Origin of the sequence: Sphingomonas sp. Leaf23 (assembly GCF_001421585.1) — a bacterium.
GTDB lineage: Bacteria > Pseudomonadota > Alphaproteobacteria > Sphingomonadales > Sphingomonadaceae > Sphingomonas.
In genome coordinates, this window is record NZ_LMKR01000004.1 from 1 (window position 1) to 54921 (window position 54921).

The window sequence follows — 54921 nt, forward strand, 5'->3', positions numbered from 1 at the left end:
GAGCCGACTTAGCTTTAAAACGATCATCACGCACCTTGAATGCGCAAGACCGCAAGCCGCCGCCCACATGTCCCTTCATCTCATCAACAATTTCAAAGAACGTTCCTGCCTCAAACCTCTCGGTTGAAGCGCCAGCGAGCCGGCGATAGGAGGACCGGAACAGAGGCACCAATCAATCGATCGGCACCGCGTTCCGGCTAGAAAAAGAGCAATCTCGCTATCCGCTTCAGCGGAGCGACCCGAAGGTCAGCGAGGCGACCGGCGGGAGAAGCGAAGAGCGTCTCGTCGTCCGGTGAAGCTGCTTATATGGGCGGGTTCGGAAGGCGTCAACAACGTTTTTGCGGTTTTTTCGGTTCCATGCCGTTTTTGTGCGTGGCGGGGCCGGAATATGCCGTGACGTGCCTGTTTCGGACGCCACCTTCCCCACCGGGACCCCGCACGCCATAAGGATTACCCGCGCGCGACGCACGCACCCCCGTATGAGAGGAACCTTCGCCTTGTCCCCCGCCCCTGCCGCTGCACGTCCCGACGACCGCCACTGGACCCGCGAGGCGATCCGGCGACTGGAGGCGGACTTCTGCCGGTCGGCGGATACGCACCTGATCCGGGTGGAGTTGCCCGCGACGCCGGGGATCACCCTCTACCTGAAGGACGAGTCGGTGCATCCGTCGGGGAGCCTGAAGCATCGCCTTGCGCGCTCGCTGATCCTCTACGGGTTGTGCAATGGCTGGATCGAGCGCGATACGGTGCTGGTCGAGGCGACCAGCGGGTCGACCGCGGTGTCGGAGGCGTACTTCGCCCGGTTGCTGGGCCTGCGGTTCGTGGCGGTCGTTCCGCGCAATATAGCCAGCGCAAAGATTGCCGCGATCCGCTTCCATGGCGGCGAAGTGCATTTCGTCGACGACCCGCGCGAGGTCTATGCGGCGGCGCAGGCGTTGGCCGATGCACATGGCGGCCATTATCTCGACCAGTTCACCTATGCCGAGCGGGCGACCGACTGGCGCGGCAACAACAACATCGCCGAATCGATCTTTGCCCAGCTCGCCAAGGAGGATCATCCCGAACCCAGCTGGATCGTGTGCGGCGCGGGCACCGGGGGCACGTCGGCGACGCTCGGGCGGTTCATCCGCTATGGCCGGCACAGCACCCGGCTGTGCGTGGCCGATCCGCAGGGGTCGGTCTTCCACCGCCACTTCGCGGATCCGACCATCACCACGGTCGAGGGCCAATGCTCGGGGATCGAGGGGATCGGCCGCCCGCGCGTCGAGCCGTCCTTCGTTCCCAGCGTCATCGACCGGATGATCGCGGTGGACGATGCCGACAGCATCGGCGCAATGCGCGCGCTCAGCCAGCGGCTTGGCCGGCCGGTCGGCGGGTCGACCGGGACCAACCTCGTCGCCTGCGCCGCGCTGATCGCCGAGATGGCAGCCATCGATGCGGAAGGATCGGTCGTCACGATCCTGTGCGATTCGGGATTGCGCTATAGCGACACCTATTTCGACGATGCCTGGCTGGCCGCACGGGGGATCGACTGGCGCCCCGCAGCGGAGCGTTATGCCGCCGTTCTGGGAGCCGCCGCATGAGCCCGCTCAGCGTCACCGACCTGTTCACCATCGGCATCGGGCCGTCGAGTTCGCACACGGTTGGGCCGATGCGCGCCGCCTATACCTTTGCCACGATGCTGGCCGAGGACGGGATCGTGCCGGAGCGGGTCTATTGCGACCTCTACGGTTCGCTGTCGCTAACCGGGCGGGGCCATGCGACCGATATTGCGGTGCTGCTGGGCCTGTCGGGTGCGACGCCCGAGGGGGTCGATCCCGATGCCGTGGCAGGGATCGTCTCCGGCATCCGGGACGGCAACCTGCTCGACCTGGCCGGCACGATCCCGATCGCCTTCGATGCCGAGCGTGACATCGTGTTCCACCCCGGCTTCCTGCCGGGGCACCCCAACGCCATGGCATGCACCGCCGTACTGGCCGATGGCAGCCGCATCACCCGCCGCTACTATTCCATCGGCGGCGGGGCGATCCGGGCGGAGGGGGAGGCGCCGCCGCGGATCAACCTGACGCTCCCCCATGCCTTTGCCACCGGTAACGACCTGCTCGCGCTGTGCGCCGACACGCGCCAGTCGATCGCCGAGATCGTCGCCGCCAACGAAAGCGCGTGGCGGCCGGAGGCGGAGACGGTCGGCTTTCTCGATGCCGTTCGCGCAGCGATGCTGGCATCGATCGACCGGGGCTGCGCCGGCACCGGCGAGCTGCCCGGCGGGCTGAAGGTCCAGCGGCGCGCGCGGGCGATCCGCGAAAAGCTGCTGGAGCGCGGCCCGCGTACCGACCCCAGCGTTGTGTTCGAATGGGTGAGCCTGTGGGCGCTGGCGGTGAATGAGGAGAATGCCGCGGGCGGGCGCGTCGTCACCGCTCCGACCAACGGCGCAGCGGGGGTGATCCCCGCCGTCCTCAAATATTACGAAACTTTCGTCCACGGATCGACCCGCGCGGGCGCACAGGCATTGCTGATGACGGCGGCCGCGATCGGTTTCCTCTACAAGCAGAACGCCTCCATCTCGGCGGCCGAGATGGGATGTCAGGGCGAGGTCGGCGTCGCCTGTTCGATGGCCGCCGCCGGCCTTGCCGCAGCACTGGGCGCCAGCCCGGCACAGGTCGAGAATGCCGCCGAGATCGGCATGGAGCATAATCTGGGCCTCACCTGCGACCCGATCGGCGGGCTGGTGCAGATCCCGTGTATCGAGCGCAACACGATGGGCGCGATCAAGGCGATCAACGCCGCCTATCTGGCGCTGCACGGCGACGGTCGCCACATCGTCAGCCTCGACCAGGTGATCGAAACGATGCGCCAGACGGGCGAGGATATGAAGAGCCAGTATAAGGAGACCAGCCAGGGTGGCCTGGCGGTCAATGTCGTCGAATGCTGAAGGAACCCGGATTGTCTGCACTTCCCGATTTCGCCGCGATCACCCCCGAGACGATTGCCCCGACGCTCGACGCGCTGCTCGCGGAACGCGACGCGGTGGCCGAGGCTGCCAAGGCGGCGAGCCCGAGCTTTGCCGACACCTGGCTGCCGGTCGAGCAGGCCGATGTCGCGCTCGACAATTTCTGGTCGAGCGTGTGGCACCTCCACGCAGTCGCCGACACGCCCGAGCTGCGCGCGGCGCATGCGGTAGGACAGGCCGTGCTGACCGAGCGGGGCATCGCCGCGCAGCAGGACCGGGCGATGTTCGACACGCTGCGCGCGCTGGAGGTCACGCCGGACTTCGCCACGCTGGACGATGCCGATCGGGTGGCGGTCGAACGGTCGATCCGCGACCGGACGCTGGCCGGGGTCGCGCTGGACGATGCCGCGCGCGAACGGTTCAAGGACGTGGCGACCGAGCTGTCGGCATTGCAGACCGAGTTCGCCAGCGCGGTGCTGGACGCGACCGATGCATGGACGCTGCACGTGACCGACGCAGCGCGGCTGGCCGGGCTGTCGGATGCCGACCGGGCGATGATGGCCGCCGCCGCGCAGGCACGCGGGCTGGAGGGCTGGGTCGTGACGCTGCAACAGCCGAGCGTCGTCGCCGTCCTGACCTTTGCCGAGGATCGCGACCTGCGGGCGCAAGTCTATCGCGCCTATGGCACCCGCGCGTCGGACCAGGGGCCGGATGCGGGGAAATTCGACAATGGCCCACGCATCCGCCGCATCCTCGAACTGCGGCATGAGGCTTCCCGGCTGCTCGGCTTCCCCGATCCCGTCGCCCGCTCGCTCAGCACCAAGATGGCGCCCGACGTGGGTGAAGTGCTGGCATTCCTGCGCGACCTGGCCACGCGGGCGCGGCCCCATGCCGAAGCGGAGATCGCCGAGCTGCGCGCCTTTGCCGCCGAGCATCTGGGGATCGAAGACCTGCAGCCATGGGACGTCGGCTTCGTCAGCGACCGGCTGAAGCGCCATGCCCATGCGATCGACCAGTCGGTCATCAAGGCGTATTTCCCGGTCGACCGGGTGCTGTCCGGATGGCGTGACCTGCTGGGACAATTGTTCGGGCTGACGCTGACCGAGCGGCGCGACGTCGCGACCTGGCATCCCGATGCGCGCTATTACGACGTCGCTGACGACACCGGGGTATTCGCCGGGCTGTACCTCGACCTGCACGCGCGGGCCGGCAAGAAGGGCGGCGCGTGGATGGCCCCTGCCCGGCCCTATCTGGCCGATGCCAGCCTGCCGGTCGCGTATCTGGTCTGCAACTTCGCGCCGACCGGCGGGGAGACGCCGCTGTTGAGCCATGACGACGTGACCACGCTGCTGCACGAGACGGGGCATTGCCTCCACCACCTGTTCACCCGCGTCCCCCGGCCCGACATTGCCGGGACGACCGGGTTCGAATGGGACGCGATCGAGCTGCCCAGCCAGTTGATGGAGGATTTCGCGTGGGAGCCCTCCGTACTCTCCGCCATGTCGGGGCATGTCGACACCGGCGAACCGCTGCCGCGCGACCTGTTCGACCGGATGCTGGCGGCACGGCGGTTCGGGTCGGGCATGTTCCTGGTCCGGCAGATCGAGTTCGCGATGTTCGACCTGCTGCTGCATCTGGGCACACAGGGCGACGATCCGATGGCGGTGATCGAGGCGGTGCGCGACGAGGTGTCGGTGGTGCGCCCGCCCGCATGGCATCGTTTCCCCCACGCCTTCGCGCATATCTTCGCCGGGGGCTATGCGGCGGGCTATTACAGTTACCTTTGGGCCGAATTGTTGGCGGCGGACGGCTTTGCCGCGTTCGTCGAGGCGGGGACGATGGACCGGGCGACCGGCGACCGGCTGCGCGAGACGGTGCTCGCCCAAGGCGCGGTGCGACCGGCGATCGACCTGTTCCGCGCGTTCCGCGGGCGCGATCCCGATCCGGCGGCGATGCTGGCGCGGCACGGGCTGGTCTGAGGCCAAAGTTCACAAAGTTCACACTCGCGCGCAATTTGCGCGCGAGTGTGGCGTTCGGGGTTTGGCGGAAACCCTCTGCTTTGATGACGACCGGCGATGCGAAAGACCGGTCGTCATCGTGACCGCCTGGCCCGCTGTAGGAAAGCGCTTTCAGCCCCCGGCGAACACCGCGCGTTTCGCGGCGGCGATCGCACGGCCGAGGGCGGGAAGCGGGACGTCGGTCAGGGTGATGCACAGCTTCCGCCCCCTGCCCGGCGTCACTTCGGCATGCCCCTCCGGCAGCGCAACCTGCACCGCGCCGGTGGGCACGAAATCGGGTCGATGGGCGATGGTGACGGCGATCGGCGCGGCGGGATCGGGCAAAGTGGCTTCGCGGCGGAGCGTCGAGGGGGCGCGGCCGAACGCCGCCTGGAACGCTTCGTTGAAGCGGCGCACGCTGCCATAGCCGGCGGCGAAGGCGATGTCGGTCAGGGCCAGGCGCGTGTCGTGGACTAGATGCTTGGCGAGGTGGAGCCGCCGCGTCGCCTCGACAGCGAGCGGGGTCAGGCCCAGATGCTCGACGAACAGCCGGCGCAAATGGCGGTCGCTCATGCCGAGACGATCGGCGAGGTCGGCGACGCTGCCTTCGGCCAGCGCGCCGTCATCGATCAGCCGCAGCGCGCGGTGGATCGAGGCGAGCGTGCCTGCCCAGGCCGGGCTGTCGGGTGCGGTTTCGGGGCGACAGCGCAGGCAGGGGCGATAGCCCGCCGCCTGCGCCGCCGCCGCGCTGGTATAGAAGGCGACATTGCCGCGCTCCGGCGTGCGTGCCGGGCACACCGGGCGGCAATAGATGCGGGTGGTGCGCACGGCGGTGAAGAACAGCCCGTCCATCGCCGGGTCGCGCCGCGCAATCGCGGCATAGCAGTGGTCGGGGTCGAGCATGGCGCGAGTGTAGCCGTGCGGCCGATGGTGACTAGCGGAAACCGGACATAGCCGTGACACGATGTCCGCTTTCCGCTGGCAGCATCGCCCGGCGAACGGCAGGGTTGCGGGCATGACGCAACTGCTCCTGTCCGAAACCCTGCCCAGCCCCGTCGGCGCGATCACGATCCTGACCGATGACGATGGCGTGCTGCGCGCGCTGGAGTTCGAGGACCATCACGACCGGATGGAGCGGCTGTTGCGGCTACACTATCCGCAGGGGTGGCGGATCGAACCGGCGGTCGGAGCGAGCGACGCATGGCGCGCGCTGACCGCCTATTTCGCGGGCGACCTGTCGGCGATCGACACGCTGCCGACCGCGACCGGCGGCACCGCGTTCCAGCGCGCGGTATGGGCGGCGCTGCGCGACGTGCCCGCCGGACGGACGGTCGCCTATGCCGACATCGCCGCCGCGATCGACCGGCCGAGCGCGATGCGCGCCGTGGGGATGGCCAACGGGTCGAACCCGATCGCGATCGTCGTGCCGTGCCACCGGATCATCGGGCGGTCGGGGCAGCTGACCGGCTATGCCGGCGGGCTGGCGCGCAAGCAGTGGCTGCTGGCGCATGAGGGGGTGGCGACGGGACTGCTGGTGTGAGCCGTGCCCCCGCGCAGGCGGGGGTCCAGAGCCAAGCAAGATAGCGGTTCGTTTGGAACCCTGGACCCCCGCCTGCGCGGGGGTACGCTGCGCGACATCACCGGACTAGCGGCGATACTGCCTGAACTTCCGCCTGCGCGGGGGTTCGAATTATGCCAGCGCCGCCGCCAGATCCCCGCCCGGTGCCAACGCGGCATAGGCCCGCTCGACCGCCGCGACGAAGGCGGCGTCCGCGCCCAGATCGCCGAACACCTCGCCCATCGCCAGCAGCGCGCGTACATTCCCGGCACGCGCCAGCAGCGCGTCGGCGCGCGGATCGACCAACGCTTCGCCGCTCGCCTTGCGATGGTCGAGAAACCGGAACCATGCCGCGATCGGCACGGCCAGCCGCGCGACCGGCCGGCCGGCGGCGCGCGCGTCGCGGATCGTGTCGCACAGGCGGTAGGGCAGCTTTTGCGAACCGTCCCACGCGATCTGCGCCAATTGATGCGCGATCGCCGGATTGGCGAAGCGCGCCAGCACGTCGGCGATATAGGCCGGCAGGTCCATTTCGGCGGGTGGCACAATCGACGGCGCGATATCCTCGCGCATCAACCGTTCGGCAAAGGCGGCGAGCGGGGCACAGGCCATCGCGTCGCGCACCGTTGCCAGCCCCATCAGGATGCCGAGATAGGCGAGCGTCGAATGCGCGCCGTTGAGCAGGCGCAGCTTCGCATTCTCGAACCCGCGCACGTCGCGGGTGAACTGCGCGCCGGCAAGGTCGAACGGCGGGCGGTCGCCGGCGAAGTCGTCCTCGATCACCCACTGGCTGAACGCCTCACGCTGGATCGGCCACGCATCGTCGAGGCCGGTGGCGGCACGCACCGAGGCGCGCAGTGCGTCGTCGCTCGCCGGCGTGATCGAATCGACCATTGTGGAGGGGAAGCGGACATGATCGTCGATCCAGGCCGCCAGATCGGGATCGCGCGCGGCGGCAAGATCGCGGACGGAGCGGCGGAAACGATGGCCATTGTCCACCAGATTGTCGCACGCCAGCAGCGTGATTGCCCCGCCGCCCGCCGCGCGCCGCGCCGCCAGCCCGGCGACCAGCCAGCCCGACAGCGTGGACGGCTCCGCCCCGGTCAGCTCGCGGACGATGGCGGGGTGCTCCAGGTCGAGCGCACCATGCGCGTCGAGGTGATAGCCCTTCTCGGTCACCGTCGTCGTGACCAGCCGCGTGGTCGGCGCAGCGATGCGCGACAGGATCGCATCGCGGTGCGACGCGGTCAGCAGCCCGACGATCGATCCGATGACGCGGTGGCGTGTCTCCACCCCCAGCAGCGCCAGCGTGTAGAGGCCGTCCTGCGGCGCCAGCGCATCGGCCACCCCGGTAGAATTGAGCGCAACCGCGCTGATCGCCCAGCGGGGGTCGCGGCGCAGGATGCCGTCGACATAGGCCGCCTGATGCGCGCGGTGGAACGCACCGGGGCCGATATGAACCATGCCCGGCGTCAGGCTGGCGCGGTCATAGTCCGGCCGCGCGACCTCAGGCGGCAGTGCGCCAAGCGTAGCGTTGGACAGCCTCACAGCTTGTACGCCCGCTTGACCAGACCATAGGCGAGGTCGTGCGCGACCTGGTGCGCCTCCGCTTCGTCCAGCCGGTGTTCGGCGACGAGGCGTGCGAGGAACGCGCAATCGACGCGGCGGGCGACGTCGTGCCGTGCCGGGATCGACAGGAAGGCGCGGGTATCGTCGTTGAACCCGACGGTGTTGTAAAAGCCGGCGGTCTCGGTCGTTGCCTCGCGGAAGCGGCGCATCCCCTCCGGACTGTCGTGGAACCACCATGCCGGCCCCAGCTTCAGGCAGGGATAGTGCCCGGCCAGCGGCGCCAGTTCGCGGGCATAGGTGGATTCATCCAGCGTGAAGAGGATGATCGTCAGGTCGGTCGAGGTGCCGACGACATCGAGCATCGGCTTCAGCGCCGCGACATAATCGGTGCGGGTCGGGATATCGGCACCCTTGTCGCGGCCATAGGCATCGAACAGCCCGCGATTATGGTTGCGGAAGGAGCCGGGGTGAATCTGCATCACCAGCCCGTCGTCGATCGACAGCCGCGCCATTTCGGTCAGCATCTGCGCGCGGAACAGTTCGGCATCGGTCGCGTCGGCGGTGCCGGCAATGACCTTCGCGAACAGCGCCTCGGCCTCGGCGCGCGACAAATTGGCGGTGCGCGCGGTAGGGTGGCCGTGATCGGTCGAGGTTGCACCGGCCGCGATGAAGTCCTGCCGCCGTTTGGCGTGCGCGCGCAGATAGCCGGTCCAGTCGTGAACGTCCTCTTGCGTCAGGTCGGCGAACTTCGCCAGCGCCGGGCGAAAGGCCTCATGCTCGCAATCGATCACCGCATCGGGGCGATAGGCGGTGACGACCCGCCCGCCCCAGCCGCTGGCGCGGATCGCGCGGTGATCGTCGAGCGGGTCGTCGGCCCCCTCGGTCGTCGCCAGCAGCTCGATCCCGAACCGGTCGAACAGCGCGCGCGGGCGATAGGCGTCGGTCGCCAGCGCTTCGCCGATCCGGTCGTAATATTCGTCGGCATTGGCCGCGCTCAGCGCTTCGTCGAACCCGAATACCGCGCCGAACACATGATCGAGCCACAACCGCGACGGCGTGCCACGGAACAGATGCTGGTGGGCGGCGAACACGCCCCACGCCTTGCGCGGATCGGCGACGATCGTTCCGTCGCGGCGCGGCACCGCCAGATCGTCGAGCGCGACGCCCTGGCTATACAGCATCCGGAACAGATAATGGTCGGGCGACAGCAGCAGCTCGGTCGCGTTGGCCCATGGCCGGTCGGTCGCGAACCATGCCGGGTCGGTATGGCCATGCGGGCTGATGATCGGCAGGTCGCGGACGGTGCCGTACAGGTCACGGGCAATGCCCCGCGTCGTCGGGTCTGCGGGCAACAGGCGGTCGGGATGCAGCAGCAGCGCGGTCATCGAAATCTCCTCAGGGGCATCGATGCGACATTGTGCCAGCGCTGGCAACGGTCTAATTATCGATGATGGCCGACCAGAATCCCGCCCGCGCCGTCCGGGTCGATCGCGACGATGACGTCGCGCTGTTGCTCGATTCCGTCGCGGCGGGGGACGTGGTGCGCGTCGACGATGCGGCGGTGGTGGCGCGGGAGGATGTGGCGAAGGGGCACAAGATTGCAGTGCGCGGCATCGCAGCGGGTGCGCCGGTGCGCCGCTATCGCGCGGCGTTCGGCATCGCCACGGCGGACATCGCGCCGGGCGCGCACGTCCATGTCCATAATGTGCGGACGGCGCTGTCGGGCGAGGATGCCTATCGCTACGCCCCTGCCCTGCCGCCGGCCGCCGCCGCCCGCGCCGAACCGGGCTTTGCCGGCTATGTCCGTGCCGATGGCAGCGTGGCCACGCGCAACGAAATCTGGGTGTTGCCGACGGTCGGCTGTGTCGGGCGGCTGGGCGAGCGGATCGCGGCGCAGGCGGGCCCGCGCCATGCCGGGCGGGTCGATGGGGTCCATGCGTTCAACCATCCGTTCGGCTGTTCGCAGCTGGGCGACGACCTGAACCGCACGGCGGCGATCCTGGCGGCGCTGGCGTGCAATCCCAATGCCGGCGGGGTCGTGCTGCTGGGGCTGGGGTGCGAATCGAACCAGTTGGATGCGATGCTCGCCCGGCTTCCTCCGCAAATGCTGCCGCGCGTACGGACGGTGCGGGCGCAGGCGAGCGCCGACGAATTCGCCGCGGGCGTGGCGGCGGTGGACGCACTGGCCGAAGCGGCGCAGGCGACGCGGCAGCCGGTGCCGCTGTCGGCATTGCGGCTGGGGGTGAAGTGCGGCGGGTCGGATTCGATGTCGGGGCTGACCGCCAATCCGCTGATCGGGCGGATGACCGACCGGGTGGCGGCGGCGGGCGGCAGCGTGCTGATGACCGAAATCCCGGAGATTTTCGGGGCCGAGCGATTGCTGATGGCGCGCTGTGCCGACGAAGCCGTGTTCGACCGGCTGGTCGAGGTGACCAACCGCTTCAAACGCTATTTCCTCGACCATGGCGAACCGGTGTCGGAAAACCCCAGCCCCGGCAACATCGCGGGCGGGATCACCACGCTGGAGGAAAAGTCGCTGGGCGCGGTGCAGAAGGGCGGGCTGGCGACCGTGACCGACGTGCTCGACTATGGCGAACCGGTGCGGAAGCGCGGGCTGTCGGTGGTCGACGGGCCGGGCAACGACGCGGTGTCGACGACCGCGTTGGCGGCGGCGGGCGCGACGCTGACGCTGTTTTCGACCGGGCGCGGCACGCCGCTGGGGTCGCCGGTGCCGACGATGAAGATCGCGACTAATCGCGACCTGGCGACGCGCAAGGGCGGGTGGATCGACTTCGACGCGAGCGTGGCGCTGGACGATGGGCAGGAGGCGGCTGCCGATCGTCTGCTGGCGAAGATCGTGGCGGTGGCTTCGGGGGAGCCTGCGCGCAACGAGGTGAACGAGGAACGCGCAATCGGAATCTGGAAGTCGGGGGTTACGCTGTAGTGCCTTCGTCACCCCGGACTTGATCCGGGGTCCCGCTTCTTACCAATGACAGAGAAAGAAGCGGGACCCCGGATCAAGTCSGGGGTGACGTGGTGGAGCGTTCAGCGCTTACGCTCGATCAGCACCGCCTGTTGCCAGCGGCTGGCCGGTTTGTCGGCGCGATGCATGCAGCCGGGCCAGCAGCAAGGGCGCTTTTACCCGCGACCAGTTCGGCGGAGAGGGCGTCCGCCAAATCTTCCGGCACCTCATGAACCAGATCGGGCGAAAGCGGCCGGATCATGCGACCGGGCGCAGCGCCCCGCGATAGTGCTTAGCCTTTTCCACATAGACCGCCGCCGACAGCTTCAACCCCGCCAGCTGTTCGTCGGTCAGCGTCTTGACCGCCCGCGCCGGCGCACCGACGATCAGGCTTCCCGGTGGAAAGGTCTTGCCCTCGGTCACCAACGCCCCGGCGCCGACCACGCAGTCCTCGGCGATCACCGCGTGGTTCAGTACGGTCGCGCCCATGCCGATCAGCACCCGGTCGCCTATGGTGCAGCCGTGCAGCACCGCGCGGTGGCCGATGGTGCAGTCCTCGCCCAGGGTCAGCGGCGCACCGGGATCGCTGTGGAGGACCGCGCCGTCCTGCACATTGCTGCGCGCGCCGATGGCGATGACGCCATTGTCGGCGCGCACCGCCGCGCCGAACCAGACGCTGGCCCCCGCCCCCAGCCGTACCGCGCCGATCAGGTCGGCGGACGGCGCAACCCAGCTGTCGGGGGCAAGGTCGGGCACGGCATCGGCAAGGGCGTAAATCGGCATGGGCGCGAGGCTATCACCCCGTGACGACGGGGGCGAGTTTCGCGCGCAACAATTTGTCGAACCGGTCGAGCGGACAGCGCTTCGCACAACCGGGGATGGCGATCGGCCGGTCGACGACGGTCGCCGCGCCGGCACGGATCGCATCGAGCGGCTGCACGCGATAGGACAGCGTGACATAGGGCCCGCGCGCATCGCGACGGCGGGTCAGCACCAGCGCGCCGCCCGGCGCCGCATCGTTCAGCGCAAAGCCCGGCGCGTCGAGATCGACGCCCAGCGCCGCCGCCAGCGCGGTGACGTTGGTGTCATGCCCGACCAGCACGTCGAGGCGCGGGCCGGTCGGCGCGGTGAGCGTCTTCAGCATGTGATCGCCCAGCGGCCCCGCCTGATGCGCGGCCATGTAGGGTGCGCGGGTGAAGACGTCGAACAGCGCGGCGTGCAGCGCCCCCAGCCGCTTGATCGTCACCGCATCGGCGCGGCCGAAGCCGACATCGCGCATCGGCATCCCCTCGGCATATTGCAGCAGGATCACCTGCGCGGTGCCCGACGTCGCGCGGATCGGCCCGGTGAAGTCGACACCGCGTCCGTCGGCGCTGGGCTTCAGCGTCGCTGGTCCCGGCGTCGAGCAACCGGCGGGCAGGCCGCAGCCGAGCACCCGGTCGAGTTCGCGGATCGCAGCAGCATGGCGCGCAGTCAGGCCGTTCACGCCGCCGGTATAGGCAGTGATCGCCGCCACCGCTTTCGTCGCATCGAACGCGGTCGCCCCGGCACGCAGCGGTTCGAACAGCGGATCGACCTGCCCCGCCGGCAGATGATCGACCGGCAACTTGCAGCCCGGTGCCAGCGCATCGGCATAGGCGCGGCCGGTGGCGATGGTGCGTTCGGGCGTATTGGTGTGGATGCGGACGGTGCCGGGCTTCGGACAGCCGGTGGTGCCCAGCCAGTGGCGGTCGTGGCGGGCGAGCTGCGCGATCGCCTTCGCGCCGTGCGGGGTCAGGAACTCCGGCGCGACCGGCCATGCGGGCCATTCCCCCGCGACCTTGGTGTCGAGCGGCGCTTCGCCCGTGATCGGCGCGCGGACGCCGTGGCGCATCAGCATTACGACCCGCTCCACCTTGTCCTGCGCAGCGGCGGGCAGCGGGGTCAGCAGCGTGGCGGCGAGGAGCAGAAGGCGCATGGTCGGTCCTTGTGGTTCGATAGGTCCATACCCCCGCGCAGGCGGGGGTACGGATATCTGCTTCGTCACCCCGGACTTGATCCGGGGTCCCGCTTTTGCGCGAGCGCCGGAGACGAAGCGGGACCCCGGGTCGAGCCCGGGGTGACGGTAGGGGGTGGGCGTCACGATGCGGCGTACGGACACGGGCGGCGACGCTAACGCCGCCGCCCCGCCCGCTTACATCTTCATGGTCAGGCTGAACTGGAACACCCGGCCGGTCTTCAGATAGCCGCCGTTGCGGTCGTTCGAGATATACGTCTCGCCCTTCCCCACCGTCGCCCAATAGGTGTGCTGGTCGAGCAGGTTGCGCGCCGACACGCCGATTTTGAGGTTGTCGGTGACTTCATAGGCGGCACCGAAGTTCAGCTCGCCGACCGGCTGGACATAGATGTCCGGCTGGCTGTCCTGCACCGCGGCCAGGAACTTGCCGATATAGTTGTACCACAGGTTCGTGCGGAACCCGCCGCCGGCATAAAAGACCTCGGCATTGTAGATCAGGTCCGGCGCCTGGGGCAGCGTGCTGCTGCGGGTGGTGCGCGCGCCGTTCACCGGGATGATGTAGGTCGCCTCGGTCTTCTGGTAGGTGACGTTGCCGCCCACGCCGAAATTGCTGAGGAAGCTGCTGTCGACCATGTCGCCGACGGTGAAGCGGCCCGATGCCTCGACGCCCTTCGCGGTGCCGCCGCCGCCGTTGATCGGGCGGATGAAGGTGGTCTTGCCGACCGTCTCGCTGCCGCTGCGCGATGCGGTGCTGACGATGAAGTTGCTCAGGTCCTTGTAATAGGCGGCCAGCTGGACATAGCGGCCGACGCCCATCTGGTAATCGACGCCCGCGTCATAGCTCCATGCCTGCACCGGCTTCAGGTCCGGGTTCGGCTGGGTGATCGTCACGGTGCCGTCGCTGGCCGGTTCGCTGATCCGGGTTGGGCCGGCGAGCAGGTCGAAGGCGGGGCGGGCATAGCTGGAGCGTACCGCGCCACGCACCGTCAGGTTGCCGTTGGGCTTCCACGCCGCCAGCAGGCTGGGGTCGATATGATCGTAATCGCGCCCGGCGTTGACGAAGCGCGCGCCGTTCACGTCGCTCAGGTAATAGCGTGCGCGGAAGCCGTTATCCTCGTACCGGACGCCGGGCATCACTTCGAGGTTGCCGAAGGTCAGCGTGGCGGTGCCGTACAGCGCCTTGCGCGTTTCGTTGCCGCTCGACAGGCCCTGGTTCAGCGTGGTCTGCGACACCGGGATCAGCGGCACATAGTCGCGGACCTGCGCGTCGAGCTGCGCACGCGACAGCACCTTGATCGGGCGGGCGGGATAGTAATCGAGGAAGTCCTTCAGGACATAGCCGAGATACTGGTTGATCGACGGCCCCTGCACCGTGCCGTTCTGCAGCGGGGTGAGGAAGCGATAGCGCGTCTGGTCGGGCGCGAGGCTGCGACCCGACCGGTCCGAATCCTCGTACAGACCACCGACCTCGACCTTCACGAAGCTCTGGCTGTCCCAGCCGATGCTGCCCTTCAGCGTCTTCTTGGTCTCGCTCAGATAGTCATAGCCGCGCTGGACATAGAGCTGGGTCGGCCGGTCGAGCGACGCAACATAGGCGATGGCGCCGTTCGACAGGATCGGGCGCGGCGACTTCGGGTTCGACAGGTCGACGTTCACGCCTTCGGTCGCGGCACCGGTGTTGGTCGCGGTGCCGTTATAGGCGATGCCGCGGAACGCCGCCTCGATCCGGGTCGGCTGGTCGAACCGGCCATCGGCGTACGCGCCTTCCAGCGCGGCGGTGAAGCCCTCCCAATGCGCCTTCGCGCCGACCTGTGCCGAGAACAGTTCCTGCTCGATATCCTCGGTGCGGAAATAGCTGGCCGGGTTGATGCCGAGCGGGGTGTAGACGCCCGCGGCATTGTACGACCCGCCGTTCGGGTTCGTCTGGCCGCGCGTCAGTTCGTTGCGCAGCCCGGTCTGGTTCATGGTGTTGGTGTTGAGATACGTCGCATAGTTGACGCGGGCGTAGAGATCGACGGGGTCGCTGCGGAAGTCGAACGCGCCGGTCGCGCCGTAGCGCTTGATCTTGTTGTTGTAGAAATTCCACTGCACGCCATCGGCGGTCAGTGCGTTCGGGTTGGCGCGCGAATTGCCGCTGTTGGCGCGGGTCGGCTTGTAATCATTCTGCACGGCGGTCGATTCGGCGGCGTTGCCGCGCTCTTCCAGATACGCCGCGACATAGACACCGAACTGGTGATCGCTGCCGAAGCGGCGCGCGGCGTCGAGGCCGATCGCCCCGCCGAACGCTTCCTGCTCGCGGTCGAGTGCGAGGCCGGCGACCTGCCCCAGCACGCGGGCGCGGGTGAAGCTCTGGTTGAAATCGAACGCGGTCGGCGTGCGCAGGTCGACGATGCCGGCGATGCTGTCGGCATCCTTGGCCGCGCCCGGCGTCTTGTCGGTCACGATCCCGCCGATCGCGAAGGGCGAGAACAGGTTGAGCGAGATCGCGCGGTTGTTGCCCGACGTCTGCGGCAGGCGCAGGCCATCGAGGGTGTAGGCGTTATAGCTGGTGTCGAACCCGCGGATCGTCACGAACTGCGCTTCGCCGGTCGCGCTCTGGTTGCGGCCCTGGTCGCGGCTGACCGACACGCCCGGCAGCATCTTGGCCAGGTCGGCGATGCTGGTCTGCGAATGGATCGCGACGTCGCCGGTGGTCACGATGTCGATCGTGGCAATCGCCTGCTGTTCCTCGTTCAACGCGGTGCGCTGGCGACGGCCGTTGACGACAATATCGTCGGTCAGCGATTCACTGGCGGTCTGCTGCGGTTCCTCGGCGACGGGCGCGACGGACGCGTCCTGGGCAAGGGCGGCGGCGGGCAGCAGCGCGCCCAGCGTCAGCGCGGCGATGCCGCTGGACAGGACAAGCGCATGGGCGCGCCGCCGGCGTGCCGGCAGCGTCGGGATCGACGACATGGATATTCCCCCCAAGGGTATGTTGGATTGGTCGCGGGGTTGTTCCCCGTTGGATCGCGCCGCTAGCCAAAGCTTGTGTATAATTTATGACAATGGCGCATCCGGGTGTGGATTTCCTGATGATTTCTGGGAGAGACGAACCGTTATGATGAATTACTGTTGAGTTGTGCGGTGATCGCTTGTGTCCCCGGTCACGGACGATATGCTGTAGCGCGATGATGAAACGCCGCGACCGCCGCCAGGAAATCCTCGACCTGCTTGTCCAGGGCGAACCGCTGGGCATTCACACGCTGGCCGATACGCTGGCGGTGTCCGACGAAACGGTGCGACGCGAGTTGCGGCTGCTGGAGGCCGACGGGCTGATCGAGCGGATTCACGGCGGTGCGCGCCTCGCCAAATCGGTGGAGGAAGGACCGTTCGAGGAGCGGCTGCACCGCAACGCCGGGCCTAAGCAGCGCATCGCCGCCGCCGTGGCGCAGACCGTTGCGGACGGCGATTCGTTGTATCTCGATGCCAGTTCGACCGCGTTCCATGTCGCGCAGGCGATCAAGGGCAAACGCGACCTGACCGTCGTCACCAACGCCCTGGGCGTCGCGGCGGAGCTGGGCGGGCGCTATGGCAACCGGCTGTATCTGGCGGGTGGCGAGCTGGACGACCGGTACCGGGCGTTCTTCGACGCGACGGCGCGGGCCTATCTGGCGCAGTTCCGGCCGGGCATGGCGATCGTGTCGACCGAATCGGTCGATGTCGCGGCGGGCTTCACCGATTATCACGTCGGCGAGGGCGAGCTGTGCCGCCAGATGATCGCCCAGTCACGCCGGGTGACGATGGCGGTCGATTCGTCGAAATTCGACCGGGCGAGCATCGTCGCGGTGGCGGCCTTCGCCGATATCGACCGCATCGTCACCGACCGCGCGATCGACCCGGCCTATGCCGCCGTCACCCCCGGCGTCGAATGGATCGCGGCATGATCCGCTGGCTGCTGACCACCCTCGCGGTCGTCGCGATGCCGGTACAGGCGCGCGACCTGCGCGTCATGAGCTTCAACGTCCGCTACCCCAATCCCGACGACGGCCCCAACCGGTGGGAGGCGCGCGCGCCGATCCTGATCGATACGATCCGCGCCGCCGATCCGGATGTGGTGGGCACGCAGGAGCTGTACCGGCGACAGGGGGATGCGATCGTCCGCGCGCTGTCGCACTGGCGCTGGTTCGGGCGCGACCGGCGCGGGGCCCATGCCGACGAGCATATGGGCATCCTGTATCGTACCGACCGGTTGCGGCTGGTGCGGCATGGCGATTTCTGGTTGTCGGACACACCCGACCGGGTGGGCAGCGCCAGCTGGGGCACCGACCTGCCGCGCATGGTCAATTGGGGCGAGTTCGTGCGCAAGGATGGCCGGCGGTTCGTACTATTCGACACCCATTTCCCGCACCGCGACAGCGACGCGATCGCGCGGACGAAGGCGGCGGGCGTGCTGCTGGCGCGGATGCGGCGCATTGCCGGGCGGTTGCCGGTGGTGGTGACCGGCGACCTGAACGCCCAGCCCGACAGCGAAGCCTATCGCGCCTTTGCCGCCACGCTGGCCGATGCCTGGGCGCGGGCACCGCAGCGGTCAGGGCCGGTGCTGACCTTCCACGACTTTACCGGCACGCCCGACCGGCGGATCGATTATGTGTTCGTGCTCGGGTTCCGGCCGGTTGCGGCGCGGGTGGCGACCGACCATCGCGGCCCGCGCTACCCGTCCGATCATTTCCCGATGGTGGTGGATTTGCGCTGAGCCGGGCGCGCCGCACCGCGTTGATGGGGAATGCATGAATTAAAACTCCTCCCCGGCACGGGGAGGGGAACCAGCGAAGCTGGTGGAGGGGGGTGCCCGCTTACGGCACGGTTGCGTTGCGCGGAGAACCCCCTCCACCGTCCGATGTGCGGACGGTCCCCCTCCCCGCGCAGCGGGGAAGAGCTTCAGGTCACTCCACCGTCACGCTCTTCGCCAAGTTGCGCGGCTGATCCACGTCGGTGCCCTTGGCAACCGCAACATGGTACGCCAGCAACTGCACCGGCACCGCGTACACGATCGGCGCGATCAGTGGATGGACCTTCGGCATGGTGATCGTCGCGACCGCGCCGTCGCCCGCCGCCTGGATGCCGTCATAGTCGGAGATCAGCACGACCTTGCCGCCGCGCGCCTGCACTTCCTGCATGTTGCTGACGGTCTTGTCGAACAGCGGCCCCGACGGCGCGATGACGATCACCGGCACCTGGTCGTCGATGAGGGCGATCGGCCCGTGCTTCATCTCGCCGGCGGCATAGCCCTCGGCATGGATGTAGCTGATTTCCTTGAGCTTCAGCGCACCTTCCAGCGCCAGCGGATAGTCGGTGCCGCGGCCCAGATACAGCACGTCGCGCGCCGCCGCGATGACGCCCGCCATCCCCTCGATCGCCTCGTCATAGGCGAGCGCGGCGTTGATCGACGCGGGTGCTTCGGCCAGGTGGCGGACGATGCTGCGCTCCTCCGCCTCGGACAGCTTGCCCTTCGCCTTGGCGAGATTGGCGGCCAGTGCGGCGAGGACGGCGAGCTGGCAGGTGAACGCCTTGGTCGAGGCGACGCCGATTTCCGGCCCGGCATGGGTCGGCAGCAGCAGGTCGGCTTCGCGCGCCATCGTGCTGGTCGGCACGTTGACGACGACGGCAATGGTCTGGCCCTCGCTCTTGGCGTGGCGCAGGGCTGCGAGGGTGTCGGCGGTCTCGCCCGACTGGCTGATGAACAGCGCCAGGCCGCCCTCCTCCATCACCGGCGCGCGGTAGCGGAACTCGGATGCAACATCCAAGTCGACGGGCACGCGGGCGAACTGTTCGAACCAGTATTTGGCGACCATCCCGGCATAGAAGCTGGTGCCGCACGCGACGATCGTGACACGCTTGATTCCCGACAGGTCGAAATCGGGGATCGGCAGCGTCACCTTGCCCTCGAAGCGCTGCAGGTACGAGCGCAGCGTCTGGGCGACGACGATCGGCTGCTCGTAGATTTCCTTCTGCATGAAGTGGCGGTGATTGCCCTTGTCGATCAGCGCGCCGGTGACGCCCGACAGGGTGACCGGACGCTCGACGGGGTTGTTGTCGCGATCAAAGATCTCGGTGCCGTCGCGACGGCAGACGACCCAGTCGCCTTCCTCCAGATAGGCGATACGCTGCGTCAGCGGGGCGAGCGCCAGCGCGTCGGAGCCGAGATAGACTTCGCCCTCGCCATAGCCGACGACCAGCGGCGAGCCGAGCCGCGCGCCGATCAGCAGGTCGTCATGCTGACGGAAGAGGATCGCCAGCGCGAACGCACCATGCAGGCGCGGCAGGATCGCCTTGACGGCCTCGGCCGGGGTGCGGCCCGCCTCGACCTGTTCGCTGACCAGATGGGCGACGACCTCGGTATCGGTCTCGCTGGTGAAGACCCGGCCGCGCGCGGTCAGTTCCTCGCGCAGCGGCTTGAAATTCTCGATGATGCCGTTGTGGACGACGGCGACTTCGTTGGTCGCGTGCGGATGGGCATTGTCGGTGGTCGGCCCGCCATGCGTCGCCCAGCGGGTGTGGGCGATGCCGATATTGCCCGGCAGCGGATGCTCGCCCAGTTCGGCGGCGAGGTTCTTCAGCTTGCCCGACGCACGACGCCGCTCGATCGCGCCGCCCTCCACGGTGGCGATGCCCGCCGAGTCATAGCCGCGATATTCGAGGCGCTTCAGGCCGTCCAACAAGCGGTCGGCGACGCTTTCGGTGCCGATGATGCCAACAATTCCACACATATTCGTCTCTCCGGCGGGATGCCCGCTTGGGTTATTTCCTGGCGGCCTTGGCGGCAGCCTGCTTGTGGCGGAAGCGCTTGGCCCAGCCGGGATGGTCGGCGCGTTCGGCACGGACCAGCGCCAGCGCGTCGCCCTCGACATCGCGGGTAACCACCGACCCGGCGGCGACCAGCGCGCCGTCGCCGATCTTCACCGGCGCGACCAGCGCGCTGTTCGACCCGATGAACGCGCCCTCGCCGATCTCGGTGCGGTATTTGAAATAGCCGTCATAGTTGCAGGTGATCGTGCCCGCGCCGATATTGACGTTTGCCCCGACCGTCGCGTCGCCGAGATAGGTCAGGTGGTTGGCCTTGGCGCCGACACCCAGCGTCGTGTTCTTGACCTCGACGAAATTGCCGACCCGGCTCCCCTCGCCCAGCACCGCGCCGGGGCGCAGGCGCGCATAGGGGCCGACGTCGGCCTTCGCCGCGACGGTCGCGCCCTCCAAGTGGCTGAAGGCGTGGATCGTCACATTGTCGGCGATGGTCACGCCGGGGCCGAACACGACGTTAGGTTCGATCGTCACGTCACGCCCGAGCTGCGTGTCATGGGCGAAAAACACGGTGTCGGGGGCGACCAGCGTGACGCCATCGGCCATGGCGCGCGCGCGGCGTTTGCCTTGCCACGCGCTCGCCACCGCCGCCAGTTCGGCGCGGCTGTTGATGCCGGCCACTTCGTCGGCCGCCGTCTCGATCACCACCGCACCGCGCCCGTCGGCGATGGCGAGCATGACGATATCGGGCAGGTAATATTCGCCGGCGGCATTGTCGTTGCCGACCCGCTCCAGCAGCGCCCACAGGTCGGCCGAGCGCACCGCGGTCACGCCGCTGTTGCACAGGTTCACCGCGCGTTCGTCGGCGCTGGCGTCCTTATACTCGACCATCTTGGTGATGTTGCCGGCGTCGTCGGCGATGATCCGGCCATAGGCGGCAGCATCGGCGGGGCGGAAGCCCAGCACCGCGACCGCCGGAGCGTCGGCTTCGTCCAGCCGCGCGGTCAGCCGCGCGACGGTATCCGCCGACAGGAGCGGCGTATCGCCGAAGCACACCAGCACGATGCCGTCGTGGTCGGCCAGCGTTTCCTTCGCCTGCAGTGCCGCGTGGGCGGTGCCCAGCTGCTCGCGCTGCCACGCAATCTCGACGCCGCGCCCGGCGACCGCCTTTTCCACCTGTTCGCCGACCGCGCCGACGATCACCACCCGGCGGGTGACGTTCGCGGCGGACAGGCTGTCGAGCAGGTGAAACAGCATCGGCTGACCGGCGAGCGGGTGCAGCACCTTGTGCTTCGACGACTTCATGCGGGTGCCCTGCCCGGCGGCGAGGATCACGGCGGCGATCGGTTGTGCGCTCATGGGGGCAGTCTGTGGCACACGACCCTTGCCAATTCCATATCGCGCGCGCCAATGCGGCGATGATGACAAAGATTTCATTCGCGATCGTCGGCTTCGACCTCGACGGCACGTTCGTCGATACCAGCGGCGACCTGACCGATGCGGTGAACCACGCACTGGCCGATGCCGGCCGGCCGCTGCTGACGCGGCAGCAGGTCATTCCGATGATCGGCGGCGGGGCGAAGCACATGCTGCGCCAGGGGATGGAAGCGACCGGCGGCTGCGACGAGGCGGAGCTGACCCGGCTCCACCGCCTGCTGCTCGATTATTACGAGGCGCATATCGCGGTGCATTCGCGGCCCTTTCCAGGGGCAATGGCGGCGCTGGACCAGCTCGACGCAATGGGGGTGACGGTCGCGATCGTCACCAACAAGCTGGAGGCGCTGGCGCGGCGGCTGCTCGACGAACTCGACCTCACCCGCCGCTTCGCCTGCATCATCGGCGGCGACACGCTGGGGCCGGGCAAGTCGAAGCCCAACCGCGCGCCAATCGACGCTATGATCGCCCAGTGCGGCGGCGGACGCGCGGCGTTCGTAGGCGATTCGCATTTCGATATCGATGCCGCGAAGAATGCCGGCATTCCCAACATCGCCTGTTCGTTTGGCTTCCTGATGCAGCCGGTCGCGGACCTCGGCGCCGATGCGGTGATCGATTATTTCGACGAACTGATCCCGACGCTGGCGAGGCTGTAGATGCTATCGTCACCCCGGACTTGATCCGGGGTGACGGAAGGGAGTGCGGAACCGACCTTGCTGCCGAACGCTCCCCCACGCGACCATAGGAGAATTGCCATGACCCGCCCCGTCGCCCTCATCACCGGCGCATCGTCCGGTATCGGTCTCAGCTTCGCGCATCATCTGGCGCGCACCGGCCATGATCTGGTCATCGTCGCCCGGCGCGAAGACCGGCTGCGCGACCTTGCCGAACAGCTGTCGGTCGAACACGGCATCGATATCGAGGTGATCGCCGCCGACCTCGCCGATCCCGATGACCTCGACGTCGTGGAGGAACGGCTGGAGGCCGGTGATCCGATCGCGCTGTTCGTCAACAATGCCGGCTTCGCCGCGATGGGCAAGGTCGGCGAGGGCGACCGCGACGACATGACTGACATGCTGCTGCTGAACGTCGTCGCGTTCAGCCGGCTGGCCGATGCGGCGATGGCCGGCATGAAGCGCACCGGACAGGGCACGATCATCAATGTCGGGTCGGGCACATTGTTCACCAAGATGCCGGGCTATGCCGGCTATGGCGCGTCCAAGGCCTATGTCACCTATTACACCCGCACGATGCAGGCCGAGGCGAAGGGCGGCAATATCCGCGTCCAGCTGCTGATCCCCGGCGTCACCGCGACCGACTTCCACCATGTCGCGGGCAAGAGCATCGACGACTTCCCGCCCGAGCGCGTGATGGAGCCCGACGATCTGGTCGTCGCCTCGCTGCGCGCGCTGGAGCTGGGCGAGGCGGTATGCATCCCGTCGCTGCCGGATGTTGCGGACTGGGAGGCGCTGGAGGCGGCCGAGGCGAAGATCGCGCCCAATGCGTCGCGGGACAAGGTAGCGGATCGGTATCACGCCTGAAGCTCCTCCCCGGCACGGGGAGGGGGACCATGCGCAGCATGGTGGAGGGGGGTGTCGGCATACGGCACAGTTGCGTTGCGCAGCGAACCCCCTCCACCATCCGCTGCGCGGACGGTCCCCCTCCCCGCAGAGCGGGGAGGATCTGAGAGCCACCAATTATTAAGCTCCCGCAGCTACATCGGCCATGATAGCGACCAGTTCAGGTCGCGGGGGCGTGTGATGGGTCAGCGGGTGCAGCGAGTGTTGGTCGTCTTCGGCACGCGGCCCGAGGCGATCAAGCTGTTCCCGCTGATCCACGCCCTGCGCGCCCATCCCGGTTTCGACACCCGCGTCGTCGTGACCGCACAGCATCGCGAGATGCTGGACCAGGTGATGGAGTTCGCCGGGATCGCCCCCGATATCGACCTGAACATTATGACCGCCGGCCAGTCGCTCGACGGCCTGACCGCGCGGCTGCTGGATGCGCTGGGTCCGGTGTTCGACGCGGAGCAGCCCGACCGGGTGATCGTGCAGGGCGACACCGCCACCGCGATGGTGGCCGCGCTTGCCGCCTATTACCGCAAGGTGCCCGTCGCCCATGTCGAGGCGGGCCTGCGCAGCCACGACATTTATCACCCCTGGCCCGAAGAGGTGAACCGCAAGATCGTCGGCAGCATCGCCGATCTGCACTTCGCCCCGACGCAGACCGCCGCTGACGCGCTGCTGGCCGAGAATGTGCCGGCGAGCCGCGTGCTGGTGACCGGCAACACCGTCATCGACGCGCTACACATGGCGCGCGAACGCCTTGCCGCCGAACCGCAGCGAACGGAAGGACTGAACGAACTGGCCGATCGGTTTGCGGGCAAGCGCGTGGTGCTGGTCACGACCCATCGCCGCGAGAATTTCGGCGGCGGCATGGAGAATATCGCCCGCGCCATCGCCCGCATCGCTGCGCGCGAGGATGTCGGCGTGATCTTTCCGGTCCATCCCAACCCGCAGGTGCGCTCCGTCATGGACGCGATCCTCGGTGACAATCCGCGCGTGGCGATGATCGGCCCGCAGGATTATCCGCATTTCGTCCGCCTGCTCGACCTGTGCCACCTCGTCCTGACCGATTCGGGCGGGGTGCAGGAGGAAGCACCCGGCCTCGGCAAGCCGGTACTGGTGATGCGCGAGACGACCGAGCGTCCCGAGGGCGTGATGGCCGGCACCGCCAAGCTGATCGGATCGGACGAGGACCGCATCGTCGCCGAAGTCGGTACGCTGCTCGACGACCCCCATGCCTATGCCGCGATGGCACGGGCGCATAACCCTTTCGGAGACGGCCATGCCTCCGCCCGCATCGTGGAGACCCTCTATGCTTGAACAGCGGATCACCGCCGCCGACACCTATGATGTCTGCGTCGTGGGGCTGGGCTATATCGGCCTGCCGACCGCCGCCGTCGTCGCCCGCTCGGGCGCGCGGGTCATCGGCATCGATGTCAGCCAGCATGTCGTCGACACGGTCGCGCGCGGCGACATCCATATAGAGGAAGCCGATCTCGACACGCTGGTGCGCGACGTCGTGCTGCTGGGCCGGCTGACCACCGCGACCGCGCCGGCGCCGTCCGCTATCTTCGTCATCGCGGTGCCGACGCCGTTCGGGCCGGGGCATGTGCCCGACCTCAGCTATGTCCTGAACGCCACCCGCGCGATCGCGCCGGTGCTGGAAAAGGGCAATACGGTGATCCTCGAATCGACCTCGCCGGTCGGGACCACCGAACAGATTCGCGATCTGCTGGCCGAACTGCGCCCCGACCTCGCCATGCCCGGCATGTCGGATGCGCCCGACATGGCCGTCGCCTATTGCCCCGAACGGGTGCTGCCCGGCCGGATCATCCTCGAACTCGTGTCCAACGAACGCTCGATCGGCGGGATCACCCCCGCCTGTGCCGAGGCGGCGTGCGGCTTCTACCGCCGTTTCGTCGAAGGGGCCTGCACCGTCACCACCGCGCGCACCGCCGAAATGGTCAAGCTGGTCGAAAATACCAGCCGCGACGTCGCCATCGCCTTTGCCAACGAGCTGTCGATCGTGTGCGACAAGATGGACCTGAACGTGTGGGACGTGATCGAGCTGGCCAACCGCCATCCGCGCGTCAACATCCTGAAGCCGGGTCCGGGCGTCGGCGGGCACTGCATCGCGGTCGATCCGTGGTTCATCGTCGATGCTGCGCCCGAACAGACCCCGCTGATCCGCACCGCGCGCGAAGTGAACGACGGCAAGGTCGATCACGTCGTTGGCCGCACCGTCGCGATGCTGGAGGCGTCGCCGGACGCCCGCGCGTCGCTGCTGGGCCTCGCGTTCAAGGCGGACATCGACGACCTGCGCGAAAGCCCGGCGGTGAAGGTCGCCCAGGCGCTGATCGCGCGCTACAGCGACCGGATCGATCTGGTCGAACCGTTCGTCACCGCCCTGCCCCGGTCGTTGAGCGGCGGACGGCTGGTGTCGCTGGACGAGGGGTTAGCCAACGACATCCTCGTCGTGCTGGTCGACCATAGCGTGTTCAAGGGCGTGCCGGTCGAGGCACGCGAAGGCAAGCAGGTGTACGATACGCGGGGGATGTGGCGGTAGGGCATCGTCACTCCAGCTAAGGCGGCTGGCGAGCTGGCCGGGCTGGTGGTTAGCTGCCGTCCGCTACTTGCGTCCGGAACGGGTGGTGCGGGTTCCTGCGGATGAAGTCCTCAACTTCTCGCAGACGGTCTGGGAATGGCTCTGCATCTCGCCAGCGTGTGTGGTTGATGAAGCGGAAACCAGCAAACCAGAGTGCCCGGACCTTAGCCCATTGCTCAGTGTCATCCCTCTTGGGAACTTTGAAGGCGCGCCCCATCCACCGAAGATCGCCCCGGCATTCTGGGCACTTGGCCGTAGTATCTTCCGGTCGCTTCCATGACTTGTGACAGTCAAAGCAAGCATGCGGCCAGAGGCATTCTGGACCTCGATTCAAGGGCGTGGTGGCAACCACAGCACCTTCCGATTGCCAAGGCCACGACGAAGTTCCATCCTTTCGGGCTTAGTGAGGCCGCTGGTCATCGCCGATGTATGCGGCAGCCACTCTAAGTCTGCAATTGGGCGAAAGCCGACGTGACCAGCAGAGGGCACGTCTATTTCTTTCGAAACTTCGTCCACAGATGCCGCGCCAGCATTGCTGACGGCATCCGGAGCCAATGCGAGCGGACGTAGAAACCCAACTCGGTGCCCTTGTGCCGCAACCGCCCCCAGCCGTCGCGGGCCAATAGCCGCCGGGTGAACAGCGCGTCCGACGCCACCGGGCCGCCGCCGCCGGGCGTGCCGTAAATCCGCCGCGCCAGCCTGAGCGCCCGCGCGACCGCCGCCGACAGTTCGTGCCGTGCCGCCCGCTGCGTCAGCGACGCCACGAACCCGGCATCGCGATCGACAAACTTGCGCACCAGCCGGTCGATGTCCCACAGGTTGCGCAAGCCACCCTGCAGATCGCCATCGGCGAAGAGGTGGGCAGCCGCGTGGACCACCATGTCCTCCGGGCACAGCACCGACAGCCCGCCCGCCAGCGGCACGGCGTCCGCGATCAGCAGCGCCGCGTCGGGCGTCGGCCGCGCGGTCGGGGGCAGGATCGTGTGGTGGACGTCGATCATCCGGTCGCGTGTCCGGTGGATCAGCGGCGGCAGCTCGTGCATCCAGCGGCGGTAATAGGCGTCGTCATAGGGGTCGGGCTTCACCCATTCCCACCCAGCGGCCAGCAACGCGGCCTCCACCGCGTCCAGCGCCTCGCGCGGCACGAGGATGTCGAGGTCGCCGATCGCGCGCCCCCGCCCGGCATCCAGCCCGGCAGCGACGAAGGCGGTCCCCTTCAACAGCACGACCGGCACACCGAGCGGGGCGAGCGCGCGGCGCGCCGCCTCCGCCTCCCACAATGCCGCCACCCGGCCCTGTTCGGCGGACGCGCGGGCGTCGGACAGGAGGCGTGCGGCAGGGACCGGCAGTCCCTCCAGCCGGGTCGCCACGCTCCCGATCAACTGCTCCGCCCGCGCCGCGGCGATCAGCGCGTTCCATTGATCTGGCGTCAGCGTTGCCGCCCGCCCCGGATCAGCCAGCACGGCGGCGACCAGCGCCCCGCTCATGCCAGCTCCCCCCACAGCCGCTCGACCAGCGCCAGCGCGGTGTCGGGATAGTCGATCGCCCGCACCGGTAGCCGCGCGACCAGTCCGGTCAGCGCATCGAACCCGCGCTCACCCATCGCGACATAATTGGTCGACGCCTGGGTCAGCCGCACGAAGGTTTCGGCCGGTTCGACGGATCGCACCGCCTCCGCCGGCCCAAAGGTCGGGAATAGCAGCAGCGCCGGGACGGCGGGGCGATCCATCGCGGCGATCGCGGCGGCATCGGGGACCAGGTGGCGAATGTCCCCCTTCGGCGTGCCCGCCAGCAGCGGCCCGAACCGGCCACCGGGCGCAGCGCGCTCCATCACCCCGATCGCTTCGTTCTTCAGGCTGATGAGACGGGGAAAGGCGTGGACCAGCCCGCTTGCCGGGTCGAGCAGCGCGAATTCGTCGCCCATCAACCGCCAGCCGCGTGTCATCAGCAGCGCCGCCAGCGTCGATTTGCCCGCGCCCGATTCGCCGGTCATCAGCAATGCGCGCCCGTCGCGCTCGACGGCGGAGGCGTGGAGCAACAGATACCGCCGCTGCGCCAGCGCCATCTGCAGGTTCATCCCCATCTCCGCCGCCAACAGCCCCTGTGCCAGCGGCAACGGCGCGGCGTCGGGAATGGTGAAGTCGCCACCGATCATCACCGACGGCCGCACGAACCGCCGCCACGGTCGCGCGGCGAACAGGCGGACGTTGAAATCGACGATGCCATCCGCCGGCTGCGGATAGTCGCGATAGAGGTCGCGCAACTGATCGATGGGGCCGCGCCAGTCGCTGCCGATACGGAACCCCACCGGCCCGATGCGCAGCATCGTCGCGTACCTCACGCCGGTTCGTCCATGCGCTCGACCAGCCCGGTGTCGACCAGCTCGTCCAGCCGCGCGATCAGCGCCGCCGCGTCGCCATCGGGCAGGTCGAACCGTTCGGCCAGCGCCGCGAGCAATTCTTCCGCGGTCATCGCCCGGTCGGCCAGCAGGTCGAGGATTTCGGGCACCGGCGGCGCCACGACATGGGTCTGCCCCGATGCGCGGTGGTAGAGCACGCTCAATCGGTCGAGCGGCACGATGCGCAGGGCAACCGCCGGCGGCGCGCGATAGCGTGCCGGCACGGCCGGTTCAGCCGCGCGGCATCTGGAGCGAGGCGAAACAGGTGAAGCCGCTGGTCCCGTTCTGCAACCGCTGGACATATTTCAGGTAGGCGCGGGTCGTATCGCCATCGGCACCCGGCAAATTCTGCCCCTTCATCGCCAGCTTGACCTGTTCGCCGGTGAACGGGCGGTTGGCACCGGGAAAGGCGCCGGGCGTGCCGGGGGCGACGACCTGTCCATCGGACGCGATCATCTGTCCGGCGCGGGCGCGATCGGGGATCGGGATTTCGCAGGTCATGATCGACGCCTGGGTCTGGGCCAGCGCCGGGCGGATCGACACCACCGCCGATGCGCCGGCGGCACCGATCAGCAGCGTGCGCCGCGCGAGCTTGCCATCGGGCGAAGGGGTGGGCGTGTCGGTCATCCCGCCATCTTCCCCAATGCACCGGTTTTCGCAATCGCAAAGAGGGTTAACGCGTCCAATCGCGGGGCAATGCCGCCGGCGCTGCCCTTGGGCACCACTTCCGCTAGGGGTGCAGACGCATAAACGGCAACGACCAGCTTCGGCCTTCCGCTTCGCGGTCATCGTGGGAACGTCGCTGGCCGCGTCGCTTGCTTGCGCCTTTCCCACGACGATCACGGCCATTGCCGTTTATGGGTCTGCACCCTAATCGGGGGCGATGGACGAATTCGGCCCCCGCCTGCCCCTCGCCCTCGTCATCGCGATCGGCGTCGCCCTGCTGGCGCTGTTGCTGGGTGCCGGGATCAACGCCAGCGCGGTGGTGCTGGTGGGGGCAGTCGCCGCGGTGCTGGTCGCCGGGCTGCACCCGCCCGAACGGGGACCCAGCGAATCGCCCGATACCCAGCGCCAGCAGGTGTTCGCCGCGACGCAGGCCGCGATCGATGCGGTCGACGAACCGATCCTGGTCATCGCCGGCGGCCATGTCGAGGCGGCGAACCCCGCCGCGCTCGCGCTGCTCGGCCAGCATATCGTCGGCGGCGACGTCCGCCTCGCCATCCGCCATCCTGCCGCCGCCGAACGGCTGTTCGGCATGCGTGACGATCGGGAACCGGTCGGACTGGTCGGCCTTGGCGCGCGTGACCAGAGCTGGGAAATGCGGGTCCGCCCGCTGGCTGACGATCGCCGGCTCGTCCATCTGGTCGACCGCACCGGCAATCGCGCGACCGAAAAGATGCGCGTCGATTTCGTCGCCAATGCCAGCCACGAACTGCGCACCCCGCTCGCCTCGCTGCTGGGCTTCATCGAAACGCTGCGCGACGAGGCGGGCGAGGACCCTGCGGTGCGCGAACGCTTCCTGAAGGTCATGAACGACGAAGCGCGGCGGATGCAGCGGCTGATCGACGACCTGATCTCCTTGAGCCGGATCGAGGCCGAGAAATATCGCCCGCCCGACCAGGCGATCGACCTGTCGGCGATGGTGCCGGCGGTGCGCGACGAACTGGCCGCGACCAACCCGACGCGCGGGGCCGATATCGTGCTGCGCATCGCGCCCGGCGTGACCGTGATCGGCGACCGGGCGCAATTGTCGCAGCTGCTGCACAATGTGATGGGCAATGCGATGAAATATGGCCGCGCCGGAACGCCGGTCGAAATCGGCCTCGACCCGCGCGACACCATGGCCGCTTTGGTGGTGCGCGACCATGGCGAGGGGGTCGCGATCGAACATCTCCCGCGCCTGACCGAACGCTTTTATCGTGTCGATTCAGGGCGCAGCCGGGCGCTGGGCGGCACGGGCCTTGGCCTTGCCATCGTCAAGCACATCGTCGAGCGCCATCGCGGCCGGCTCGATATCGGCAGCGTGGTGGGGGATGGCACGACGGTTTCCGTCCTGCTTCCCCTCCACGGTGTCATAAAGCCGTAACGCCATGGTAACATGGCACGGCGGAGCGTCGCGAATGACCGTACACGCATCTGGAAACTGGAACCGCATGACCCGCCGGATCGCGTCCGTCCTGGCCCTCGGCCTCGCGCTCAGCGCCTGCGAGCCGCAGACGTCGCGCGACCATATCCGCGTGGTCGGGTCGTCGACCGTCTATCCCTTCACCACCGCCGTTGCCGAAATGCTGGTGAACGCGAACCCCGACCTGCGCGCGCCGCTGGTCGAATCGACCGGCACCGGCGCGGGTGCCGCGCTGTTCTGCGCCGGGGTCGGCCCGCAGCATCCCGACATCCTCGACGCATCGCGCCGGTTGAAGAAGTCGGAATATGCGACCTGCCTGTCGCACGGCGTGAAGGATATCATGGAGGTGCAGGTCGGCGTCGACGGCGTGGCGCTGGCCGAATCGAACAACGGGCCGAAGCTGAAGCTGTCCCGGCGCGACGTGTATATGGCGCTGTCGGCCAATCCGCTGGGCAAGCCCAATACGGCGCGGATGTGGAACGAGATCAATCCGGCACTGCCCGCGATTCCGATCCAGTTCTTTGGCCCGCCCGCCACCAGCGGCACCCGCGACGCGCTGGTCGAACTCATCATGGTGCCGGCGTGCGAAGCGGCGGTGCCGGGGGTCAAGGCGCTGAAGGACAGCGACAAGGACCGGTACGAGGACATCTGCACCCGCATCCGCGAGGACGCAGCCTATGTCGACAAGGGCGAGAACGACAATCTGATCGTCCAGAACCTGTCGACCAACCCCAACGCCATCGGCATCTTCGGCTATTCCTATCTGGAGGAAAACAAGTCGCGGCTGCACGGCGTGCCGATCGACGGGATCGTGCCGACCTATGACAGCATCGCCGATGGCAGCTATCCGGGTGCCCGGCCGCTGTTCATCTATGTCAAGAAAGCGCACATCAAGCCCGTGCCCGGCATGATCGACTTCCTCACCGCCTATGCGAAGTCGTGGGACCCGAACGGGCCGCTGACCCGGCGCGGCATGATCGCCGCCCCTGCCGCCGTCCGCGCCGAATCGGCTGCCGAGATCAAGGATCAGACCCCGATGAACCCGGCGGGGTTGCACTGATGCACGGCTTTACCCTGATCCTGCTGATGCTGGGGTTCGGCGGCATCGGCTGGATGGTCGCGCGCGCACGCGCCGCCCGCTTCGCCAAGCCCGTAACCGCCGCCGACCGGCCCAATTCGCTGCCCAGCCAGCATGGCTGGCACATGGCGATCTGGATCGCCGCGCCCGCCCTGCTGTTCCTCAGCATCTGGAGCGCGGTGTCGCCCGCGCTGGTGCGCGATGCGGTGTTGCAGGCGCCCGCCGCCGCCGGCCTACCCGGCCCCGGTTTCGAACGCTCCGCGATCCTTGCCGAAGCGCGATCGCTGGCGCTCGGCAATGCGTACGGCGCGTTCAACCAGCAGGCTGAGGCGCTGGCCCCGGCCTATGCCGCCGCGCAGAGCCGCTATGACTGGATCGGCACGGTGCTGGCGATCCTGCTCGCCTTTGCCGGTGGCGCGTTCGCCTTTACCCGCATCCGCCCCGACTATCGCGCACGCAACCAGGTCGAACGCGCGGTGATGCTGGCGCTGCTGGTCGCGTCGCTGATCGCGATCCTGACCACGCTCGGCATCTTCCTGTCGCTGGTGATCGAAAGCTGGCGCTTCTTCCGCATCGTGCCGGTTACCGATTTCCTGCTTGGCACCAACTGGAGCCCGCAGGTCATCCGCTCGAACGATCCCGGCGCGACGCTGGGCGCGGTGCCACTGTTCTGGGGCACGTTCTTCATCGGTGCGGTGATCGCGATGATCGTCGCCATCCCGTTCGGGCTGATGAGCGCGATCTACCTGACGCAATATGCCAGGCCGGCCGTGCGCAAGTGGATGAAGCCGATCCTCGAGATCCTCGCCGGCGTGCCGACCGTGGTCTATGGCTATTTCGCCGCACTGACCGTGGGACCGGCGATCCGCGACCTCGCAGTCATGCTCGGCATGCCGTTTGCCAGTTCGGAAAGCGCGCTCGCCGCCGGCCTCGTGATGGGGGTGATGATTATCCCCTTCGTCTCGTCGATGGCCGATGACTCGATCGCCGCCGTGCCGCAATCGATGCGCGACGGCAGCCTGGCGATGGGCGCGACCACCAGCGAGACGATCGCGAAGGTGTTGCTCCCCGCCGCCTTGCCCGGCGTGGTCGCGGGCGTCCTGCTGGCCGTGTCGCGCGCGATCGGCGAGACGATGATCGTCGTCATGGCGGCATCCGGCGCGGCATCGATCACGCTCAACCCGTTCGAAAGCGCGACGACGGTCACCAAGCAGATCGTCGACCTGCTGACCGGCGAGGCGGAGTTCGACAGCCCGAAGACGCTCGCCGCCTTCGCGCTCGGCCTCACGCTGTTCGCGATCACCTTCCTCCTCAACGTCGTCGCGCTGCGCGTCGTCAAACGGTATCGGGAAGCGTATGAATAGTCCTGCGAACGTCGCCGGATCGCCCGCGGTGCAGCGGGACGTGCCCGAGCGCGTGCCGACCGACTGGAAGACGGCGACGATGCAGAAGCGCATCCGCCGCCGCTATGCCGCCGAACGCCGTTTCCGCTTCTTCGGCCTTGCCGCCGTGTCGCTGTCGGCCGGGTTCCTCGCCTTCCTGCTCATCACGATGTTGATGAGCGGGATCGGCGGGTTCCAGCGGACGCTGGTCACGCTGCCGATCGACTTCCCGGCCGCCGGGCTGGAGGTCGACCGCACGCAGTTGAAGACGCGCGGCGCCGATCTGGCGCTGGCCGGCGCGGGCCTCGAGAATACGGTCAACGGGGCCGCCGCCGCCACCTTCGGCGAGGATAACCGCGTCATCTCCGACAGCGCGTGGCTGACGGTACGCGACGCGATCAAGGCCGACCCGTCGATCTTGTCGCGCAAAGTGTCGATCCCCGTCCCCGCCGCGCCGGGCATCGAGGAAGCGGCCAAGGCGGACGGCGAACCCGCCGACGAAGCCATGGTCGCGAAGCTGGGTCGGGCCGGTGCGATCTCGACCGGGTTCAACACCGACTTCTTCAAATCGGCCGATTCGACCGATCCGACGGCGGTCGGCATCTGGGGCGCGCTGAAGGGCTCACTGATGACGATGCTCGTCACGCTGCTGATCGCCTTTCCGGTCGGTACGCTGTCGGCGCTGTATCTGGAGGAATATGCCCCCCGGAACCGCTGGACCGACCTGATCGAGGTGTCGATCAACAACCTCGCCGCCGTGCCCTCGATCATCTTCGGGCTGCTTGGGCTGGCGGTGTTCCTTGGCACGCTCAACCTGCCGCGCTCGGCGCCGATCGTCGGTGGCCTGACGCTGGCGCTGATGATCATGCCGGTCATCGTCATCGCCGGGCGCAATGCGATCAAGGCGGTGCCGCCGTCGATCCGTGACGCCGCGCTCGGCATCGGCGCGTCGAAGGTGCAGGTGGTGTTCCACCACGTCCTACCGCTCGCGCTGCCCGGCATCCTGACCGGCACGATCATCGGCATGGCCCGTGCGCTGGGCGAGACCGCGCCGCTGCTGATGATCGGGATGCGCGCCTTCATCAGCCAGCCGCCGCAGGGCTTTGCCGACCCCGCCACCGTGCTGCCCGTCCAGATCTTTCTCTGGTCCGATCAGGTCAGCCGCGGCTTCATCGAAAAGACCAGCGCGGCGATCCTCGTGCTGCTGGCGTTCCTCCTCGCGATGAACGCGCTCGCCATCTATCTCCGAAATCGCTTCGAGACCCGCTGGTAATGACCGACACCCAACTCACCAACGCGACCCCGAAATTGTCGGCGCGCGGCGTCGACGTGTTCTATGGCCAGAAACAGGCGATCAAGGACGTATCGATCGACATCGCGATGGAGCATGTCACCGCCTTCATCGGTCCGTCGGGCTGCGGCAAGTCGACCTTCCTGCGTACGATGAATCGGATGAACGACACCGTGGCGTCGGCCCGCGTGACCGGCGACATCCGCCTTGATGGCGAGGATATCTATTCCCCCGCCATGGACGTGGTGCAGCTGCGCGCGCGGGTCGGCATGGTGTTCCAGAAGCCGAACCCCTTTCCCAAGTCGATCTACGAAAACGTCGCCTATGGCCCGCGTATCCATGGCCTTGCCGCATCGAAGGGCGACATGGACGGGATCGTCGAACGCTCGCTGACCCGCGCCGGCCTGTGGAACGAGGTGAAGGACCGCCTGTCGGACAGCGGCACCGCGCTGTCGGGCGGGCAGCAGCAGCGGCTGTGCATCGCCCGCGCCATCGCGGTCGATCCCGAAGTGATCCTGATGGACGAACCGTGCAGCGCGCTCGACCCGATCGCGACCGCCAAGATCGAGGAGCTGATCCACGAACTGCGCGGCCGTTACGCCATCGCCATCGTCACCCACAACATGCAGCAGGCGGCGCGCGTGTCGCAGCGCACCGCCTTCTTCCACCTCGGCACGCTGGTTGAATATGGCCGTACCTCGGACATCTTTACCAACCCCCGCCAGGAGCGCACAAAAGACTATATTACAGGGCGGTATGGCTGAGGGGAGCGACATGGCGACGGGCCACGAACACACGGTCAAGGCGTTCGATCGCGACATCGGCCATCTGCGTGCGCTGATTTCGCAGATGGGCGGCCTTGCCGAACAGGCGATCAGCGACGCGATGCTGGCGCTGACCCGCAACGATCCGGCGCTCGCCAAGCAGGTCCGCGCACAGGACAAGGCGATCGACGCGATCGAGGCGGAGGTCGAGAAACTGACCGTCCGCGTCATCGCGCTGCGTGCGCCGATGGCCGACGACCTACGCGAAGTGGTCGCCGCGCTGAAGATCGCCGCGGTGATCGAACGCATCGGCGACTATGCCAAGAACATCGCCAAACGGGTCGCATCGATCCACGGCGAAACCCACGACCCGCGCATCGAGCCGCTGAGCATCCTGCCCGCCATGGCGCAGCTGGCATCGGACATGGTGCATGACGTGCTCAACGCCTTTTCGGCGCGCGACGCGCAGGCGGCGGTCGAAATCTGCAAGCGCGACAGTGCGCTGGACGATTACTACAACAGCATCTTCCGCGTGCTGGTGACCTACATGGTCGAAAATCCCAAGACGATCAGCCAGGTCGCGCACCTGCTGTTCGTCGCCAAGAATCTGGAACGCATCGGTGACCATGCGACCAACGTCGCGGAAATGGTCTATTTCGCCGCGACGGGCCAGACGATGGCCGAACGTGAAACCCCCGATTTCGCAGGATAATCATGAGCAAGGCACGGATGTTGCTGCTGGAAGACGATGCGGCGCTGGCCGAACTGATCGCCTTTCATTTCCAGCGCGAGGATTTCGAGGTCGTCCGCACGCATGAGGGCGAGGAGGCATTGCTCCTCGCGCGCGAAGCGACGCCCGATATCGTACTGCTCGACTGGATGGTCGAGGGGCTGTCGGGGATCGAGGTCTGCCGCCAGCTGCGCCGCCAGGCCGAGACGCAGAACGTACCGATCATCATGCTGACCGCGCGCGGTGAGGAAGAGGATCGGGTCCGCGGGCTGGAGACCGGGGCCGACGATTATGTCACCAAGCCGTTTTCTCCGCGCGAACTGGTCGCCCGCGTCAACGCCGTCCTGCGCCGCGTGCGCCCGGCGCTGGCGGGGGAGGCGCTGAGCTATGCCGATATCGAAATGGACACGGTCGGCCACCGCGTCCGGCGCGGGGGCGAAGTCGTGCCGCTCGGCCCGACGGAATTCCGTCTTCTCAAACACTTCCTCGAACATCCCGGCTGGGTCTTTTCGCGCGAACGGCTGCTCGATGCGGTGTGGGGGCATGATTCGGACATCGAATCGCGTACCGTCGACGTACATATCCGGCGGTTGCGCAAGGCGATCAATGTCGGCGACCGGCCCGATATTATCCGCACCGTGCGTTCGGCAGGATACGCTCTGGACGCGACGGGCTGAAAACTTCGTCGGAAACCTTTTCGACTTGGGTCGTTTGGTTCGCAGCCTCAACGATACAAGTCGAAAAGGAGTTTTCCGATGAAGACTGTCGCTTTCATGGCCGCCCTGCTGATAGGCAGCGCAGCAGTTGCACAGACCACGCCGCCGACGACGCCGGCGCCCGATGCGACGATGCAGCCGGGCACGACCACCGCGCCGACCCCGCCGGCCGACAACATGACCCCGCCGCCGGCCCCCGACGCCTCGGCTGATCCGGCCGCCGCGCCGACGACCCCGCCGGCCGATCCGATGTCGACGACCGCCGCCCCGGCACCGATGGCCCCCCCGGCCCCGCCCGCCCCGATGGCAGGCGCGCCGATGGCCGGTGCCCCGATGGCAGGTGGCCAGGTGCAGTTCGCCCCGCCGCAGGTGACCCCGCCGCCGCCGGCGAAGGACAGCTATCCGGTGTGCTCGCGCACCGTGAAGGACAGCTGCCGCAATCCGGGCGGTCGCTAAGACCACCGGCCTGACGGCCAGCAACGGCGCTCCGCCCCTGTGGCGGGGCGCCTTTTTTATGGGCCGCCCGCCCCGCGATCGTTATGCTGCGGCCGACAGCGTGAGGATCGACCCGTGCCCCCTCCCCCGATCGACGGCGTGCTGGAAACGGCGCTTTACGTAAACGATCTCGACCGCGCGGTCGCCTTCTACGCCGATGATCTCGGCCGGCCGCTCCTCCTGCGCAACGCCCGCATGGCCGCGCTGGACGCCGGGCGGCGTAGCGTCCTGCTACTGTTCCTGCGCGGTGCATCTGCCAGCGACATGGCGACGCCGGGCGGCACGATCCCCGGCCACGACGGCACCGGCCGACTGCATATGGCGTTCGCCATCGCCGATGCCGACTATCCGGCGTGGCAGGACCATCTGACCGCGCGCGGCATCGCGATCACCGGCGAAGTCCGCTGGCCAAGTGGCGGGCGCAGCCTCTACGTCGCCGATCCCGACGGCCATGTCATCGAGATGGCGACGCCCGGCATCTGGCCCGTCTATTGAGACGCAGCACGTGTATTGCAAAGACAATACACAAGTGTCATACTTCACCAATACAGGGAGGTCATGACATGTACAGCGAAAGCGATCTGAACGGCGCGGTGGAGGCGGGCGTGATGTCGCGCGACGCCGCCGATGCACTGCGTGCGCATATCGCGCGGCAACGCGCGACCCCGGTGGTGGACGAGGAACATTTCCGCCTGCTGACCGGGTTCAACGATATCTTCGTCTCGGTCGCGCTGGCGTTGCTGCTGGTGTCGCTCGCGTGGATCGGCGGTGCGGTCTGGAGCCCGCTGGGCGGGCTGGGCGTGGCCGGCGCATCGTGGTTCCTCGCCGAATATTTCACCGCACGCCGCCGGATGGCGCTGCCCAGCATCCTGCTGCTGCTCGCCTTTGTCGGCGGGGTAGCCGCCATGCTGGTCGGCCTCGTGGCCGAACTCGATCCGCTGAATGTCCCCGACCGCACGACCGCGCTGATCTTTGCCGGGATCGGCATCGTGTCGGCGGGCGCGGCATGGGCGCATTGGCGGCGGTTCATGGTGCCGATCACGGTCGCAGCGGGGGCAGCGGCACTGGTCGGAACCGCCGCCGCGCTGCTGGTCGCCGCCTTTCCGGCGCTCAAGGACAATGTGTATCCGGTGACGTTGCTGGGCGGGATCGGCGTGTTCGCCGCCGCCATGCGCTGGGACCTGTCCGACCGTGATCGCCGGACGCGCCGCAGCGACGTCGCCTTCTGGCTGCACCTCGTCGCCGCGCCGCTGATCGCGCATTCGCTGTTCCAGCTGCTGGGCGTGTTCGGCCCGAGCGTGACCGCACCGATGGCGGCGGTGGTGATCGCGCTCTACGTCGCGTTCGGCATCGTGGCGCTGGCGGTCGATCGCCGCGCGCTGCTCGTCTCCAGCCTCGCCTACGTCCTCTACGCGCTCTACGCGCTGTTTGAACAGGCGGGCGCGGTCGAACTGTCGGCGGCATTCACCGCCTTCGTCATCGGATCGGCGCTGCTCACCTTGTCGGTTTTCTGGCAACCGATGCGCCGCCGGGTGGTTGGGGTGCTCGGCGGCATCGGCCAACGCCTGCCGCCGGTGGCGATGGCGTGAAACCATTCCTTACGAAGCGAACCTTGGCGGCTCCGGGCAACCGGAGCCGCTTTTTTTATTCCTCGACCAGCTTCATCAGCCGGCGTTCGACCGGGGCCAGCACCGGGCCCAGCTCGTGCCCGCGCTTCACCACTGCCCCGGCCTCGCCGACCAGCGCCCACATGCCCTGCTTGTTGCGCAGGGACGGCCGCTTCTCGATGCGGAATTCGGGCCGTTCGGCCGCGCGGCGGAACGCGCTGAACACCGCGGCGTCGCGGCCCAGGTCGATCGCATAGTCGCGCCAGTGCCCGGCGGCGACCATCCGGCCGTACAGGTCGAGGATGCGGGTCAGCTCGGCGCGCTCGAAGCCGACCTGCCCCGGCTGGCGCGCGGCGGGAAAGGGCGTGACGATCCCCATCAGGCGCGGTCGCGATGATCCTGCTGCTCGGCCAGCAGCGCGTCGAGCTGCCGCTTGAGCGTTTCCACCTCGCAGCGCAGCAGTTCGATCCGCTGCGTCTGCGGGTCGAAATTGTCGCGGCAGGGGGTGCCATAGGGGACGAAGCGCGGATCGGGCGCCTGGCCCCCCTCGACCACCGTCGGACGTGCGGGGATGCCGACGACGGTCGTTCCCTCGGGCACGTCCTTCGTCACCACCGCATTGGCACCGACGCGGGCGCGCACACCGATGGTGATCGGCCCCAGCACCTGCGCGCCCGACCCGATGATCGCACCGTCGCTGATCGTCGGGTGCCGCTTGCCCGCGATACCGTTGTCAGGGCTGGTCCCGCCGAGCGTGACGTTCTGGTAGATCGTCACCCCGTCGCCGATCTCGGCCGTCTCGCCGATCACGACGAAGCCGTGGTCGATGAAGAAATGCCGGCCGATTGTCGCGCCCGGATGGATGTCGATCGCGGTCAGGAAGCGCGAGAAATGGTTGATCGCGCGTGCGGCGAAATACCATCGCGCGCGGAACAGCCGGTGCGACAGCTTGTGGAACACGACCGCCCACACGCCGGGATAGGTCAGGATTTCGGCGCGCGACCGCGGCGCGGGATCGCGCGCCTTGATCGAATCCAGATAGCGCAACAGCCGCGCAACCATGTGCAGTCCCCTTGGTAGTGCACCCGATGTAGGCGGCCCGCCCGCGCACGCCAAGTCGTACTGTAGGCGCAACAAACCCTATGTATCTTGTAGGCATTGTCGTTTGCCGTCATCACTGACCCCCGCTGCGCCATAGCAAAGGGATTGGGATGTTCGAGAATATCGACTGGGCGCGTCTGGCCGAATTTGTTGCCGCCGGATTTGCCGCCCAGATCGTCGATGGTGCGCTGGGCATGGCGTTCGGGGTGATTTCGTCGACCCTGCTGGTGAGCGTGCTGGGCGTGCCGCCCGCGACCGCATCGGCGAGCGTGCATGTCGTCGAATGCTTCACGACCGGGGTGTCGGGGATCAGCCACGCGCTGCACAAGAATGTGAACTGGAAACTGTTCTGGCGCCTGGTGCTGCCCGGCATCGTCGGCGGCGTGACCGGCGCGTATCTGCTGTCGTCGCTCGATGCGTCGGTGACGCGACCGTTCGTCATGACCTATCTGGCGGGGATCGGCCTGTACCTGCTGTGGCGGGGCCTGCGGAAGCCGCCCGAACCGAAGGAGCCGAAGGTCATCGCCCCGCTGGGGCTGGTCGGCGGGTTCCTCGACGCGGCGGGCGGCGGCGGCTGGGGGCCGGTCGTGACCTCCAACCTGCTGGTGCAGGGCGCGACGCCCCGCACGACGATCGGCACGGTCAACACGGTCGAATTCTTCCTAACCGTCAGCATCTCCGCGACGTTCCTCGTCCACTTGGGGTTGGAGGCGTTCACGACTGCCGTTGCCGGCTTGCTGATCGGCGGGATCGCCGCTGCGCCATTCGGGGCCATGTTCGCCAAGCACATCCCGGCGCGCACGCTGTTGATCCTGGTCGGCATCGTGCTGACCGTCACCAGCCTCTACAGTGTGTATCGGGCGCTGTCGTAACGGGGGCGGGGGTTTCCCCGCCCCTTCGCTTCATGCCACCGCCGCGTGCACCGTCGCGACCGCCGCCAGCACCGCGCCGATCCGCACCGCGCCCTGGATCACCTCGGCCTTCACGCCGTGCTTCTTCAGCACGTCCTCATGCGCGTCGATGCACATGCCGCAGCCGTTCATCGCCGACACCGCCAGGCTGAACAGCTCGAAATCGACCTTGTCGATCCCCGGCGCGGCAATGACGTTCATCCGCAGCTTGGCCGGCAGGTTGCCATATTCCTTGTTCTTCGCGAGGTGGACGAACCGGTAATAGACGTTGTTCATCGCCATCACCGCCGCCGCCGCGCGCGCCGCATTGGCCGCCTCGGGCGACAGCTTGTCGGCCACTTCCGCCTCCGCCGCCTCGACCAGCGGCTTGTGGCCGGTGGCGTGTGCGCAGGCGAGCATCGTGCCGAACTTCTTCTGCGGGTCGAGCACCGTCTCGTTCAGCAGCGAACCGACGTTCAGGCGGATATCCTTGGCGAACTCGGGCAGCTGGCCCGCAAATTCCTTGAGCGACATGGAAAAAACTCCGTCAGATACACGACACCCCAGCCGACCGGGCACAAGGCCGTGGTCCGCGCTGGGGTGCCGGAAAGTGGCGGGCGGGACGCATGCCCCGCCCGAATGAATTACGCTGCGACCTGGAGGACGTCGTCGCCCTTGTTCCAGTTGCACGGGCACAGCTCGTCGGTCTGCAGCGCGTCGAGCACGCGCAGCGTTTCTGCCGGGTTGCGGCCGACGTTCAGACCGTTGACCTGTACCGCCTGGATCACATTGTCCGGATCGATGATGAAGGTCGCGCGGAACGCGACATGCTCGTTCTTGTCGAGGATGCCGAGCGCATTGGCCAGCACCGCGCCATTGTCGGCGATCCACGGGAAATCGGCCGCGGCCAGATCCGGGTCCGACTTGCGCCATGCCAAGTGGACGTGCGCGGTGTCGGTCGACGCGCCGATCAGCACGGCGTCGCGATCGGCGAAGTCTTCCTTCAGCTCGCTATAGCCGACGATCTCGGTCGGGCAGACGAAAGTGAAGTCCTTCGGCCAGTAGAACAGCACCTTCCACTTGCCGGGGAATGCGTCGTGGCTAAGCGTCTCGCCGGCCGGCAGCGCGTTGGTGCCCTGCTGCACGGGAACGGTGAATTCGGGGAGCTTGTCGCCAACGGTCAGCATGGAAATGCCCTTTTTCGTTATGGTGCAGTGCGCACCGTGAATTGCTGCACCGCGATATAGGGAACGTGTCCGACCGATCCAATCGAATTTGCCCTTGGGATTGATCGACCGAGCCAATAAGTAGGGCGCCATGTCGGTGTATCTGCCCACGCTCAAACAGCTGCAATATCTGGTGGCGCTCCGCGACGCCGGCCATTTCGGCCGCGCGGCCGAGGCATCGTTCGTCACGCAATCCACGTTGTCGGCGGGGATACGCGAGCTGGAGACGCTGATCGGCGTCGTGCTGGTCGAACGGACCCGCCGCGTGGTCCGCTTTACCCCCCTGGGCGAAAGCATCGTGGCCAAGGCACGCACCGTGCTGCGCGAGGCGGAGGAGCTGACCGACATGGCGCGCGCCGCCGGGCGGCCGCTGTCGGGCGAGATGCGGATGAGCGTCATCCCGACCATCGCCCCGTTCCTGTTGCCGCAACTGCTGCCGCGCCTGCGCCGCGACTATCCCGACCTGAAACTCTATCTGCGCGAGGAGCCGAGCGCGGCGGCGTGCGAGGGGCTGCACCATGGCCGCACCGATTGCGTGCTGCTGGCGCTGCCCTATGCCTGCGGTGACGTGGAGACTGCGCCGCTGTTCGACGACCGGCTGTTCCTCGCGGTGCCGGGCAACGATGCCGCCGACACGACGCCGCTGGTCGCCGACGACATCGATGCCGAACGCCTGCTGCTGCTGGAGGACGGGCATTGCCTGAAGGACCATGCCCTGCGCGCCTGCGAACAGCCGGAGGCGCGGGGACAGGCGATGATGATGGGCACGTCGCTGCACACCATCGTCCAGATGGTCGACAATGGCCTGGGCACCACCATGTTACCGCAGATGGCGATTGATGCCGGCATCCTCGACAATACCGCCGTCAGCGCGCGGCCGATCGAGGCGAAGAACGCATCGCGCCGCATCGCATTGGTGTGGCGAAAGGCGTCCCCGCGCGAACGGGATTTTCGGCTGTTGGCAGAGGTACTTGCCGCGAACCGGACCTGATCCTTCGGGCAGCGGGGGAACCGTTCGCCTCGCCAAACCGTATTTCCCCGGTCGATGCCGCCCCCGGCATCGAATGTGTTTTGACCGCAACCACCGGAGAAAACCGATGATTCGCGCAACCATTTCGGCCGCCGCGCTCACCCTGTCGCTGACCGCAGCCGCCCATGCCCAAACGACGACCGCCCCCACTGCGCAGACCGGGGCAAAGACCCGCACCACCGCCACCGTGCAGACCCCAGTCGGCGGCGTGAACGCTGGCGTGCAGGTCGATGCCAACGCCACGGCGAAGGCGCCGGTGATGGTCGGCGGTGCGCCGATGCTGCCGACCCAGACCATCGTCGCCAACGCGTCGAAGGCCAGCAACCTCACCACGCTGGTCAAGGCAGTACAGGCCGCCGACCTGACCGCCACACTGTCGGGTCCGGGTCCGTTCACCGTGTTCGCGCCGACCAACGAAGCGTTCGGCCGCCTCTCCCCCGGCACGCTCGATTCGCTGCTGAAGCCCGAGCAGAAGGCGTCGCTCGCCAAGGTGCTGACCTATCACGTCGTGGCCGGCAAGCTGGACGCAGCGGCGCTGAAGTCGCAGGTCGAAGCCGGCGGCGGCACTGCCACGCTGACCACCGTCGAGGGCCAGCCTCTCAAGGCAACGCTGGAAAACGGCGCGTTGGTGCTGACCGATGTCGGCGGCGGCAAGAGCTACGTCACGCAGTATGACGTCGAGCAGTCGAACGGCATCGTCCATGTCGTGAATGGCGTGCTGGCCCCGAAGCTCGGCTGATCCGGGTCCAATGGCAGGAATGGACCGGGCGGGAGCGATCCCGCCCGGTTTTTCTATTCCCGTCCCCTGTCACCCCGTTCGGTTCGAGCAGCTTCGAGCTTGTCGAGAAGCGTCCGTCGAGAACGCCCCGCCCCAAGCAAAGCCCTCTCGTCACCCCGGACTTGATCCGGGGTCCCGCTTCTTTTTCCACGCTCGGCCAAGGAAGCGGGACCCCGGGTCAAGCCCGGGGTGACGAAGGGGATAGGTCGTTCCGTATTATGAACCGAACTAGGTGGACCGGGCTGGAAGCGGGTGTCCGAAACCTCCCAACCGCTCATCCTGAGTAGCCACTAAGCGAAGTCGAAGGGGCGTATCGAAGGACCGCCCCGAACGCACCATTACCCGACCGCGCCCCACCGCGCCGCCGCCAGATCATCGCTCTCCCGCGCCTCGACCCAGCGCGCGTCGCTACCGCGCCGCTCGCGCTTCCAGAACGGCGCCCCGGTCTTCAACCGATCGATCAGGAACGCACACGCCTCCAGCGCCGCCGCCCGGTGCCGCGCAGTTGCCGCGACGAACACCACCCGGTCGCCGGGCACCATCGGCCCGACGCGGTGCACGACGGTCGCCCGCGCCAGCGCCCAGCGCGCCACCGCCTGTTCGCACAATGCCTCCAGCGCGCGTTCGGTCGCGCCGGGATAATGTTCCAGCGCCAGTTCGGTCACGCCGTCGTCGCCGCGCACCAGCCCGGTAAAGGTCGCTACCGCCCCGGCATCGGCGGCCTCCACCGCGACCAGCTCCGCCGCCAGGTCGATCGGCGCTTCCTGCACGACGACGCGGATCACCCGCCGGTCACCGGGGGAAAGAGCGCGATCTCGCGCGCGTCGGCGATCGGCGTGTCGAGCGGCACGAACGCCTGGTCGACCGCCGCGCGCAGCCGCTGCCGGTCGGCGAACGCAGCCGCATGGCCCTCACCCTGCCCCGCCAGCCAGTCGACCAGATCGGCGACCGTCACGACCTCGGCCGGCGGATCGACCCGCTCGCCCGCCATGCCCACACGCTCGCGCACCCACGCGAAATACAGCAGCTCGACCGTCATTACGTATCCATGTGGCGTAGGCCTAGGCGCAGATAGTCCCAGCCGGTGATCGCGGTCAGCGCGGCGGCGCCCCACAGGCACACCAGCCCGGTGACGTGGACGAACGCCTGGCTCGGCACCGCCCCCGCCAGGATCAGCGCACCGAACGCGACCAGCTGCAGCGTGGTCTTCCACTTGGCCAGCTGCGACACCGGCAACGACACCTGAATGCCGGCCAGAAACTCGCGCAGGCCCGACACCGCGATCTCGCGCAGCAGGATGACGAGCGCGGCGATCAGGTGGATACCGGTGATGATCGCGACGTCGTGCCGCGTGCCGACCAGCATCAGGATGACGGCCGCCACCATGATCTTGTCGGCAATGGGATCGAGGAACACGCCGAGCTTCGACACCGTACCCTGCGCGCGCGCCAGATAGCCGTCGAAATAGTCGGTGATGCCCATCAGGCAGTAGAGCGCGAAGGCGATCGCATAGCCCGCCTCCCACATCGGCCACCACAGGAACGCGACCAGCAGCGGCACCGCGAAGATCCGCGACAGGGTGAGGATGTTGGGAAGCGTCAGCACAAGTGCGCGCTTAGCATTCCCGGCCGGTCTCGCGAAAGCGGCAAAACGGCGTTGAAGCAGGCGGACGTGCTGGCTACACCCGGACCAACCAAGCCGACAGGCACGTAGATCAGGTCGTACCCGGAATGAATAATGCGCTGGGGTTGCTGAAGCAGCGCCGTTTCCTGCCGCTGTTCGTCACCCAGTTTCTGGGCGCGTTCAACGACAATCTGTTCAAGCACGCGATGGTGCTGTTCGCGACATATCAACTGTTCAAGGACCCGGCGAGCGAACAGAATTTCAATGCATTGGCCACCGGCCTTGCGATCCTGCCGTTCGTGTTGCTGTCTGCCTTGTCGGGACAGCTGGCCGACACGCATGACAAGGCGCGGATCATCCGCATCGTGAAGACCGCCGAGATCGGCATCATGATCTATGGCGCAGCGGGCATGCTGGTCGCGCGCACCGGCTATGTCACGACCGGCGTCGTGATGATGCTGAGCGCAGTCGTGATGCTGGGCGTCCATTCGACCTTTTTCGGCCCGATCAAATACGCGATCCTGCCGCAGCATCTGGAGGATCATCAGGTGCTGGGCGGTACCGGGCTGATCGAGGCGGCGACCTATCTCTCGGTCCTGACCGGGACCATCGTCGCCGGATGGATCAGCGTGGAATATGCCGCCGCGCTGGTGGTGGTCGTCGCGATCATCGGCTGGTTCACCGGGCGACAGGTGCCGCCCGCGCCGCGCAGTGGCCCCGAACTGGTCATCAACTTCAACCCGTTCACCTCGTCCTGGCACCTGATCGCGGCGACAATGCATATCCGCCGCTTGTTCCTGGCGATCGTCGCGATCAGCTTCTTCTGGACGATCGGATCGGTGTTGATCGTGATCTTTCCCGTGCTGGTGAAGAATGTCCTAACCGCCGACCAGCAGGTCGCCTCGCTCACCATCGCGATCTTTTCGATCGGGGTGGCGATCGGATCGGTCATCATCAATGCGCTGCTGAAGGGCAAGATTTCGGCGCGCTATTCGCCCGCCTCGGTCGTTGCGATGGCGGTGTGCGTGCTGGCCTTCGCGTTCGAGGCGAAAGCGTGGGTGCCAGCACCCGATGGCACGCTCTACGGCGCGCTCGATTTCGTGACCCATCCGCAATCATTGTTGCTGCTCGGCACGCTGGCGCTGATCGCGATCTTCGGCGGGATGTTTGTCGTACCGCTCTATGCGTTCCTGACGACGACCGTGACCAAGGATCAGACCGCGCGGACGGTAGCGGCGAACAACGTCGTCAACTGCGCGTCGATGACGGTCGGCGCGATCGGCGTGATCCTGCTGACCAAGGCGGGCCTGGGGCCGACCGACATGCTGCTGCTGGTCGCGGGCATGTGCCTGGTGTCGGCATGGCTCGCCTGGCGCCTTCACCGCGCCTGCGACGAGTGCTGCCCGGCCTGACGCCTTACAGGAAGAAGGTGTAGAAGCAGATGAAGAAGGCGGTGAAGCTGACCGTGAACAGCTTCAGGTCGCTGTCGTCGCTGCGCACCGGCACGCTGGCGATGCGCGGCAGCGTGGCACGGAAGGGGTGACGGCGGGGTTCGACATTCGGCTTCATCATGGCCGGGTTAACGTTTTCTTTACCCTTTTGTCCCCTGCCGCAAATCCGGGCAGCTGTCCGATTACGGGACGGGCGTGACACGGCCGGCGAAGGTCAGCCGACGACCACCGCCCGGTCAAGGTGCAGATAGGCCGGGGTGAACGACGCCACCGCGCACAGCCGATCGAGGTCGAGGATGGTCAGCCGCCGCCCGCCCCATTCGATCAGCCCGTCGCGCCGCAATTCCTGCACCATGCGGTTCACATGCACCGGGGTCAGCCCGGTCGCCTCCGCCAGATCGGCCTGGGTCAGCGGAAATTCGCAGCTTGCCCCCGCGGACCGCCCAATCGTCTGCAACCGGAAATAGACTTCGCAGAACAACAGCGCGATTCGTTCGCGGGCAGTGCGCAGGCCCAGGCTGGCGATCCATTCGCGCTGCGTACCCATCGCAACATGGTTGTTCCACCACAGCGCGCGGACGATGACCGGCCGCTCGCAGCTCAGCAGCGCCAGCGCTTCGGGCGCCACCTCCGCCACTGTCATCGTCGTGATCGAGCCGACGGCATGGTCGGTACGCGCCACCGCCTGTGGACAGGGATCAAACAGGTCGCCCGGCAGCAGCAGCGACAACAGCTGCCGCCGCCCATCGGACAGCTGGCGATAGCGACACCCCCACCCGTCGAGCACGAAATGGACGAAGCGCGGCACCTCACCCTCCGTCACCACATCACGCCTGGGCGCGACGATGCGCTGGCGCTGATCGAGCAACACGTCGAGCGCACGCCGATCGGCATCGGTCAGTTCGGCAAAGGCGAGCAAACGAGAACGAAAGCGCAGGTCACGGCCCCCTGTCATAGGGGCGTTCAGCTAGCGGCTATCGCGGCACCGCACGATATACTGGTTTAATCGGATGAAATTCCCGTCGCCCTTACCGCGCGATCATCGGCGCCTGGGCGACAGACAACAAAAAACCCCGCATCGCTGCGGGGTTCTTTGGAAAATGGTGGAGCCGAGGGGGATCGAACCCCTGACCTCTGCAATGCCATTGCAGCGCTCTCCCAGCTGAGCTACGGCCCCGTCCATTTTATCGAAGCCGCCGCTGGTCGGCGGCCTCGCGTCCCCGTTGGGGAGGAGCGCCCTCTATGCGGAGGGCGCTGGTTTGGCAAGCGCCTTTTGCGCCCGCCGCCCCAAAAAAATCAACGCTCGGCTTCGTTGTCCTCGTCGGACGTATCGACGCCTAGGTCGTCGTCGCCGCCCAGATCGACATCGTCGTCCGCCGACGGCTCGTCGTCGCCCTCGATGTCCAGATCGGCGTCGAGATCGGTATCCTTCTCGGCCTTGTCGCTGACCTTGACCTGCTCGAACGGCAGGGGCTGCTTGGACTTCAGGATCGGCTCAGGATTCCAGTGCACGCCGCAATTGATGCAGGTGACAGGATCGTCCTTGCCAAGGTCGTAGAAGCGCGTCGCGCATTTCGGGCAGGTACGCTTCGTACCCCATTCCGGCTTCACCATGTGTAGCCCAAACCTTTCGGTGCTGTGGAAAACGGGGCGGAAACCCCGGATGGGGCCGCGCCTTGCCATAGCGGGCACGCGCTGTCAAAGCCGCCGGTCATATGCACGACGCCACCCCCACCCCGCTTTCCGTCGCCGCCAGCGGCCCGCTGACCGGCACCGCGCCCGTTCCCGGCGACAAGTCGATCAGCCATCGCTCGCTGATGCTCTCCGCGCTTGCCGTCGGCACCAGCCGCGTGACCGGCCTGCTCGAAGGGGAGGATGTGCTCGCCACCGCCGCCGCGATGCGGGCGATGGGTGCGACGATCACGCGCGGCGACGATGGCGTGTGGACGATCGATGGCGTCGGCGTCGGCGGGCTGCTGCAACCCGCCACCGCATTGGACATGGGCAATTCGGGCACCTCGACCCGGTTGCTGATGGGCCTCGTCTCCTCCCACGCGATCACCGCGACCTTCACCGGCGATGCCTCACTCAGCAAGCGCCCGATGGGCCGCGTGATCGAACCGCTGTCGCAAATGGGCGCCGAAATCACCGCCAGCCCCGGTGGCCGCCTGCCGCTGATGCTGCGTGGGGTCGTGCCCGCCGTGCCGATCGACTATACTCTGCCGGTCGCCTCGGCGCAGGTGAAGTCGGCGATCCTGCTCGCCGGGCTCAACACGCCGGGCATCACCCGCGTCGTCGAACCGGTCCCGACCCGCGACCATAGCGAACGGATGCTGCAAGGCTTCGGCGCGAAGCTGATCGTCGAGGAAACGCCCGAAGGCCGCGTCATCGAACTGCACGGCGAGGCGGAACTGCGGCCGCAGACGATCACCGTGCCGGGCGATCCGTCCTCCGCCGCTTTCCCCGTCGTCGCTGCGCTGCTGGTGCCGGGCAGCCATGTGACGATCACCAATGTCGGCCTGAACCCGACCCGCGCCGCGCTGTTCGACGTGCTGCGCGCGATGGGTGGCGACATCAGCTTCGAGAACCCGCGTGACGTCGGTGGCGAGCCGGTCGCCGATCTCGTCGTCCGCGCCTCGTCACTGACGGGGATCGAGGTCGATCCGACGGTTGCGCCGTCGATGATCGACGAATTCCCGATCCTGTTCGTCGCCGCCGCGCTGGCCAGGGGCCGCACCGTCACGCGGGGGCTGGAGGAACTGCGCGTCAAGGAGAGCGACCGCATCACGACGATGGCCGAAGGGCTGCGCGCGATCGGCGCGACCGTCGAGGAGACCGAGGACGGCCTCATCCTCGACGGCACCGGCGGCGACCTGCTGCCCGGTGGCGGCACCGTCGAGGCGAAGCTCGACCACCGCATCGCGATGAGCTTCGTCGTTGCCGGGCTCGTCTCGCGCGAGGCGGTCACCATCGACGACATGGCCCCGGTCGCGACCAGCTTCCCGACCTTCACCACGCTGCTGCGTAGCCTTGGCGCGCCGTTGTGATCATCGCGGTCGACGGCCCGGCGGCATCGGGCAAGGGCACCATCGCGCGGGCGCTGGCGAAGCATTACGGCCTGCCGCATCTCGACACCGGGCTGCTGTACCGCGCGGTCGCGACCCGCGTGCTGCGCGACGGGATGGACCCCACGCGCGAAGCGGATTGCGTCGCGGCGTCCGACTTCAGCGATACGCTGCTCGACGATCCATGGCTGCGTACCGATGAAGCCGGACAGACCGCCTCGATCGTGTCGGCGCATCCGCTGGTGCGCTCGGCGCTGCTCCGCCGCCAACGCAAATTCGCGCAGCAGCAGGGCGGCGCGGTACTCGACGGGCGCGATATCGGCACGGTCATCGCGCCCGATGCCGATGCCAAGCTGTTCGTGAAGGCCACCCCCGCAATCCGCGCCCGCCGCCGCCACAACGAACTGGCCAAGGCCGGGTCGAGCGTCACCTATGACCGGGTCCTTGCCGACATCCGCGCCCGCGACGACCGCGATTCGAGCCGCTCGACCGCCCCGCTGACCATGGCCGCCGACGCCGCCCCGCTCGACACCAGCTTCCTGTCGATCGAAGCTGCCGTCGAACGCGCCATCGCCATCGTCGAGGGGCAGCGGCGCGGCTGACGACGGACGTCAGCTCGTCTGGGTGGTGGTCTGCGAAACGCCGTCGGGCCGCACCGCGATGACGCCGGGAATGCGCCGCAGCCGCCGCTCGAACGTCGCGACGCGCCCGCGCTTCGGCGCGGTGACCGCCAGCCCGCCCAACATCTTGTACTCATAGAGCAGCGTGCCACCCTGCCGCCGGACCGCCGCGATGATCCGCCCGCGCTTTGCCGCGGTATCGCAATCGCAGGTCACGATGAAGGAGCGGACCTCGGGCAACCGTCCCGACACCTGCGCCGCCGCCGGCGACAGCGGTGCCAGAATGGCCAATGCTGGAAGGATCATAGCAAACTTCATGCCGTTACCCTTCTTGCAGGTCAGGCCGATCGTGTACGCGAACCGGCCTGAACCGACACTGACCGACGATGTTGGTTTTTTACGAATCGGCGCGGGCAGCTGTATAGGTCGCCGCTCCCTTTGCGATCGGACTGCTGCCCCATGATCCCCGGTTTCGACCTCCCCGCCTTCATCGCCGCGACGCTTGCCGAGGATATGGGGGAAACCGGCGACATCACCGCCGCCGCCGTGATCCCCGCCGATGCGGTATTCACCGGCATCATGGACAGCCGTGACGCGATCACCGTTGCCGGGCTCGACATCGCCGCCGCCTTCTTTCGCCATCTCGACCCCGCCGCCGAGATCGAAGCGCTGGTGGCCGATGGCGACGCCGTACCGGCGGGCACCGCGCTGATGCGGCTGCGCGGCAATGCCCGTGCGCTGCTGACTGCCGAACGATCGGCGCTGAACACCGTCCAGCACCTTTCGGGCATCGCCACCCTTACCGCGACCTATGTCGCCGCGATCGCCGGCACGGCCACGACGCTGCTCGACACGCGCAAGACCATTCCCGGCCTGCGCCTGCTGGAGAAGTACGCGACCCGCATGGGCGGCGCGACCAACCACCGCATGGGGCTGTGGGATGCGGCGATGATCAAGGACAATCACGTCGCGGTCGCCGGATCGGTCGGCGAAGCCACCGCGCGGGCCAAGGCGGCGGGGATCGAGCGGATCATCGTCGAGGTCGATTCGCTCGACCAGATCGAACCGGCGCTGGCCGCCGGGGCGACCCACCTGCTGCTCGACAACATGGCCCCGCCGACGCTCACCGAAGCCGTCACGATCATCGCCGGGCGAGTGCCCGCAGAGGCGTCGGGCGGGGTCCGGCTCGACACGATCCGCGCCATCGCCGAAACCGGCGTCACCTATGTCAGCGTCGGACGCCTGACCCAGTCGGCCCCGGCGGCCGATATCGGGCTGGATTTCACCCTCGACGCCGCATAACCAGCCAGGGTCATCAGGGGAGCCTCTATGCGTCCGTCTTCGATCATCCGGTTCGACCGGCTCTACCTCGCCTCGATCGCCGTCGGGCTGATCGGCAATGTCATCGAATGGCCGCTGACCATGGCGCGGCTGGCCGAAAACCCCGACACGGCGGCACTGGGGTCGACCGCCACCGTGGCGGCCGGGGGCATGATCGCGGTGGGCGTGCTGATCGCGCTGCTGCTGTGGTTCTTCATCGCGCAGCGCGGCAGCACCGTCGCCAAGTGGATTTTGGTGGCCTTCACCGTATTCGCGATCGGCAGCCTTGCGGTCGGCTTCTCCAGCGGTGCGGTGATCCTCGACGCGGGCGGCATCTTGCGGTTGGTCGCGGTCGCGTTGCAGACGGCGGCGGTCGTCTTCCTCTTCCGCCCCGATGCCGCCGCATGGTTCGCCCCGGCACAAGTGGACGAAGACATATGAAGCGCATCGCCCTCACCCTCGCCGTCCTGCTCGCGCCCGTCGCGGCACAGGCACAGACGCTGCAATGCTCCGCGCCGACCCAAGTCGAGCGCCCGCGCCCCGACCTGCCGACGCCGCAGCAACCGCGCCGGGTCCTCCCGATCGGCAGCTATACGCTCGCCATCACCTGGAGCCCGGAATATTGCCGCACGCGCCGCGACGATGCGCGCAACGCCTTTCAATGCGGCGGCGCCAACCGCTTCGGCTTCACGCTGCACGGCCTGTGGCCCGATGGCGAGGGCAAGGACTGGCCGCAATATTGCGCCGCCGCCCCGATCCTGCCCGATGCGGTGATCGCGAAGAACCTGTGCGTCACGCCCTCGGCCCAGCTGCTCCAGCATGAATATGCCAAGCACGGCACCTGTATGGGCGTGCCCCCGGCGGCCTATTTCGACGAATCGCGCGCGCTGTTCCAGCGGCTGCGTTTCCCCGACATGATGGCCCTGTCGCGCCGCCCCAATCTGACCGCCGGACAGATCGCCAGCGCCATCGCGCGGCTGAACCCCGGCATGACTGCGCAGTCGATGCGGGTGACCACAAACCAGCGCGGCTGGCTGGACGAACTGTGGCTCTGCCTCGACAAGCGCCGCCGCTTCACGACCTGCCCGGCGCATCAGGGCGGCGTGACCGGCAATACCCGCGTCAAGATCTGGCGCGGCGGGCGGCAGGCGGGCTGATTACCCCTCGACCGTCACCGTCGCGGGATGGTGGCGGTCGAGATGCTTGCGGATGATCCGCAGGTTGCGGGTGTTGGAGCGGAAGAAGAAGTCCGGCACCGCGCCGATCACCGGGATTAGCCCCAACGCCCAATCGGTGCCGACATTGCCCGCCATCCGCGCCATCTGCCACTTCGACATGCCGAGGTTGCGAGCCTCCCACAGCATATAGCTGCCCATCGCCGCGCCGATGAAGCTGCCAACCACGGGGATGAAGTTCAGCAGGAAGTCGAGGCCGACCGGCTGCTTCGTGCCCGGAATGGTCATCGACCGTTCCATCAGCCGCTCGATCGCCACCACGCGGCGGCGCACGGCGTCGGGGTTCTTGTCGAGATGCCCGGCGATCTGTTCGAACATGTCGGGCGAGATGCGGTTCGGCTTTGCCATGTCCCCTATCTGGGGTCGGCTCGGAGATGGTTCAACGGATGCACCACGCGGGCGTTGGTCTGGAACGCGCGCAGCCGCGGCGCGACCAGCGACCAGCGCCACGGCCGCGCCACGGGCACGAACGCGACGTCCGCCGCCATCGCCGCGTCCGCCGTCGCCAGTCGCTGCGCGCGTTCGGGCAGGTTGTCGGCATCGCGCGCGGCGGCGATGAGCGTCATCGCCTCCATCGAACAGCTGCGGCACGCGGTCGCCAGATACCAACGCGCGCTGTCATAGGGGGCCACTCGGTCGACCAGCCGCAGCTCGGCCGGCGCGGTCATCGCCACCCGCTCGCCCGCGATGCCGATCCGCGACAGCGCAGCGGCGATCCGCCCCCACAGCAACGTCGCGCCCGGCCCGTCCGGCAGCGCGACCCGCAACCGCACCGGCCGGCCAAAGGCCGCGACCTGCGCCCGTGCCGTCGCCCAGCGCTGCTCGTCGGTCAGGTTGCGCCATGCCGGCAGCGCCGGGTCGGCCGCCGAATCGAGCCGTTCGGGCAGGATCGTGTCCGCCTGCCCCCAGCCCGAATCGATAGCACCGGGCAGGTTCGCGCCCTGTACCGCCATCGCCACCGCTGCCCGTCCGAGCACGTTCGACAGGAACCCGTCGCGCCCGACAAACGCAAAGCCGAACAACCCGCGCGCCGGATCGACCCGAACGTCGGCCGGGCGCGGGCTGGCGGCGGCGACCAATGGCCAGTCGGCAACGTCGCCGCCCAGCACCAGGTCGCTGCGCTTCTCGGCATAGCGCGCCACCGCCAGTGCCGCGCGGGCGCCCCGCAGCCGCACTTCGTCGGCGGCGACCGGCGGCGGTCCTTCGGGATCGGCCGGCGCGCGCAGGCGAACGCCCTGCCCCCGCAACCGGCGCAGCGGCCCGGTCCCCTGCGCACCCCGGATCACCGCCAGCTCGGGCTGGGCCAGCAGCGTCAGCAATTCGGTGTTGGGGCGTTTCAGCCGCACCTCAATCACCTGCGGCGTCATCGCCACGATCTCGTCGATCGATCGCAGGAACGGCGTCAGCCGGTGCCCGGCCTCCACCCGCACCGCACGGCGCATCGCGACCACGACCTGTTCGGCGGTGACGGGCCGCCCGTCGCTCCACGTCGCATCGCCCAACCGAAAGATATAGCTGCGCCCGTCATCAACCATGTTCCAGCGTTCGGCGAGGCCCGGCTCGACCTGTCCCGCGGCATCGAACCGCACCAGCCCCTGCGCCAGCGCGCTGCGCAGCAGGACGCGCTCGGCATCCCCCTGCGCACCATCCTCGATCGCGTCGACCATCACCGGCCGCTTGTCGCCCCCGCCGTCACAGGCCCCGACCGCCAGCAGCAGGGGAGCGAGGAACAGGATGCGCACGATGCCACCTCCATGCTGGTACGGACGGCGGGACTTGAACCCGCACTCCCGATGGGAAGCGGATTTTAAGTCCGCTGCGTCTACCGATTTCGCCACGTCCGCAGGCAAGGGGCGTTCCAAGCGGATCGCCGCGCGCCCGTCAAGCCGCCCCTTGCCGCAGCGTCTGGATGATGCCGGAGAAATCGGTCGCGGCGTGGCCGTCCTCGACGAAGCGGGCATAGAGTTCGGCGGCGCGCGCGCCCATCGGCGTGTCGGCCCCCGCGCCTGCTGCCGCCTGCATGGCGAGGCGCAGGTCCTTCAGCATCAGCGCGGCGGCGAACCCGCCCTGATAGCCGCGATCGGCGGGCGTTTCCGGACCCACGCCGGCAACCGGGCAATAGCTGGTCATCGACCAGCACTGGCCCGAACTGACCGAGGAAATGTCGTAGAAGGTCTGTGGGTTCAGGCCCAATTTCTCGGCCAGCGCGAACGCCTCGCACGTCGCGATCATCGATGCGCTGAGCAGCATGTTGTTGCACATCTTGGCCGCCTGCCCCGCGCCGCTTGCGCCCGCGTGGATCACCGCCTTGCCCATGTCGGACAGGAACGGTTCGGCCTTGGCAAAGGCCGCGTCGCTACCACCGACCATGAAGGTCAGCGCCCCGGCATTGGCCGCGGCGATCCCACCCGATACCGGCGCGTCGACCGCGTGCAGCCCCTTGGCGCGCGCGGCTTCGGCGACCGCCCTTGCGGTATCGACGTCGATCGTCGAACAGTCGATCAGCACCGCGCCGGTATCGACCGCATCGAACAGCGCGTCGCCATAGACCTGCGCGACATGCGCCCCGGCGGGGAGCATCGT

At 67.9% G+C, this 54921-nt stretch carries 56 protein-coding genes and 2 tRNA genes (1 of these 58 only partly in view); 30 read left to right on the forward strand and 28 right to left on the reverse strand.

What is annotated here, in order from left to right:
- Positions 1–497: 497 nt before the first annotated feature.
- The 3 genes from ASE67_RS12375 to ASE67_RS12385 are packed head-to-tail and all read left to right on the forward strand — an operon-like array spanning position 498 to position 4929.
- Complete coding sequence (locus ASE67_RS12375; protein ID WP_235511896.1) at positions 498–1583, forward strand: PLP-dependent cysteine synthase family protein; 1086 nt, start codon at positions 498–500, stop codon at positions 1581–1583.
- The gene (locus ASE67_RS12380) at positions 1580–2932 is read left to right on the forward strand and encodes an L-serine ammonia-lyase (protein WP_055761727.1); all 1353 of its coding nucleotides are present in this window, start codon (positions 1580–1582) and stop codon (positions 2930–2932) included. The genes ASE67_RS12375 and ASE67_RS12380 overlap by 4 nt, the downstream gene beginning before the upstream one ends.
- 11 nt (positions 2933–2943) lie before the next feature.
- Entirely contained in the window at positions 2944–4929 is a 1986-nt protein-coding gene (locus ASE67_RS12385) for a M3 family metallopeptidase (RefSeq protein WP_235511897.1), read from the forward strand.
- 150 nt (positions 4930–5079) lie between these two features.
- Here ASE67_RS12385 and ASE67_RS12390 read toward each other — a convergent pair whose 3' ends face one another.
- Positions 5080–5850, reverse strand: a complete 771-nt coding sequence (locus ASE67_RS12390; RefSeq protein ID WP_082457114.1) for a bifunctional transcriptional activator/DNA repair enzyme AdaA — start codon at positions 5848–5850, stop codon at positions 5080–5082.
- A 112-nt stretch (positions 5851–5962) separates the two neighbouring features.
- On the opposite strand from ASE67_RS12390, the gene ogt reads away from it, so the two are divergent.
- Positions 5963–6487 (forward strand): methylated-DNA--[protein]-cysteine S-methyltransferase, encoded by a 525-nt coding sequence (gene ogt / locus ASE67_RS12395; protein WP_055761733.1) that lies wholly within the window; start codon positions 5963–5965, stop codon positions 6485–6487.
- 150 nt (positions 6488–6637) lie between these two features.
- On the opposite strand, the gene ASE67_RS12400 is transcribed toward ogt, so the two are convergent.
- Entirely contained in the window at positions 6638–8053 is a 1416-nt protein-coding gene (locus ASE67_RS12400) for a mannitol dehydrogenase family protein (RefSeq protein WP_055761736.1), read from the reverse strand.
- Entirely contained in the window at positions 8050–9459 is a 1410-nt protein-coding gene (gene uxaC / locus ASE67_RS12405) for a glucuronate isomerase (protein WP_055761738.1), read from the reverse strand. The genes ASE67_RS12400 and uxaC overlap by 4 nt, the downstream gene beginning before the upstream one ends.
- Positions 9460–9524: 65 nt before the next feature.
- Here uxaC and ASE67_RS12410 point away from each other — a divergent pair, with 65 nt between their 5' ends.
- Positions 9525–11018 (forward strand): UxaA family hydrolase, encoded by a 1494-nt coding sequence (locus ASE67_RS12410; protein WP_055762835.1) that lies wholly within the window; start codon positions 9525–9527, stop codon positions 11016–11018.
- A 276-nt stretch (positions 11019–11294) separates the two neighbouring features.
- Here ASE67_RS12410 and ASE67_RS12415 read toward each other — a convergent pair whose 3' ends face one another.
- From ASE67_RS12415 to ASE67_RS12425, 3 genes are all read right to left on the reverse strand, one after another.
- Entirely contained in the window at positions 11295–11819 is a 525-nt protein-coding gene (locus tag ASE67_RS12415; protein ID WP_055761741.1) for a gamma carbonic anhydrase family protein, read from the reverse strand.
- A gap of 13 nt (positions 11820–11832) precedes the next feature.
- The gene (locus ASE67_RS12420; RefSeq protein WP_082457115.1) at positions 11833–12993 is read right to left on the reverse strand and encodes a histidine-type phosphatase; all 1161 of its coding nucleotides are present in this window, start codon (positions 12991–12993) and stop codon (positions 11833–11835) included.
- Positions 12994–13209: 216 nt separating this feature from the next.
- Positions 13210–15984, reverse strand: coding sequence for a TonB-dependent receptor (locus tag ASE67_RS12425; RefSeq protein WP_055761744.1), 2775 nt, complete (start codon positions 15982–15984; stop codon positions 13210–13212).
- A 215-nt stretch (positions 15985–16199) separates the two neighbouring features.
- On the opposite strand from ASE67_RS12425, the gene ASE67_RS12430 reads away from it, so the two are divergent.
- Entirely contained in the window at positions 16200–16955 is a 756-nt protein-coding gene (locus tag ASE67_RS12430) for a DeoR/GlpR family DNA-binding transcription regulator (protein ID WP_055761749.1), read from the forward strand.
- On the forward strand, positions 16952–17764 hold the full coding sequence (locus ASE67_RS12435) for an endonuclease/exonuclease/phosphatase family protein (RefSeq protein ID WP_235511898.1): 813 nt from the start codon (positions 16952–16954) through the stop codon (positions 17762–17764). Before ASE67_RS12430 ends, ASE67_RS12435 begins: the two co-directional genes overlap by 4 nt.
- Before the next feature lie 190 nt (positions 17765–17954).
- On the opposite strand, the gene glmS is transcribed toward ASE67_RS12435, so the two are convergent.
- Both glmS and glmU read right to left on the reverse strand, forming a co-directional pair.
- The gene (glmS, locus tag ASE67_RS12440) at positions 17955–19778 is read right to left on the reverse strand and encodes a glutamine--fructose-6-phosphate transaminase (isomerizing) (RefSeq protein WP_055761755.1); all 1824 of its coding nucleotides are present in this window, start codon (positions 19776–19778) and stop codon (positions 17955–17957) included.
- A 31-nt stretch (positions 19779–19809) separates the two neighbouring features.
- Positions 19810–21168, reverse strand: coding sequence for a bifunctional UDP-N-acetylglucosamine diphosphorylase/glucosamine-1-phosphate N-acetyltransferase GlmU (gene glmU, locus ASE67_RS12445; RefSeq protein ID WP_055761757.1), 1359 nt, complete (start codon positions 21166–21168; stop codon positions 19810–19812).
- A 62-nt stretch (positions 21169–21230) separates the two neighbouring features.
- On the opposite strand from glmU, the gene ASE67_RS12450 reads away from it, so the two are divergent.
- The 4 genes from ASE67_RS12450 (at position 21231) to wecC (ending at position 25374) form a co-directional block, all read left to right on the forward strand.
- Complete coding sequence (locus ASE67_RS12450; RefSeq protein WP_055762841.1) at positions 21231–21899, forward strand: HAD-IA family hydrolase; 669 nt, start codon at positions 21231–21233, stop codon at positions 21897–21899.
- Positions 21900–21998: 99 nt separating this feature from the next.
- Entirely contained in the window at positions 21999–22784 is a 786-nt protein-coding gene (locus ASE67_RS12455) for an SDR family NAD(P)-dependent oxidoreductase (RefSeq protein ID WP_055761760.1), read from the forward strand.
- A gap of 219 nt (positions 22785–23003) precedes the next feature.
- Positions 23004–24128, forward strand: coding sequence for a non-hydrolyzing UDP-N-acetylglucosamine 2-epimerase (gene wecB / locus ASE67_RS12460; protein WP_055761763.1), 1125 nt, complete (start codon positions 23004–23006; stop codon positions 24126–24128).
- The gene (gene wecC, locus ASE67_RS12465) at positions 24121–25374 is read left to right on the forward strand and encodes a UDP-N-acetyl-D-mannosamine dehydrogenase (protein ID WP_055761767.1); all 1254 of its coding nucleotides are present in this window, start codon (positions 24121–24123) and stop codon (positions 25372–25374) included. Before wecB ends, wecC begins: the two co-directional genes overlap by 8 nt.
- Before the next feature lie 530 nt (positions 25375–25904).
- Here wecC and ASE67_RS12470 read toward each other — a convergent pair.
- From ASE67_RS12470 to ASE67_RS12485, 4 genes are read right to left on the reverse strand one after another with little or no spacing between them, the layout of a single operon-like run.
- On the reverse strand, positions 25905–26900 hold the full coding sequence (locus ASE67_RS12470) for a nucleotidyltransferase domain-containing protein (protein ID WP_055761771.1): 996 nt from the start codon (positions 26898–26900) through the stop codon (positions 25905–25907).
- On the reverse strand, positions 26897–27754 hold the full coding sequence (locus ASE67_RS12475) for an HprK-related kinase A (RefSeq protein WP_055761774.1): 858 nt from the start codon (positions 27752–27754) through the stop codon (positions 26897–26899). The genes ASE67_RS12470 and ASE67_RS12475 overlap by 4 nt, the downstream gene beginning before the upstream one ends.
- Positions 27751–28035, reverse strand: coding sequence for an HPr-rel-A system PqqD family peptide chaperone (locus tag ASE67_RS12480; protein ID WP_055761776.1), 285 nt, complete (start codon positions 28033–28035; stop codon positions 27751–27753). Before ASE67_RS12480 ends, ASE67_RS12475 begins: the two co-directional genes overlap by 4 nt.
- A 7-nt stretch (positions 28036–28042) precedes the next feature.
- Entirely contained in the window at positions 28043–28438 is a 396-nt protein-coding gene (locus ASE67_RS12485) for a hypothetical protein (RefSeq protein WP_055761778.1), read from the reverse strand.
- A gap of 256 nt (positions 28439–28694) precedes the next feature.
- Between ASE67_RS12485 and ASE67_RS12490 the strand changes: the two genes are divergently transcribed.
- From ASE67_RS12490 to ASE67_RS12535, 10 genes are all read left to right on the forward strand, one after another.
- On the forward strand, positions 28695–29897 hold the full coding sequence (locus ASE67_RS12490) for an ATP-binding protein (protein WP_055761781.1): 1203 nt from the start codon (positions 28695–28697) through the stop codon (positions 29895–29897).
- Positions 29898–29964: 67 nt separating this feature from the next.
- Positions 29965–30996, forward strand: coding sequence for a substrate-binding domain-containing protein (locus ASE67_RS12495; RefSeq protein WP_055761784.1), 1032 nt, complete (start codon positions 29965–29967; stop codon positions 30994–30996).
- Positions 30996–32378 carry a phosphate ABC transporter permease subunit PstC gene (gene pstC, locus ASE67_RS12500; protein ID WP_055761787.1) on the forward strand — a complete coding sequence of 461 codons (1383 nt, stop codon included), beginning with the start codon at positions 30996–30998 and terminating at the stop codon, positions 32376–32378. Before ASE67_RS12495 ends, pstC begins: the two co-directional genes overlap by 1 nt.
- Positions 32371–33669, forward strand: a complete 1299-nt coding sequence (pstA, locus tag ASE67_RS12505) for a phosphate ABC transporter permease PstA (RefSeq protein WP_055761790.1) — start codon at positions 32371–32373, stop codon at positions 33667–33669. The genes pstC and pstA overlap by 8 nt, the downstream gene beginning before the upstream one ends.
- Positions 33669–34451 carry a phosphate ABC transporter ATP-binding protein PstB gene (gene pstB / locus ASE67_RS12510; protein WP_055761792.1) on the forward strand — a complete coding sequence of 261 codons (783 nt, stop codon included), beginning with the start codon at positions 33669–33671 and terminating at the stop codon, positions 34449–34451. The genes pstA and pstB overlap by 1 nt, the downstream gene beginning before the upstream one ends.
- Before the next feature lie 10 nt (positions 34452–34461).
- On the forward strand, positions 34462–35163 hold the full coding sequence (gene phoU, locus ASE67_RS12515) for a phosphate signaling complex protein PhoU (RefSeq protein WP_055761795.1): 702 nt from the start codon (positions 34462–34464) through the stop codon (positions 35161–35163).
- 2 nt (positions 35164–35165) lie between these two features.
- The gene (gene phoB, locus ASE67_RS12520; protein WP_055761798.1) at positions 35166–35858 is read left to right on the forward strand and encodes a phosphate regulon transcriptional regulator PhoB; all 693 of its coding nucleotides are present in this window, start codon (positions 35166–35168) and stop codon (positions 35856–35858) included.
- Positions 35859–35936: 78 nt separating this feature from the next.
- Positions 35937–36353, forward strand: coding sequence for a hypothetical protein (locus ASE67_RS12525; RefSeq protein WP_055761802.1), 417 nt, complete (start codon positions 35937–35939; stop codon positions 36351–36353).
- 114 nt (positions 36354–36467) lie between these two features.
- Positions 36468–36887, forward strand: a complete 420-nt coding sequence (locus tag ASE67_RS12530; protein WP_082457117.1) for a VOC family protein — start codon at positions 36468–36470, stop codon at positions 36885–36887.
- A gap of 68 nt (positions 36888–36955) precedes the next feature.
- Entirely contained in the window at positions 36956–37981 is a 1026-nt protein-coding gene (locus ASE67_RS12535) for a hypothetical protein (protein WP_055761809.1), read from the forward strand.
- Positions 37982–38036: 55 nt separating this feature from the next.
- Here the strand turns inward: ASE67_RS12535 and ASE67_RS12540 are convergent, their stop codons facing one another.
- Both ASE67_RS12540 and epsC read right to left on the reverse strand, forming a co-directional pair.
- Positions 38037–38378: a DUF2794 domain-containing protein gene (locus ASE67_RS12540; RefSeq protein WP_055761813.1), complete on the reverse strand. Its 342-nt coding sequence runs from the start codon at positions 38376–38378 to the stop codon at positions 38037–38039.
- A complete protein-coding gene (gene epsC, locus ASE67_RS12545; RefSeq protein WP_055761815.1) occupies positions 38378–39061 on the reverse strand; it encodes a serine O-acetyltransferase EpsC in 684 nt (227 codons plus the stop codon). The genes ASE67_RS12540 and epsC overlap by 1 nt, the downstream gene beginning before the upstream one ends.
- Before the next feature lie 149 nt (positions 39062–39210).
- On the opposite strand from epsC, the gene ASE67_RS12550 reads away from it, so the two are divergent.
- The gene (locus ASE67_RS12550; RefSeq protein ID WP_055761818.1) at positions 39211–39972 is read left to right on the forward strand and encodes a sulfite exporter TauE/SafE family protein; all 762 of its coding nucleotides are present in this window, start codon (positions 39211–39213) and stop codon (positions 39970–39972) included.
- Between the two features lie 30 nt (positions 39973–40002).
- On the opposite strand, the gene ASE67_RS12555 is transcribed toward ASE67_RS12550, so the two are convergent.
- On the reverse strand, positions 40003–40524 hold the full coding sequence (locus ASE67_RS12555) for a carboxymuconolactone decarboxylase family protein (protein ID WP_055761821.1): 522 nt from the start codon (positions 40522–40524) through the stop codon (positions 40003–40005).
- A 110-nt stretch (positions 40525–40634) separates the two neighbouring features.
- Positions 40635–41177, reverse strand: coding sequence for a peroxiredoxin (locus ASE67_RS12560; RefSeq protein WP_055761824.1), 543 nt, complete (start codon positions 41175–41177; stop codon positions 40635–40637).
- Between the two features lie 130 nt (positions 41178–41307).
- Between ASE67_RS12560 and ASE67_RS12565 the strand changes: the two genes are divergently transcribed.
- Positions 41308–42207, forward strand: coding sequence for a hydrogen peroxide-inducible genes activator (locus tag ASE67_RS12565; protein WP_055761827.1), 900 nt, complete (start codon positions 41308–41310; stop codon positions 42205–42207).
- Positions 42208–42313: 106 nt separating this feature from the next.
- Positions 42314–42985: a fasciclin domain-containing protein gene (locus ASE67_RS12570; RefSeq protein ID WP_156348608.1), complete on the forward strand. Its 672-nt coding sequence runs from the start codon at positions 42314–42316 to the stop codon at positions 42983–42985.
- Between the two features lie 377 nt (positions 42986–43362).
- Here the strand turns inward: ASE67_RS12570 and ASE67_RS12575 are convergent, their stop codons facing one another.
- The 3 genes from ASE67_RS12575 to pgsA are packed head-to-tail and all read right to left on the reverse strand — an operon-like array spanning position 43363 to position 44629.
- A complete protein-coding gene (locus ASE67_RS12575; RefSeq protein WP_055761830.1) occupies positions 43363–43809 on the reverse strand; it encodes a molybdenum cofactor biosynthesis protein MoaE in 447 nt (148 codons plus the stop codon).
- Positions 43806–44063 (reverse strand): molybdopterin converting factor subunit 1, encoded by a 258-nt coding sequence (gene moaD, locus ASE67_RS12580; RefSeq protein ID WP_055761834.1) that lies wholly within the window; start codon positions 44061–44063, stop codon positions 43806–43808. Before moaD ends, ASE67_RS12575 begins: the two co-directional genes overlap by 4 nt.
- Positions 44063–44629 carry a CDP-diacylglycerol--glycerol-3-phosphate 3-phosphatidyltransferase gene (pgsA, locus tag ASE67_RS12585; protein WP_055761838.1) on the reverse strand — a complete coding sequence of 189 codons (567 nt, stop codon included), beginning with the start codon at positions 44627–44629 and terminating at the stop codon, positions 44063–44065. The genes moaD and pgsA overlap by 1 nt, the downstream gene beginning before the upstream one ends.
- A gap of 125 nt (positions 44630–44754) precedes the next feature.
- Here pgsA and ASE67_RS12590 point away from each other — a divergent pair, with 125 nt between their 5' ends.
- Positions 44755–46059: an MFS transporter gene (locus tag ASE67_RS12590; RefSeq protein ID WP_055761840.1), complete on the forward strand. Its 1305-nt coding sequence runs from the start codon at positions 44755–44757 to the stop codon at positions 46057–46059.
- Between the two features lie 4 nt (positions 46060–46063).
- On the opposite strand, the gene ASE67_RS18475 is transcribed toward ASE67_RS12590, so the two are convergent.
- The 4 genes from ASE67_RS18475 to ASE67_RS12605 all read right to left on the reverse strand — a co-directional run bounded on the left by ASE67_RS18475 (position 46064) and on the right by ASE67_RS12605 (position 47712).
- Entirely contained in the window at positions 46064–46219 is a 156-nt protein-coding gene (locus ASE67_RS18475; RefSeq protein WP_200922223.1) for a hypothetical protein, read from the reverse strand.
- Between the two features lie 93 nt (positions 46220–46312).
- On the reverse strand, positions 46313–47053 hold the full coding sequence (locus ASE67_RS12595; protein WP_082457118.1) for a Crp/Fnr family transcriptional regulator: 741 nt from the start codon (positions 47051–47053) through the stop codon (positions 46313–46315).
- A 146-nt stretch (positions 47054–47199) separates the two neighbouring features.
- Positions 47200–47275 (reverse strand) — tRNA-Ala (locus ASE67_RS12600).
- A gap of 119 nt (positions 47276–47394) precedes the next feature.
- Positions 47395–47712, reverse strand: a complete 318-nt coding sequence (locus ASE67_RS12605; RefSeq protein ID WP_055761844.1) for a TIGR02300 family protein — start codon at positions 47710–47712, stop codon at positions 47395–47397.
- Between the two features lie 101 nt (positions 47713–47813).
- Between ASE67_RS12605 and aroA the strand changes: the two genes are divergently transcribed.
- Complete coding sequence (gene aroA, locus ASE67_RS12610) at positions 47814–49145, forward strand: 3-phosphoshikimate 1-carboxyvinyltransferase (RefSeq protein ID WP_055761847.1); 1332 nt, start codon at positions 47814–47816, stop codon at positions 49143–49145.
- A complete protein-coding gene (cmk, locus tag ASE67_RS12615) occupies positions 49142–49765 on the forward strand; it encodes a (d)CMP kinase (protein WP_055761850.1) in 624 nt (207 codons plus the stop codon). Before aroA ends, cmk begins: the two co-directional genes overlap by 4 nt.
- A gap of 9 nt (positions 49766–49774) precedes the next feature.
- Here the strand turns inward: cmk and ASE67_RS12620 are convergent, their stop codons facing one another.
- On the reverse strand, positions 49775–50101 hold the full coding sequence (locus ASE67_RS12620) for a hypothetical protein (protein ID WP_055761853.1): 327 nt from the start codon (positions 50099–50101) through the stop codon (positions 49775–49777).
- Positions 50102–50242: 141 nt separating this feature from the next.
- On the opposite strand from ASE67_RS12620, the gene nadC reads away from it, so the two are divergent.
- The 3 genes from nadC to ASE67_RS12635 are packed head-to-tail and all read left to right on the forward strand — an operon-like array spanning position 50243 to position 52260.
- On the forward strand, positions 50243–51085 hold the full coding sequence (nadC, locus tag ASE67_RS12625; RefSeq protein ID WP_055761857.1) for a carboxylating nicotinate-nucleotide diphosphorylase: 843 nt from the start codon (positions 50243–50245) through the stop codon (positions 51083–51085).
- 27 nt (positions 51086–51112) lie between these two features.
- Entirely contained in the window at positions 51113–51544 is a 432-nt protein-coding gene (locus tag ASE67_RS12630) for a hypothetical protein (RefSeq protein ID WP_055761859.1), read from the forward strand.
- Positions 51541–52260: a ribonuclease T2 family protein gene (locus ASE67_RS12635; protein ID WP_055761862.1), complete on the forward strand. Its 720-nt coding sequence runs from the start codon at positions 51541–51543 to the stop codon at positions 52258–52260. Before ASE67_RS12630 ends, ASE67_RS12635 begins: the two co-directional genes overlap by 4 nt.
- Here the strand turns inward: ASE67_RS12635 and ASE67_RS12640 are convergent, their stop codons facing one another.
- From ASE67_RS12640 to mmsB, 4 genes are all read right to left on the reverse strand, one after another.
- Positions 52261–52686, reverse strand: a complete 426-nt coding sequence (locus ASE67_RS12640) for a DUF4112 domain-containing protein (RefSeq protein WP_082457119.1) — start codon at positions 52684–52686, stop codon at positions 52261–52263.
- A gap of 5 nt (positions 52687–52691) precedes the next feature.
- Positions 52692–54080, reverse strand: a complete 1389-nt coding sequence (locus ASE67_RS12645; protein ID WP_235511899.1) for an ABC transporter substrate-binding protein — start codon at positions 54078–54080, stop codon at positions 52692–52694.
- A 16-nt stretch (positions 54081–54096) separates the two neighbouring features.
- Positions 54097–54182, reverse strand: a tRNA-Leu gene (locus ASE67_RS12650).
- A gap of 37 nt (positions 54183–54219) precedes the next feature.
- Positions 54220–54921, reverse strand: partial view of a 3-hydroxyisobutyrate dehydrogenase gene (gene mmsB, locus ASE67_RS12655; RefSeq protein WP_268795373.1) — the 3' portion only. Its footprint extends 381 nt past the window's final position; 702 of the gene's 1083 nt are visible here — the last part of the coding sequence; its start codon lies off the right edge, out of view; the stop codon is at positions 54220–54222.

Bases quoted from the DNA above. Each gene is read 5' to 3' on its own strand.
- ASE67_RS12425 (WP_055761744.1), bottom strand. From the start codon at position 15,984: ATGTCGTCGATCCCGACGCTGCCGGCACGCCGGCGGCGCGCCCATGCG.
- ASE67_RS12450 (WP_055762841.1), top strand. From the start codon at position 21,231: ATGACAAAGATTTCATTCGCGATCGTCGGCTTCGACCTCGACGGCACG.
- phoB (WP_055761798.1), top strand. From the start codon at position 35,166: ATGAGCAAGGCACGGATGTTGCTGCTGGAAGACGATGCGGCGCTGGCC.
- pstC (WP_055761787.1), top strand. From the start codon at position 30,996: ATGCACGGCTTTACCCTGATCCTGCTGATGCTGGGGTTCGGCGGCATC.
- ogt (WP_055761733.1), top strand. From the start codon at position 5,963: ATGACGCAACTGCTCCTGTCCGAAACCCTGCCCAGCCCCGTCGGCGCG.
- uxaC (WP_055761738.1), bottom strand. From the start codon at position 9,459: ATGACCGCGCTGCTGCTGCATCCCGACCGCCTGTTGCCCGCAGACCCG.
- wecB (WP_055761763.1), top strand. From the start codon at position 23,004: ATGGGTCAGCGGGTGCAGCGAGTGTTGGTCGTCTTCGGCACGCGGCCC.
- ASE67_RS12525 (WP_055761802.1), top strand. From the start codon at position 35,937: ATGAAGACTGTCGCTTTCATGGCCGCCCTGCTGATAGGCAGCGCAGCA.
- ASE67_RS12495 (WP_055761784.1), top strand. From the start codon at position 29,965: ATGACCCGCCGGATCGCGTCCGTCCTGGCCCTCGGCCTCGCGCTCAGC.
- ASE67_RS12485 (WP_055761778.1), bottom strand. From the start codon at position 28,438: ATGACCGACACGCCCACCCCTTCGCCCGATGGCAAGCTCGCGCGGCGC.
- ASE67_RS12590 (WP_055761840.1), top strand. From the start codon at position 44,755: ATGAATAATGCGCTGGGGTTGCTGAAGCAGCGCCGTTTCCTGCCGCTG.
- glmU (WP_055761757.1), bottom strand. From the start codon at position 21,168: ATGAGCGCACAACCGATCGCCGCCGTGATCCTCGCCGCCGGGCAGGGC.
- ASE67_RS12380 (WP_055761727.1), top strand. From the start codon at position 1,580: ATGAGCCCGCTCAGCGTCACCGACCTGTTCACCATCGGCATCGGGCCG.
- ASE67_RS12470 (WP_055761771.1), bottom strand. From the start codon at position 26,900: ATGAGCGGGGCGCTGGTCGCCGCCGTGCTGGCTGATCCGGGGCGGGCG.
- ASE67_RS12635 (WP_055761862.1), top strand. From the start codon at position 51,541: ATGAAGCGCATCGCCCTCACCCTCGCCGTCCTGCTCGCGCCCGTCGCG.
- ASE67_RS12565 (WP_055761827.1), top strand. From the start codon at position 41,308: ATGTCGGTGTATCTGCCCACGCTCAAACAGCTGCAATATCTGGTGGCG.
- ASE67_RS12570 (WP_156348608.1), top strand. From the start codon at position 42,314: ATGATTCGCGCAACCATTTCGGCCGCCGCGCTCACCCTGTCGCTGACC.
- ASE67_RS12490 (WP_055761781.1), top strand. From the start codon at position 28,695: ATGGACGAATTCGGCCCCCGCCTGCCCCTCGCCCTCGTCATCGCGATC.
- aroA (WP_055761847.1), top strand. From the start codon at position 47,814: ATGCACGACGCCACCCCCACCCCGCTTTCCGTCGCCGCCAGCGGCCCG.
- glmS (WP_055761755.1), bottom strand. From the start codon at position 19,778: ATGTGTGGAATTGTTGGCATCATCGGCACCGAAAGCGTCGCCGACCGC.
- pstB (WP_055761792.1), top strand. From the start codon at position 33,669: ATGACCGACACCCAACTCACCAACGCGACCCCGAAATTGTCGGCGCGC.
- ASE67_RS12435 (WP_235511898.1), top strand. From the start codon at position 16,952: ATGATCCGCTGGCTGCTGACCACCCTCGCGGTCGTCGCGATGCCGGTA.
- ASE67_RS12420 (WP_082457115.1), bottom strand. From the start codon at position 12,993: ATGCGCCTTCTGCTCCTCGCCGCCACGCTGCTGACCCCGCTGCCCGCC.
- ASE67_RS12415 (WP_055761741.1), bottom strand. From the start codon at position 11,819: ATGCCGATTTACGCCCTTGCCGATGCCGTGCCCGACCTTGCCCCCGAC.
- wecC (WP_055761767.1), top strand. From the start codon at position 24,121: ATGCTTGAACAGCGGATCACCGCCGCCGACACCTATGATGTCTGCGTC.
- ASE67_RS12430 (WP_055761749.1), top strand. From the start codon at position 16,200: ATGATGAAACGCCGCGACCGCCGCCAGGAAATCCTCGACCTGCTTGTC.
- ASE67_RS12605 (WP_055761844.1), bottom strand. From the start codon at position 47,712: ATGGTGAAGCCGGAATGGGGTACGAAGCGTACCTGCCCGAAATGCGCG.
- ASE67_RS12595 (WP_082457118.1), bottom strand. From the start codon at position 47,053: ATGACAGGGGGCCGTGACCTGCGCTTTCGTTCTCGTTTGCTCGCCTTT.
- phoU (WP_055761795.1), top strand. From the start codon at position 34,462: ATGGCGACGGGCCACGAACACACGGTCAAGGCGTTCGATCGCGACATC.
- pstA (WP_055761790.1), top strand. From the start codon at position 32,371: ATGAATAGTCCTGCGAACGTCGCCGGATCGCCCGCGGTGCAGCGGGAC.
- ASE67_RS12560 (WP_055761824.1), bottom strand. From the start codon at position 41,177: ATGCTGACCGTTGGCGACAAGCTCCCCGAATTCACCGTTCCCGTGCAG.
- ASE67_RS12620 (WP_055761853.1), bottom strand. From the start codon at position 50,101: ATGAAGTTTGCTATGATCCTTCCAGCATTGGCCATTCTGGCACCGCTG.
- nadC (WP_055761857.1), top strand. From the start codon at position 50,243: ATGATCCCCGGTTTCGACCTCCCCGCCTTCATCGCCGCGACGCTTGCC.
- ASE67_RS12535 (WP_055761809.1), top strand. From the start codon at position 36,956: ATGTACAGCGAAAGCGATCTGAACGGCGCGGTGGAGGCGGGCGTGATG.
- ASE67_RS12540 (WP_055761813.1), bottom strand. From the start codon at position 38,378: ATGGGGATCGTCACGCCCTTTCCCGCCGCGCGCCAGCCGGGGCAGGTC.
- ASE67_RS18475 (WP_200922223.1), bottom strand. From the start codon at position 46,219: ATGATGAAGCCGAATGTCGAACCCCGCCGTCACCCCTTCCGTGCCACG.
- ASE67_RS12410 (WP_055762835.1), top strand. From the start codon at position 9,525: ATGGCCGACCAGAATCCCGCCCGCGCCGTCCGGGTCGATCGCGACGAT.
- ASE67_RS12555 (WP_055761821.1), bottom strand. From the start codon at position 40,524: ATGTCGCTCAAGGAATTTGCGGGCCAGCTGCCCGAGTTCGCCAAGGAT.
- epsC (WP_055761815.1), bottom strand. From the start codon at position 39,061: ATGGTTGCGCGGCTGTTGCGCTATCTGGATTCGATCAAGGCGCGCGAT.
- moaD (WP_055761834.1), bottom strand. From the start codon at position 44,063: ATGACGGTCGAGCTGCTGTATTTCGCGTGGGTGCGCGAGCGTGTGGGC.
- ASE67_RS12550 (WP_055761818.1), top strand. From the start codon at position 39,211: ATGTTCGAGAATATCGACTGGGCGCGTCTGGCCGAATTTGTTGCCGCC.
- ASE67_RS12455 (WP_055761760.1), top strand. From the start codon at position 21,999: ATGACCCGCCCCGTCGCCCTCATCACCGGCGCATCGTCCGGTATCGGT.
- ASE67_RS12390 (WP_082457114.1), bottom strand. From the start codon at position 5,850: ATGCTCGACCCCGACCACTGCTATGCCGCGATTGCGCGGCGCGACCCG.
- ASE67_RS12630 (WP_055761859.1), top strand. From the start codon at position 51,113: ATGCGTCCGTCTTCGATCATCCGGTTCGACCGGCTCTACCTCGCCTCG.
- ASE67_RS12640 (WP_082457119.1), bottom strand. From the start codon at position 52,686: ATGGCAAAGCCGAACCGCATCTCGCCCGACATGTTCGAACAGATCGCC.